Here is a 57,671-nt window from a genome sequence, read left to right as displayed (position 1 = left end):
AGAGAAATGTAACCACGGCGCTTTTGGATTTGAGTTATCGTATTGATGACAATAACAAAATAAAATCCAACACCTTTTTCGTAAACACGCTTTCTGATATTGTATTTGAAGGAGGTAGAAATGGGGAAGCTTCTATTTTTGAAGAGACGGAGCGTCCAGAAGGCTTGTTTCAATTTATCCGCGATCAGAATTTAAGACAGACCAGCTTATTTGTCACGCAATTGTTGGGTACACACCGTTTAAATGAAAACAATTTGTTCAAATGGGCGGTTGGCTACAACCTGGTCAATGCGGATGAACCTAATAGAATCCGAAACGAGGTGAATTTTGATCCTAATGGGACTTTTGTACAGTTAGGAAGAACTGGAGATTTCCAACAACGTAAATCCAATCAGGAAATCGATGATACCGAATACAACGGCTATCTAAAGAATGTGAGTACGCTTCTTTCCGAATCCAATGATGAGGGAGATATTACCAAACTCTTTAAATTGGAGTATGGCCTAAACTACAGAAACAAACAACGGGATTTTAGATCTCAGTTCGTTGGGGTGCGGGAAACTACTCGAAATGCAATCAACCCTGTCTCCATAGATGATCTTGGCGGAATTTTTCAGCAAGAGAATTTTGATAGCGGTGCCTTACGCCTAAACATCCTACAACCTGATTTTTACAATGGGGAATTACAGTCTTACGCTGGTTTTGTGGATGCCAACTATACCGTAAATCAATGGAACTTTAATTTAGGATTGCGTTACCAACGCGATGAGATCGATGTGAATTTTGACGTAGGAAACCTTCAGGGACGTGTTGGGGAGACCAGCCAGGAATATGACAATTTATATCCTAGTTTAAATGTTAAGTATTCCTTGAACGAGAAAAACATCTTCCGTTTTGGATTCAGTAGAACCATCACCTTACCCGAGTTTAAGGAAATCGCTCCTTTTGAATATGTTTCTCCCACCGCTCAGGTAGTTCGTGGTAACCCGGATATTGAAGCTTCCAGGGATTTGAACTACGATCTAAAATGGGAATTCTACCCTTCAGCAGGTCAGGTACTTTCTTTGGCCGCTTTCTATAAAGACATTTCCGATCCTATCAATACGGTACAGGATAGGGGATCTGCCGGAGTATTCTCCTTCTTTAACTCAGGGGACAAGGCCGAAGTCTTTGGTTTGGAATTGGAAACAAGGGTCGACTTGATCAAACCTATTATCAATGAAGATGATGGTAGCAGATCTGGTTATGGATTAAACTTGAACCTAAATGCTACACGTATGTGGCACAGCCAGGACTTAAGGGAAATCAGGAATGCCGATGGAAGCTTGGTCAGAACCTTCCGTTATAGAGGGTTGACCAAAATTGATTTGCAGGGCGCTTCGGATTGGATTTTAAATGCCAACTTGAATTTTACTACGGCAAACAAAAATCCATGGACACTAACGGTAGCAGGGAACTATGCTTCCGATAAAATCTTTGCTCTGGGAGCAGCCTTTAACCAGAACAATACCGATATCGAATTTAACGATGCCATTGTTGAAAAAGGTTTCGTGGTACTGGATGCCGTAGTCAGCAAGGAAGTTGGCGATCATTGGACGTTCCGATTGACTGGAAGAAACTTGTTGAATCCTGAGATCGAGAGAACCCAATTGATCCGTCCAAGCACTACCGGAATCCAAACCGAGGAAGTGGTACGATCCTATACCAACGGGGCCCAAATCAGCCTTGGTGTCAATTATAATTTTTAATAACATATTCTAAACTATAAACTAAATCTTAAAAAGAATCATCATGAAAACGACAGTTATTAAATTTCTTTCTTTGTTTGCAATTGCGGCTTTCGTTTCCTTGAACACTAGCTGTTCAGGAGACGACAACACAACCGATCCTCCTACTTCAGGCGGAGGTAATGGCGGCAACGGTGGCAACGGTGGCAATCCTCCGGCAACAGGTACTACTTTGACCGGAATGTTAACGGAAGATTTGACTTTAGACCCTACGGTATCCTATGTATTGGATAATACCTATAGTATAGAGTCTGGGGCTACCTTGACCATTCCTGCAGGAACAACCATTACTGCAAACGCAGCTCAGGGGGAAAATACAAGTACTTATATCGTGGTTCAAAGAGGAGCACAAATCGATATTCAAGGTACTGCGGCAAATCCTGTAGTCATGACCTCCAACAATGCAACTCCTGGAGATTGGGGAGGATTGGTTATCTTAGGAAACGCGACCACTACTGCCGGAGTTGATGCTATTGCTGAAGTTGGACAATTGGTTTACGGAGGTACTACCGACAATGACGATTCCGGTTCCATCAACTACCTGATCATCAACTATGCCGGGGCTGCCATCAATCCTGATTCCCAGTTCAACGGATTGACACTTTATGCTGTCGGTTCTGAAACTTCTATCTCTAATGTAGCTGTACTTAATGGTACCGATGATGGGGTAGAGTTCTTTGGAGGAACGGTAAGTGCTTCTAATATGTACTTTGAAAACAACGAAGATGATGCGATTGACTGGACAGAAGGTTGGAACGGAACCTTGACCAATGGATATGTATTGCACACTATTGAAGGTTTCTCTACGGCCGTTGAAGCGGATGGGGAAAATGGAAATCCAACCTTGACCAACTTAACTGCGGTTTCCAATACTGGAGGTACTGCCTTACAGTTCAAAAGAGAATCTGGAGCTACCATTACAGGGCTTTCTTTGGCCGGATATGATACTTCTTTGGATTTTAGGGATATGGGTGCCTTCTCCAACGTACAAATTGAAGGGCAAGATGCCGATCCTACCCAAACCTATATTGCAGCTCCTTCTGTAGACGTAGCCATGTTTGATTGGATCAATTCTGGATCTCAGGCCACTACAAGCGTGTTAAGCGGAAGTATTACTGCCGATATGACTTTAGATGCAAACGTTAATTATTTATTGAGCAATACTTTCAGTGTTGAAAGTGGAGCTACTTTAACCATTCCTGCAGGAACCATCATTACTGCGGATGCTGTAGATGGTGAAAATACAAGTACGTATATCGTTATCCAAAAAGGAGCCCAGATCGATGTGCAAGGTACTGCTGCCAATCCTGTAATCATGACATCCAACGGAGAAACTCCTGGTGATTGGGGTGGTTTGGTCATCTTAGGGGATGCTACGACCACTGCTGGTGTTGATGCCATTGCAGAAGTTGGACAATTGGTTTATGGAGGAACTAATGATATGGATAATTCCGGATCTATCAACTACTTGGTGATCAACTATGCGGGTGCCGCCATCAACCCTGATTCTCAATTCAACGGATTGACGCTTTATGCGGTTGGCTCTGAAACTTCCATCTCTAACGTAGCCATGTTAAACGGTACGGACGATGGTGTTGAGTTCTTTGGTGGAACCGTAAACGCAACTAATATGTATTTCCAGGATAATGAAGATGATTCTATTGACTGGACAGAAGGTTGGAACGGAACCTTGACCAATGCCTATGTGGTGCATAACATTGAAGGTTTCTCTACTGCTGTTGAGGCAGATGGGGAAAATGGAAATCCTTCTATTGTTAATTTAACTGCGGTTTCCGCTACTGGAGGAACTGCTTTACAGTTCAAAAGAGAATCTGGAGCAACGATCACTGGACTTTCGTTGACAGGATATACTACAAGTTTGGATTTTAGGGATATGGGTGCTTTCTCTAACGTACAGATCGAAGGTGCCGATGCCAATCCTGCTGAAGCTTACGACGCTGCCGCTACGGTAGACGTGGCTATGTTTAGCTGGGTTCCCGGAATCTAGTCCATAAATTATATTTATCAGTTTAGTCAAAAAAAGGCATCTCACTTTTCGTGGGGTGCTTTTTTGTTTCTTCATAATTTTAGGTAAAAAAAAGCCAGTTTTTGACCTAAAAAATGACTATAAAGGCATCCGAAATATCGTTTTGGCCAAATTTTTGATAGAATAAAAATACGATGCAACGAACGACATCTAAAATTAGTATATTTGTCGTATATTTATTTATATGAAGCACTTTTACCTCATTGTATGTTTCCTTTTTTTCTCCCTTAGCTATGGACAAGATAGCAAGGGTAAGGGAGATATTGATGGTTTTAAAGTCTATCCTAACCCGGTTACTTCCGGTAAAGTCTACATCAGCACTACGCAAAACGCGCCTAAAAAAGTGTTGATTTATGATGTTTTTGGAACGCAAGTTATGGAAACCACCATTTTAGGGAAAGAATTAAATTTGTCCGACTTAAAAGCGGGTATTTATGTGCTGCGTGTCTTTGAAAAAAACAAAGTGGCCACACGAAAGCTAGTCGTCAAATAACGTTCTCCCTTATCCTTCATTATACCGAAATTCCATTTTTTTCCTGATTCGATGATCGTATCAAAAATATCGACGAACGGTTTTAGAAATTCCGTTCACATACAAAAATTGCCATTTCACAACATTTAGAGAAAATAGGTATTTCCTTTTGCTATATTTATACTGCTCCCAAACGAAAGCCCTATGAAATATTTCTTTCTTATCGCCTTTTTTGCCTTCACTTCCAGTGTTTTTGGCCAGGATACAAGCGGTTATCAGGAATCAAAAAAAGAGAAACCCTATAGCTTTAAATTATATCCGAATCCGGCAGTTGGTGATGTTGTCAATATAAAAAGTGATTTAAATGCCATTAAAGTGGTCAAAGTCTACAATGTCTTTGGCAAAGTGGTGCTTACCGATCGAATTTCCACCAATGTCTTGAATATTTCACGACTGGTTCCCGGTATCTATGTGCTTCAAGTGACCGAAAAAGGGCAGTCCATGACGCAAAAATTAGTGGTAAAATAATTTCTCCATTTCCTTAAAATGCCCGTTGCTCCAATTTATGGGGCTTTTATTTTTTGGTTACTTTTGTGCCTGTACAAGCAACCATGGATCCATACGCTATTTTTGACCCTATCGATGCGGCCACTTTTGATGCCCATGCCCTAGCACAATTTCAATTCCACTATCAAAACAATACCGTATACCGTCAATTCTGCGCACATTTAAAACGAACAGAAAACCACGTAAAAAACGTTTGTGATATTCCTTTTTTGCCCATTGAATTTTTTAAATCCAAAACCATTGTATCCAATAGCCAAAAACCGCAAGTACTGTTCACTAGTAGTGGCACAACAGGGAGTACAACCAGCACCCATTATGTGACGGACATTGGTCTTTACGAAAGGTCCTATCTTGAGGCTTTTCAATATTTTTACGGTCCCGCTTCGGACTATTGCATTCTGGCTTTGTTACCTTCTTATTTAGAAAGGGAAGGGTCCTCCCTCATTTATATGGTGCAAGATCTTATCCAAAAAAGTAGTCATCCTGACAGTGGTTTTTACCTTCATGATGTTGATGCCCTTCAACAAAAAATCTTAAAACTGGAAGCTCTTGGCACCAAAACCCTATTGATCGGGGTTTCCTTTGCACTTTTGGATCTGGTAGAAAAATTCCGATTCAACTTAAAATATACCACCGTTATGGAGACTGGGGGCATGAAAGGAAAGCGCAAGGAAATGATTCGCACCGCCCTGCACGAGAGACTAAGAGAAGGATTTGGTGTTGAGGTGATACATTCGGAATACGGAATGACGGAATTGCTGTCACAAGCCTATTCCAAAGGCCATGGTATCTTTGAAACACCCCCTTGGATGCGTATTTATATCCGTGACACTGAAGACCCCTTAACATACCAAGCGCACGGAAAAACCGGAGGCGTAAACATCATTGATTTGGCAAACCACAATTCTTGTCCTTTTATTGCCACGCAAGACTTGGGCAAATGTTATAAAAATGGCCATTTTGAAATTCTGGGACGTTTTGACCATTCGGATATTCGCGGTTGCAATCTAATGGCGCTTTAAAAAGAAGTCCCAAAGCCTCCACCACGAACATAAACTAAGGTAAGCTCGTCATCTGAGATATTGGGATCATCCACCTTTGTTAATTCCAAGCGATCCCCATCAATACGATATTGATATTGTATCGCTCCATTAAAGGTTAAAACGGCTCTTTCTCCCGAAAGGGTGTAGGTTCCCGGGGCTATTAGAAAAAAGCTATTGGGATTATCTGAAACCGTAACTTGATTTTCCTCTACATTAATAAGCAATTGATGCACGGCAAAGTTAAAGTCATCCGGAAAAAAGCAAAAACAGAAGGCTTCGGTCAGTGTCCATTGCCCGTCTAAATCCGGGTCGATCAAATTCACTTCGCTTTCACCAGAACAGGAATTCAAGAAAACAAAGAGCAGTAATAATGGGGCATACTTTCTCATAATATTCTTATTTCATGTACCTTAAAGATACAAAAACCTAAAAAAGTTGCTTCTCCGCTCTTTATTTAGCCACCAAAACAAAATAATTTCGTTTTCCTTTTTGAAGCAACACATACTTATCATTGATCAAATCGGTCACGGAAATGGTATAATCCTCTTTAACTTTGGCTTTATTGACCGCGATGGAGTTTTGTTTCAATTCCCTTCTAGCCTCTCCATTAGAGCCCAAAAATCCTGTTTTTGCGGCTAATGCCCCAATCATATCCAAACCATTTTCTATCTCAACACGTTCAACTTCAGCTTGTGGAACCCCATCAAAAACTTCCAGAAAAACAGCTTCATTCAATCCTTTTAAATCTTCGGAAGTCGATTTTCCAAATAAAATATTACTGGCTTTAATAGCATTCTCCAAATCTTCTTTAGAATGCACCGCAGTAGTAATTTCTTCTGCCAAACGCTTCTGTAGGATACGCATATGTGGAGCCTCGGTATGTGCTTTCACCAATTCCTCAATCTCGTTTTTGGAAAGAAAAGTAAAAATCTTAATATACTTTTCAGCATCTTCATCAGAGGTGTTTAACCAATACTGATAAAACTTATAGGGCGATGTTCTATGGGCATCCAACCATACATTCCCTCCCTCGGTTTTTCCAAATTTGGTGCCGTCGGCTTTGGTAATTAAAGGGCAGGTCAAGGCATATCCCTTTCCGCCACCTATTCTTCGAATCAACTCCGTTCCTGTAGTAATATTCCCCCACTGATCACTTCCTCCCATCTGAAGGGTACAATTGTGGTGCTTGTAGAGGTGCAGAAAATCATATCCTTGTACCAATTGATAGGTAAATTCCGTAAAAGACATCCCTTCACTGGCTTCAGAGGACAAGCGCTTTTTTACGGAATCTTTGGCCATCATATAATTTACGGTAATATGCTTCCCTACATCCCGGATAAAATCCAAAAAGGAAAAGTCCTTCATCCAATCATAGTTGTTGACCAATATCGCCGCATTTTCAGCCTCACTTTTAAAGTCCAGAAATCGTGACAATTGTTCTTTCAATGCTTCTTGATTATGTCGCAAAGTAGCTTCGTCCAATAAGTTGCGTTCCGCCGATTTCCCTGAAGGATCTCCGATCATTCCTGTTGCTCCTCCAACCAAGGCATAGGGTTTATGTCCCGCCAGTTGAAAATGACGCAATAACATCACTCCCACAAGATGTCCTATATGTAATGAATCTGCCGTTGGGTCGATCCCAAGATACGCCGCTTGCATCCCGTTCAACAGATGCTCTTCCGTTCCCGGCATCACATCGTGTAACATTCCTCTCCATTTTAGTTCCTCCACAAAATTTGAAGCCATTCTTTTCTACTTTTTAAATAATAAGTACAAAAATAAACTTGTTTGGATATTCACTACATAAAATCTCCATTTTTATTCAATATGTCCATATTTCAATGCCAAATACCTAAATTTGAAACATGATTTTAGTCACTGGAGGTACAGGTATGGTCGGGGCACATCTTTTGTTTCAACTCTTGAACAAAAATAATTCCACGCTAAGGGCCACGCACAGAAAAAACAGTAATCTACAGCATGTAAAACACATTTTTTCCTACTATTCCCAGGATGCTGAAGCTTTATTTGAGAGAATCCACTGGGTAGAGGCCGATATTACGGATATTCCTTCTTTGGATATCGCTTTTGAAGGGGTCACTCATGTATATCATTGTGCGGCCCTGATTTCCTTTGACCCCAATGATTTTGATGCCCTCAAAAAAATAAATATTGAAGGAACGGCCAATGTGGCCAACCTCTGCATTGCCCATAACATTGCAAAGCTCTGCTATGTTAGTACCATTGCGGCAGTGGGCAAAAGTCTTGGAGGGGCCAAAGCCACAGAAGAAAATGAATGGACGGATTCCCATGCCAATGTCTATGGTTTGACCAAAAATGATGCGGAAATGGAGGTTTGGCGTGCCGGACAAGAAGGTGTTCCCATAGTTATTGTGAATCCGGGCCTTATTATTGGCCCTGGATATTGGAACAGCGGTAGTGGTGTTTTGTTCCGTCAAGCCTATAAAAACAGAGGATATTACCCGCCAAGCGGCACTGGGGTCATTGTTGTTCAAGATGTAGTGGATATGATGATCCAATTAATGGAAAGTAGTATCGTACACGAACGTTTTATTAGCATTGCCGAGAATCTAAGCTTCCAAGAAATTCTAACCAAGGTGGCAAAGGGCTTTGACAAGGCCCCACCAAAAACCCAATTGCGTTTTTGGCAATTGGAAATCTTATGGCGATTAGATTGGGTAGGTCACCTATTTAGTTCCAAAGGAAGGAAGTTGTCTCGAAAAACGGTGACTTCCTTACGAGATCAGGAAATATACGACAATACAAAAATCATAAACGCATTACAGTATTCCTTTAGTCCTTTGGACGAGGCCATTACATTTGCCTGTGCTGCATTTAAGAAAGAGAATCCTTAACTTTTGTTTTTTTTCGATTCCGTTCAGACTTGATCAAATCTTGGGTAGAGATCACACTATCCCGTTGTTTTTTTCGCTCCTCTTCAAATGTCTTTTTGGTATCGGTCAAGCGTGCTTCCACGGCCTTGTAAATATTCTCATACTCTAAAGGTACCGAAGCATAGTACAAATCGCTTTTTACAAATTGCACGCTATCTATGGTATACTTTTTATATAAGTATTCCATAGTTTCGATCTTATTATCCTTTAAAACCTCCGGATTGGTATTCTTGGCCGCATTGAGCACCGAAAGGTCATAGAGAATATTGATCATTGTCTCCTGAGGAATTAGATTTTCGGGAGGTTCGATCACCTTTTCATTACAGGACAAAATTAAGGCACAAAGCACAAAAAATAATACCTTTTTCATACTTCTATCTGTCAAATGTTAGTCTTTTTGCGTTTCTCTTTTCGGAGAATTTCCCATGCGCATAACCGAGATGACCATTGATAAAGGTATAGGAAATGGTATTGCCAAACTTGCTCCCTTCAAAAGGAGACCATCCGCAATGGTATGCAATATTTTCCTTGCTTACTTCCCAAGAGCTTTTTGGATCTACCACCACAAGATCGGCATAATAGCCTTCCCGAATATATCCCCGCTTATGAATATCAAAGAGTATAGCGGGATTATGGCACATTTTTTCCACAATCTTTTCCAGGCTGATTTTCCCCTCCTTGTGTTTTTCCAGCATTGCCGGAAGCGCATGTTGTACCAATGGGCCCCCGGAAGGTGCACTGGTATAGGGGTTATCTTTTTCCGTAAGAAGGTGAGGCGCGTGGTCCGTAGCAATAATGTCCAAGCGGTCATCCAAGAGGGCTTCCCATAGTTGCTCTCGATCAGCGGCTGTTTTAACGGCAGGATTCCATTTGATCAAAGTTCCTTTTTCTTCATAATCCACATCGGAAAACCACAAATGGTGGATACAGACTTCGGCGGTAATTTTCTTGTCTTTCAGGGGAATATCATTCCGGAACAAGGCAGTTTCTTTTCCGGTGGACAGATGAAATACATGCAATCTAGCCCCTGTTTTCTGGGCCAGGGCAATAGCTCTGGAAGAAGATAAATAACAGGCCTCTTCACTTCTGATCAAAGGATGGCATCCAATAGGGATGGCATCGCCATAGGTGTTCTTATATTTTTCAAGATTCGCCCTTATGGTGCCCTCATCTTCACAATGCGCCGAAATGACCATGTCCGTGCTGCTAAAAATAGATTCGATAACCTTTTCGTCATCGACCAACATATTCCCTGTAGAAGATCCCAAAAACAATTTAATTCCGGAACAGGCATTTTTATCCAATCGTTTCAGCTCTTCCAGATTATCATTGGTTCCTCCAAAAAGGAAAGAGTAATTGGCAAAGGCGTTTTGGGCTCCCACAGCAAATTTCTCCTCTAATTTTTCAATAGTCGTAGTTTGCGGATTGGTATTGGGTTGTTCCATAAATGTAGTGATTCCACCCGCCAAGGCCGCCCTACTCTCTGTAGCAATGGTTCCTTTATGCGTTAATCCCGGCTCCCTAAAATGCACCTGATCATCTATAATTCCAGGAAGAACATAACTCCCATGAACATCAATGACCTCCGCCTCGGCATCACTAATATTTCTGGCTACTTTTTCAATACGTTCCCCCTCAATTAAAATATCCCCTTCAAACTGGGTATTTTCATTGACAATCGTCGCATTTTTTAATATTACTCTACCCATCCCTAAAACTTGCTTTTAAAAAATATACTTCGGAATTTCATCTTTAATACCCCAAAAATGGCCTCACTGATAATGGAGGAACTCATCTTGGATTTTCCCCTCACCCTATCCGTAAAAATAATGGAGACCTCTTTGATCGTAAACTTTTTCAGATGCGCCCGGAACTTCATTTCTATTTGAAAAGCATAACCTACAAAACGCACATTATCTAAATTCAAGGTTTCCAACACCTCCCTTTTATAACATACAAAACCTGCGGTGGGGTCATGCACACGCATCCCGGTAATTAATTTTACATAAAAGGAAGCCCCATAAGACAATAACATCCGAAACAAAGACCAGTTTACCACATTCACCCCCTTTTTATACCGTGATCCAACGGCCACATCGGCACCATTGGCACAGGCCCGATATAAACGGAGCAAATCTCCAGGTTTATGGGAAAAATCAGCATCCATTTCAAAGATATAGCCATAATCCCGTTTAATGGCCCATTTAAACCCATGGATATAGGCCGTCCCCAAGCCTGACTTTTCTTTCCTAACTTCCAAGAACAGCCGATCGGCATACTCTTTCTGCAGTTCCCTAACGCAATCTGCCGTCCCATCTGGAGAATTATCGTCTACCACCAATACATGGAAGTCTTTTTTCAAGGCAAAGACTGCCAGAATAATGGCCTCTACATTTTCAATTTCGTTAAAGGTTGGAATGATTACTAAACTATCGGACATTGAAGCATTTGCTGATTTCGACAAAAATACTACTTTATCTACTGTAAAGAAATGTGCTTTTAGCTTTTATCATTTTTTTACGACTATCCATGATGCATATAATTCGTAATTTTGGGGCGAATCTATTTTTCTTATGTTACAAAAAATACCCAAACCACTACGCTATCTATTGGCAGCGCTTTTTTTGCTTAACATTGTCCAAGCCTACTTTACGGAACTTATTTTTGATGAAGCCTACTATTGGCATTATGCCCAAAATTTGGCTTGGGGCTATTTTGACCACCCTCCCATGGTAGCCCTATTGATTAAAATCAGTAGTTTTTTCTTTGAAGGCGAGCTTGGGGTACGATTCATGAGCTGTCTCCTTGCTGTAGGTACGATAGTAGTATTATGGACCATGATCGATGACGCTAAAAAGCAGCGCTATTCCATTCCTTTTTTTGTTTTGATATTTTCAATGCCCCTGGTGAATGCCTACGGTTTTTTTACCTTACCCGATACGCCTTTGTTATTTTTTACGGCCCTCTTCTTGTGGTGTTATAAAAAATTCCTTAGTTCACCATCTATCATTGTTTGTATCGCTTTAGGGGTGGTTATGGCTGCCCTCATGTATAGCAAGTACCACGCGGCATTGGTAATTTTATTTGTACTCCTCTCCAATATAAAACTGATAGGGAATAAATATGCCTGGCTTTCGGTAATTGTGGCACTCTTATGTTATACCCCACATTTCTTATGGCTGTATCAAAACGATTTTGTATCCATAAAATACCATCTCTTTGAGCGCCCCAACAGGGCTTATGAGTTTGCGGATTTTACCCTGGGTTATTTCCTAAGTCTGGTTGTTCTTTTTGGTCTTACTTTCCCCTTTGCCTATCGGGCATTGTATAAGACCAAAGCGATTGACCTATTTACCAAAGCGCTCTTATACCTTACCTATGGGGTTTTGATTTTCTTTTTTGTATCCAGTTTCAATAGACGTGTGCAGGCGCAATGGGTTATTGTAGCGTCTATTCCTATGATTCTTATCATCTTTAGGGTGATGCTGCAGCATAAACACAGCATGAAATGGATCTATAGGTTGGGCATGGTCAATATTGTACTCCTGTGCTATGCCAGAATTTGGCTGGTATATTCTCCTGCCCTTCCCATACACTTTGAAGCGCACGACAATACGACATGGGTTTCTGGTCTACAAGCCCAAATAGGGGATATGCCTGTGGTCTTTGAAAACTCCTATAGAAACACGCCAATGTACGCCTTCTATTCTGGTGTTCCCGCCTATTCCCTGAATAATATACGCTATAGACGCAATCAATATTCCTTGGACAGTACGGAATACGCCATACAACATCAACGCGTATTGTACGTTTCTAAATATGCAAAGCGCAAGGATATTACCTATACTACGCAAGACGGAAGCATCAGCTATGGCATGTATATAGATAATTTTGAATCCTTTCGCAAATTGCAATGTATTCTTCCTGAAGAAGACATCAGCTTAAAGGATACCAAAGAACAAACTTTAAAAGTCTATAATCCTTATTTTGAGGATATTGATTTAAATAAAATCACTTTTGAATTGGCATACATGAATGCGTACAAACAAGTAAAAGATGTTGTCCCATTACAAACAACCCTGGCAAATCCGGGAACGAGAGTATTAAAGGCAAGGGATACTACATCTTTTCGTTTTACACTTCCGGCACCTAAAATTGAGAATCCGGGGTATTTTAAAATAGGAATATCGGAAAATGGCTTACGTGCCGGACTTAATGGAAAAACCACGAAATTAGAGTAAATGGAACCTATTCTTAGATCTATAACCAACAAGGATTGGATTACCGGCATTCTATTTGCCAGTCTATTGATCATGGTCATCGCCAAAAGTTTTTCCTATAGTAGGTTTTCAAATTTCATGATTTTACCTTTTAACAATAAGTATATTTTTATGTACAACAAAAAAGATCGTTTGTTAAACTGGTTCCATGTATTCTTTACGCTTTTTCTGATCCTAAATTTCTCTTTATTCATTTATTTGGCCATGGGTGTTCTATTTAAGGACACTTCGGAAGCTGCGCCTTATCTCTACCCCATTATTCTGGGCTTGGTTGTTTTATTTATTTTTTTGAAGGTGGTATTGCAATTGGGCAATGGTTTTGTATTTAACACCAGTAAAATGGTGAGTGAGTTTATTTTCAAAAAATTGTCCTACCTGAACTACAGTGGCATACTATTTTTCCTCGCCAATATCATCCTTACGTATATTGCGGAGGACTCAAAACCTACAATATACCTAACCATTTCCCTTATTTTATCCATTAATGGTATTGGTTGGATCACAGTAATAAGAAATCATCAAAAATTCATTACTTCCAATTTTTTCTATTTTATTTTGTACCTTTGCGCACTTGAAATTGCGCCAATTGTGATAATTGGAAGTTATCTAAAAGATTGAGACTTATGAAAGTAAAGACGATTTTGGTTTCTCAACCAGAACCGAAAATGGAAAACTCCCCATATTCACGACTCATAGAAAAAGAGAAAGTAAAGGTCGACTTTAGACCTTTTATCCACGTGGAGGGAGTGGATGCCAAAACGGTGAGGCAACAAAAAATTGATTTGAACAATTATACCGCTATTATTCTTACGAGCAGAAATGCGGTAGATCATTTTTTTAGAATTGCAGAAGAAATGCGATTCAAAGTTCCGGATACTATGAAGTATTTTTGCCAATCCGAAGCTGTGGCCTATTATCTTCAAAAATATGTAGTCTATAGAAAACGTAAGATTTATGTCGGCAAAATGAATTTTGCCGATTTAGTGGTCTTATTTAAAAAGTATAAAGAAGAAAAGTTCTTGCTTCCTTCTTCAGATGTCTTGAAACCCATTGTACCAGAGACCTTGGATAAACTTGGATTGAATTGGGAAAGAGGGATATTTTACAAAACGGTCATTAGCGATCTTTCCGATTTAAGGGATGTGTACTATGATATCTTGGTGTTTTTCAGCCCTTCGGGCATAGAATCTTTATTGAAAAATTTCCCTGATTTCGAACAAAATGATACGCGCATTGCCGTATTTGGAAATTCTACGGTCAAAGCCGCCAATAATGCCAGTCTTCGCATAGACATTCAGGCACCAACACCTGAAACCCCTTCTATGACCATGGCACTGCAGAAATACATTACTACGGTAAACAACAAAAAGTAATTAGCGATAGCGATAAAGAATAAAAAAAAGCCTCTTCAGTTGAAGAGGCTTTTTTTTATTAATGTGCATAACGTTGTGGTCCTCCACGCCGAATCTCTTCACTGGCAAAGGATTCAAACTTCTTGAAGTTCTCCCGGAACGCATTGGATAATTTAAAGGCTGTTTTATAATAGGCTTCGTCATTGTTCCAAGTTGCTCTTGGACTAAGCACCTGGGTAGGCACTCCTGGACATTCCCTAGGTTGTGCTACACCAAATACAGAATGTATATGATAGTCATCGTAATTGTACAATCCTAAATCTCCATTGAGCACTGCATTGATCATAGCCCTGGTATATTTCAATTTCATACGGGTACCTACACCATAAGGTCCTCCGGTCCAGCCCGTATTCACCAACCATACATTAACACCGGCTTCCTTCATCTTCTTACTCAACATTTCTGCATAAGCCGTAGGATGCAAAGGCATAAATGGCGCTCCAAAACAAGCTGAAAACGAAGGTACAGGTTCTACGACACCCGCTTCTGTTCCAGCTACCTTAGCGGTATAACCCGAAATAAAGTGATAGGCCGCCTGACTTGGCGTCAATTTTGATATTGGAGGAAGTACGCCAAAAGCATCGGCTGTTAGGAAAAAGATATTTTTTGGGTTCCTTCCAATGGAAGGTGTCTGAATATTATCAATATGATAAATAGGGTAACTCACTCTTGTATTCTGCGTAATGGACGTATCATTAAAATCTACGACCCCTTGAGCATCCATAATGACATTTTCCAAAAGGGCTCCTTTTTTAATGGCTCCATAAATCTCAGGTTCGTTTTCGGCAGACAAGTCAATGACTTTTGCATAACAACCTCCTTCAAAATTAAATACCGTATTCTCATTGGTCCAACCATGCTCATCATCTCCTATCAATCGTCGATTTGGATCAGCGGACAAGGTGGTTTTTCCCGTACCGGAAAGCCCAAAAAAGATGGCAGTATCCCCAGCTTCCCCAACATTTGCTGAACAGTGCATCGGCAAGGTGTTCTTAAAGACCGGAAGGATAAAATTCAAGGCAGAGAAAATTCCTTTCTTAATTTCCCCAGTATATCCGGTTCCACCGATCAAGGCAATTTTTTTGCTAAAGTTTAAAATGGCAAAATTGTGTTGCCGCGTTCCATCTACCGCAGCATCGGCCATAAAACCAGGAGCGTTGATCACGGTCCACTCTGCTTCAAAAGTATCCAATTCCTCTTCTGTAGGACGCAAGAACATATTATACGCGAACATATTGGACCAAGGATATTCATTAACGACCCTAATGTTCAGTTTATAGTTCTCGTCGGCACAGGCATAGCAATCCCGCACATACAATTCCCGTTCATTGAGATAGGAAATCACCTTATCGTACAGTGCATCAAATTTCCCGCTATCGAAAGGGATATTGATGTCACCCCACCATACTTTTTCCGAGGTAATCTCATCTTTGACAATAAATCGATCCATGGGAGATCTTCCTGTAAACTCGCCTGTATTGATGGCCAAAGTCCCCGAAGATGCCTCTTTTCCCATGTCTTTCTCCAAGGAGATCTCATGAAGTTCTGAAGGTGATAACTGATAGTGTATCGTATCACTTTCAATTCCGTAAGCCTGTAACGAAATCGTTTTCGTTCTAGGTGTGGATTTATCCATAATGGTCTTTTTAAATTTTTGGTAAAATTATGAAAAATATATCCGTTGACTCCCTAATTCTAGAGTTCTTTATCGGCTTTTTTTAATATTTGAACGCCTAAAACCAACCATCCCGACAATAGTAGTAATCCCCCAATGGGCGTTACCCATCCAATGGTCTTGAAATCAAAGGCGGACAGGCTATTTGTAGCTAAAAGATAGATCGAGAATGAAAATAGGATAACCCCGAAAGTAATGAAATACAAGACTATTTTCTTTGTTTTTAAGGAGACCTCTTTTAGGGTTCCTAAAAGGATTAAAAATAAGGCATGATACATTTGATACCTCACTCCAGTTTCAAAAGTAGCTACCGCATCGGCATCCACCAATTTTTCCAGGCCATGAGCCCCAAAGGCTCCAAGACCAATTGCCAAGAAGCCAAAGCCTATTCCTATGGCATAAATTGTTTTGTTCATAACTTATTGCAATGATATTTTTATAAATATAACAATTTGATACCTTAGCATGCGTTATAAATACGCTTAGGTAGGTATACCTTTGCCATACGATTACAAAAATACGCAAAGCAAATGCTACGAAAAATATTAGTTCTAGGCGCTGGCAAGTCCACTTCCTATTTGTTGGATTATCTTTTGGAAAAAGCTCCTACGGAAAATTTGCACTTGACCATCGGTGATCTGCAGCCCGAGGCCTTGCCCAAAACTATAAAAGAGCACAGCTCCTGTACCCTCATTAGACTCGATATATTTAAAGATCAGGAAAGGCAGCAGGCCATTGCCAATGCCGATATTGTAATTTCCATGTTACCCGCACGCTTTCATATCACCGTGGCCAAAGATTGTATTGCCTATGAAAAGCACTTGGTCACCGCCTCTTATGTAAGTCCAGAAATTAAGGCCTTGGATGCAGATGCGAAGGCAAAGAGACTTATATTCATGAACGAAATAGGCCTAGATCCCGGAATAGACCACATGAGTGCCATGCAAATTATTGATCGCATTCGGGAACAAGGTGGACGCCTCTTGTTATTTGAATCTTTTACCGGAGGCTTAGTGGCTCCGGAGAACGACACCAATCTCTGGAATTATAAATTTACTTGGAACCCTCGTAATGTGGTGGTTGCCGGACAGGGAGGAGCTGCAAAATTCATCCAAGAAGGCACTTATAAATACATTCCCTACCACAAATTGTTTCGACGTACGGAATTTTTTGAAATCGAAGGCTATGGGAAATTTGAAGGATATGCCAATCGCGATTCGTTAAAATATCGCGATGTATATGGCCTGGAAGAAGTATTGACACTATATCGCGGAACAATGCGAAGAGTAGGGTTCTCCAGAGCGTGGGATATGTTTGTACAATTGGGCATGACGGATGATACCTATACGATAGAAAACTCTGAGGGCATGTCTTATAGAGAATTTGTAAATTCCTTTTTACCCTATTCCATTACAGATTCTGTAGAGCTTAAACTTCGACATTACCTCAAAATAGACCAGGATAATGTAATGTGGGAGAAACTGGTGGAACTTGATCTTTTCAGTGCTGAAAAGACCATCGCTAAGAAGAATGGTACTCCTGCACAGATTTTACAGGAGATTTTGGAGAAGAGTTGGACGCTTGACAAAGACGACAAGGATATGATCGTCATGTATCATAAATTTGGATATGAGCTTCACGGGCAAAAAAAACAGATCGATTCCAATATGGTGGTCTTGGGAAAGAACAGGACTTATACTTCTATGGCTAAAACCGTTGGACTTCCCGTGGCTATTGCGACCTTATTGATTTTAAATAAGAAGATTACCAAAGCGGGCGTTCAAATCCCAATTCAAAAAGAGGTTTATGACCCCATCTTAGCAGAATTAAAATCCTATGGCATTGTATTTAGGGAATACGAAGTCCCCTATGTGGGTTACCATCCCGATACTTCTATTTAGAATTGAAAGGAATTATGTTATCTTTAGATTTAAATTGATTCCTTTTTTATGAAAATAAGTAACGATACCGTTAAAATAGATGGTATAGACAAGAAAATTCTAAGATATCTTATGGCGGACGCCCGTAAACCTATTTTAGAGATTGCGAGAAACATCGGAATTTCTGGTGCGGCTATACATCAACGCCTTCGCAAGTTAGAAAGTTCCGGACTCATTGCCGGGTCCAAGTTTGTCATTAATCCTAAAGTGCTCGGGTATACCACGATGGCCTATATCGGTATTTTTCTCGATAAGGCCATGAGCAATCCAGTTGCGGTTAAGGAACTGGAAAAAATCCCTGAAGTTTTGGAATGTCATTATACAACGGGCAACTGGTCTATTCTGATCAAAGTACTCTGTAAAGACAATGAGCATTTAATGCATGTACTCAATAAAAACATCCAACAAATTGAAGGGGTTTCGCGTACGGAGACCTTTATTTCCTTAAATCAACAGATCGATCGGCAAATTAAAATCTAATCTTGATGCTTTTATAATACCTCTCTTTCCCATTTTCTTCAAGCGTCAAGAAGGAATATATATTCCTTCCTGATATCTCGTAGCTACCATATTCAAAAGACGCTTTCAGAAAAAGAGCAGGTTTCTTAATCATCCTATAACTCCCCCTGGCAGTCCATAGGGACAATCTAAATAGTATACCCAAGAACCGTCTTCTTTTTGTTTGGCTACCTCTGTTGAGCTACCTTCAGCCATAACATTTCCTTTGGAGTCTTCTATTTTCCAATTCGCTTGAAGCAAAGCTAGATCACCATGTATCAGCTCTCCAATAACTGTACTTTTCAGACGCGCCCTTTCTTCAACAAACGGACTAAAAAGTGTACGGATTGCCTCTATTCCTTTTTTTGGCGGCTCTTCTGGGGGGAAGCAGACCATACATTCCGGATGGAAAAGTGTTAGTATTCCCTCAATATCCCCCTCTTCCAAATAGGCGCTTACCACATCGGCAATTTGCCTGGGATACGCCGCTTTACGAACAGTTCCTTTTTTATTCATGATCACAAAGTTTTTATTGAACGTCCGGAGGACGGTTATCCATATCAAAAACTAATTTCCAGGTTCCAGAAGGTGATTTTCTAAATATCACCACGACGCGTCCTTTTTCCAACATTTCTGTTCCATCCTCAGGATGGGTTCCCTTCATAATGAAATTACCCGTATAATAGCCAACATCCCTACCAGCTATTACCTGTTCTTCAAAAATTGTGGCATGTGGCTTCACCATAAAGTGCTCTATAAAACCTTGTTTAATCGTTTCCAGATCAGACCTTCTTGGACCCCCACTTGTACTATAACTGGCCTCAGGATCATACAACGACATTAATTGATCAATATCGTGACTGTTAAAAGCATCCATCCAATCTTGACAGGCTTTCCTAATTTCATCTTTTGCTATTGCATTCATAACGTAATATTTTAATTTAATACTTGTATGATGCAAATGTAGAAGCTGGGGTACGATTCATTCTTGGTATATACCAAGATTCCTAAACGCGAACATTATTGATCAATTTGCTGAAGTTGGTAGAATCCATTCGCAAGTAAGAGGCCAGGTCTTTTTGAGGGATTCGGCTAATTAAATGCGGGCTTCTTTTAACGAAAATTTTAAATCGGGTTTCTATATCAAATGCCATTAGTTCATACTGTCGTTCCATAACTCCTATTAAGAGATACTCAATGGCTTTGCGAAATAGGGTTTCAAGTTGCCTGTGTTCTTCCATGAGCTGCTCGTGTTTTTCATAGGAAATGCGTAAAAATGTACTTTTGGTAATCGTCTCAAGAAAATATTTGGAAGGGGTTTGAGTGACAAAGGAACCTGGATCCCCACTAAATGAGGGAGCATAGGAAAACAGAATGACATGCTGCTTATCGTCGTTCAAATAATACGATTTTTGAATTCCCTCAAGGACAAAATACAAATAGCGTTGTGTTTTACCTGGAGCCGTCATCACAGTTTTTCTTGGCACTATAACTTCTTCCCAATGCGAAAGATATTCACTTAGAATATCGTCATCCACTTTATATATTTTGGACAAAAAATCTTTCATATTTTGCTTTCTGTGGCTTCGGTAGGAATGATATCGTTTATTTCATTTAATTTCGATAGGACTTGGCATATCTTCTAATTAAAATATACTTTATATGGCAGGTTTTCCGTATCTCTTTGCCCTCAATTTTACTTTTGTTTTAAGTTGTGCTGTAGATGCACGTTTTCAAGCAGCTTCTATACGAGCTATCCTTCTGTTATAAATTCATCCATTGAACCTTTATGATTAGGCATATTAAACCCTAAATTTTGCATTTTGGAGCTTTTGTAAGCTTTGGTTTCATGAATTCTAATCCAGTCCTCATCAAAAGTAATGAATCCTAGGGTAAGCCTGCAATTTCTATTATAATTCAATCGATAAATAAGATAAGGAAAAGTCTGATCGACTTAAAAAAGGAAATAGCCTGTTCGAAGGTCTTCCGATTCAAGATCGGTTCAATACGCAAATTAAGAGTTTGACCATTATCCCCTTCTTTATGAACGAATAGTTTATTCGGCAAAACTTAAGGTATAAATTAGGATAAGAGATCTGTATATTAAGGCTATTCATTTCTTGGAATGTCTTCTATTTTTAATTTCTTGTCCCAGACAATTTCAATCGTTGTACTGTCCTTTGCAATTTTAAAATAGGCTTCCATACTGGGCAAACCTACTGAGCTACGCAAGCTTGACAGGCTATCCATGTTTTGTATGGGCCATACTACATTTTGACTGTTTCGTTGAAAAGTCTGAGTACCATAACGTTGTGGCTTACGGGCATACATCTGCAGACGATCATACATTGTAGCGGCATCATCGGGCATTAAGAGACCCATTTCTGCATATTTTTTAACCCTAGGGTAATGTTTTCGCATTAAGGAATCCGGACTATGTTGTAATATTAGAAATACGCCTTGATGTGCTTTGGGCATCAAATTTTCCGGCCAACCGCAATGTTCAAAAATCGCGTTTAATTCTTTTTGATTTTTTTCATCGATTTGGCCCATTTTTGTTGCCAATGCAAATAGTTCCAATCCACCGCTACCATCCTTTTGATTCTGCGCGATCAAGGGCATTAATGCCTTTCGTACATCTTGCTCTTCCTTCATCATTTTGATGAGCTTCGTATTTAATTCCTGTACCTCGCAATTTGGCTCTTGCGCCTTACATCCAACAATCAATAACAATGTAGGCACTATATTTAATATTAGCTTGACGAACTTCATGGATGCAGGTATTTTAAGGTGTATTATTTCCTCAAAACTAGAAGTTCAATGTGCTATTGATAGTTAATGAAGGTTAATGAGTGTTAATCCTAAACGAATTTTGGGTGATCACTTTTCCAATGCCACTCTATCCCATTGGGAAGTATTGGCTGCGGCTTCATAGGTCGTTTGCAAAAAGTCATATAGGGCTTTTTCTGGGTCGTCTGACCTCTGTACATCTTCGTACTTCAAGAAAAACTCTCCCATTTCTTCGCTATAGAAAGCCGCTTTTGGCAATACTTTTTGTGCACCGAATTTCGGGTCACTGGGATAGGCGTAAGCGTAGAAGGCCGGGAATGGAAATTCTTCCGAACCTAACCAAAATCCAGCACTGCTGACTTCCTTGGAATACGCTTCTTGCATTACGTCCAAAGGCATATTGGGCATTCCTCCTGGATGTAAGGGTGCAGGGTTTCCAGAAAATCGGGTCACGGCCAAATCAAAAGCGCCCCAAAATAGGTGCACAGGACTACATTTACCTATAAATTCACTTCTAAATTGGTGAAATACCGCATTGGTTTTTAACATGGCTTGCCAGATGCTATGTGCTACCTTTGGATCGTACGATCGGTTTACCGTATTCTTTTTAAAAGGAATGGCGGGTTCCATTTCGTTGGGACTACCGTGAATTTTCACCTCGATTCCTAGCGAATGGAGCTTCTTGAACAAGCTCTCATAAAATTCGGCCACGGTCATCGGTCGCAGGTCTATATGCTGCGTTTCTTCCCCGCTACATAGGATAAAGAGCTTGTGCTGCTCAAAATCAAAGTCGATCTGAAAAATACGCCCTTCATAAGAAATACCGTGTGTGGAATATCCGTGGGCACTAATGTACAGTACCGCATGCCAAGAATGATTTTGCCAGGGCATTGTTCTCAGACGTATTTTCCCTACAATCTGAATCCATTGATGAAGGGTTTCCAGAGTCTCCTGAATTTCCTCAAAATTAAGGACTGGCCAAGTAGTGTTGTTCTTTGATGTCATAGTTCTTGTTATTTGATTTCTTCTGTTCCATCGTTGTACAGGGCAAACCTCCCTTTATCCTTGGCGTGAACCACTTCGGTTTCTTTCCAAGGCCAACCGCCAAATTGGGTCTTGCCGTAATCCCGCATCGCTTCACGGATCTCCTCTGCAGTATTCATCACAAAAGGGCCATGCTGAACAACGGGTTCCCCAATAGGTTTTCCTTCCAAAATAAGCAAGAAAGCAGGGACGTTTCCATTTTTAAGCAGGACATCTGCATCCGTCTCCGTTTCTATAAGGTGATCTGCAGCTACGTTTTGTCCATCTACTTCCAGATGTTCTCCTTTATAAAAAAAGATGGATCTATTTGCTTCTCTTGCCGTCTTAGGCAATTTCCATTGGGCATTCGCTTCCATTTTCACGGTGTATACCCCAACAGCATTGTTCGGATCTGAAGCCCAAGAGTCCGGTGTTGGATCTGCAGCTTGTGTATGTTTCATATTTCCCGCAATGACATCAATAGTCGTTGTCTTGCCAGACTCGTCTTTATGAATGACTTTGGGAATATCTTCCCGCCAAAGCATCTTAAAGTGTGGTGCTACCATTTTGGAAACCTTGGGAAGATTGAGCCATACTTGAAAAATCTCTAAAGGGTTCCTGGCATCTTCACGGAGCAAGGGAAACATCTCTGAATGCTGAATGCCCTTTCCTGCAGTCATCCATTGCACATCTCCACCCATAAAACGGCCTGCCGCCCCTAGGGAATCTGAATGATCAACCACCCCCTCTTTATTAATGGTAATGGTTTCAAACCCTCGATGCGGGTGGTACGGAAAACCTGGTATCGTATTTCCGTGATACATTCTCCACCCATCTTTGATCATAAAATCCTGCCCAATAGGCCTGCCTTTTAGTGCTTCGGCAGCTACTCCCATGCTTGCATTTCCCTCAGGGTATTCGTCCCTGTGATAGGCACAGAATAGGAAGGGATCTTGGGTTTTCCAAGGAAAACCAAGCGGTTCTACATGCAATATTTTATTCATTTGTGGTATAGCTTAAAGCGCCCGAAGGACAGTTATTGATTTGTTCTATAAGTTCTTCCGTCGTCGCATTTTGGATATTTATCCAAGGGGTATTCTTAGGCTTATACACTTTGGGTAAAGTCCTTACACAAACGCCGGCATGCTGACATTTTTTGGGTTGCCAGTGGATCGTTATGGTACCGTTGGAATATGTTTTGCTCATAAGTACGAAATTTTGTTCCTAACAAAGTTCCGCACTTTTGAATGCCTATGCATTCATCTAGATGAAGAAATTGATGGTCACTGGCCCCTAGCAATTTTTCCTCTTATGGTGCTAAGTGCTTGTGGGGTAATCCCCAAATATGTAGCCACCATATGTTGTGGGATACGACTGTGGATATCCGGATACGTTTTTAAAAAATAGGCATAACGGTCCATTGCCGGCGTGCTCATGAGCATCAACACCCTACGTTGCAACACCCCCATCCGGCGATATAGCAGCCGCGCATTATCTACAATACGCTCTTTGGGCAAATTGGCCTTGAACAAACAATCCTTATCGAAGATGACCACTTCCGAATCCTCCAAGCAGTCAATATAGAGCTCTACTTTCTTATGAAACTCCAAGGATTCCACATCCGCAATAAACCAGCCTTCGGAGGCAAAATGGAAAATATGTTCTTTAGCCTTGCTGTCAATAATGTAGCTTCGCAAAAGTCCTTTTTTTACAAAAAAAGTACGGGCACTGCTATCTCCCGCACGCTGTAATATTTGCCCTTTTTTAACCGTCTTTGTTTGCGCATCCGGATCAATGCTCAATATATCCTTCAAACTTTCCATATACTTCCAGAGCTAAGATTGGCTTCAATTATTTGTTCATCGAACATCGACTTTTCCCTACTCATCTACTCAAATAAAATCCGCTATGTCAAATGTACAATTTTCAGCATACTTCACTTCCAATCATGTCTATTTCAAACAGACATGCCGCTTGGTTTTGATAATGTGTAGGCAAAGCATAGGTGTTTTTTGGAAATTCAACATTCCCTTTCTAAACCCATCATTCTTTGAACCGCGGCTTATGCATGACATGAAACTGGATTTTTTGCCTACTTCAGCAATTCGGAAAGTTTTTCATTTAATTTTTCCCCTCGTAAATTTCTAGCAATGATGCTTCCGTTCTTGTCAATTAAAAAATTATCCGGTATTCCACTCACTCCATAAATTAAACCGGCGGCATTTCTACTTCCTTTTAAATCGCTGACATGCCTCCATCCCAATTTGTCCTTTTCAATGGCCTGTAACCAACTTTCTTTGGTATTGTCCAGAGAGACGGCAAAAACCTCAAATCCTTTTTCCTTATAGGTTTCATAGGTTTTTACCAGATTGGGGTTTTCTTGTCGACAAGGGCCGCACCAGGACGCCCAAAACTCCAATAACACGATCTTATCCCCGCTATCGGACAGTCTCTGTTGTACGCCATGCGGATCCAGCATTTCAAAATCAATATAATGCTCTCCAATCTTTGGGTTTTTATTCAAGGCAATATATGTGGCAATTTCTTTACCGTATTTTGAGTTTTTATTTTCCTCGGAAAAATTATTGAACAATTCTTGGGTCAATTGTTTCCCCCAAGTAGTGGCGTAGATATTCAACATATTTGCACTGATAATACTATTGGGGTTATCCTTAACAAATTTCTTTTCCAACCTTCTCCCCTCGCTCCTCGAAACCGTATCCATTGCCTTCATAAGGCTACTACTCAGCGCTTCGGTTTCGGAACCTGTTATTTTCGCATTTCTGAAATCGCTTGTACTTGCATCGAACTGCATTGCTGTATTTTCGGCCCAAAATGCGGTATAGTTGGAATAATCCTTATCGTGTAAATAAAATCGCAATGGCTCTTGATCCAGTGTCGTATTAAAAACAAAACTATTGTGGGTGACCACTGTAGAATCCACATCTGCATTAATATCTGGGTCGTTTAAGTAAAGAACAGTCCCATCGGTTATTCCTTTCGTTTTTCCTGTTAAGGAAAATATTGAAGGTTGTTCATTTTTACAGGCGACAAATCCGGTCAATAAAATTCCTAGAAGTAGTTTTCGTATCATTTGCATTCAATTTATGATTATCCTAGTATCGGTATCTTTATGAGGACCAATTATTAGAATGTATTTTTTTTCTTATAGTACGGTTCCCATAATCCTTGGAATGTTACCGGGCTTAAGTGGGGTTTCTTTCAAATTTTCCTGTGTTATTTCCAAATCCCTCTATCTACAAAAGAAGCTGCATAGAGTATCATTTGTACACTCTGATATAATCTATCACCATTGGGCTTTCAACAAAATCAGGAGCAATATCGGCTTCAATGGCAATATTCAACAGAATATAATAGTCTGTATCATAAGGCCAGGTATCGGCATTCTTCACTTCCGGATGGTATTGAAAGTGCTCAACACCATCTACGCTAAATATCATTTTCTCTTCGGACCACTCTAAGGTGTAGATGTGGAATTCATTGGAAACATTATCGACCTTTTGTCCACCCACATTCTTGACATTATACCCATAGCTCGACCCATTATGTACAGCACTGGAAACCTCATCTTGCTGTTTCCCCCAATGTTCCATAATATCAATTTCCCCGCAATTGGGCCATTTGGTAGTCCCAAAACCTTTATTGTCCCAATAGGCCCCATCTTCATCAATATTTTTGTTGAGCATCCATATAGCCGGCCAGGTCCCTATACCGGATGGCAATTTTGCCCGAACCTCTACCTTACCGTAAGTGAACGCAAATTTTGAATTCAATCGTGCAGAAGTATAGGCTTTGACAACTCCCTGGTCTTCAAAAGTTTCTTTTTTGGCCACAAGATTCAAGTAACCATCTTTAACATAGGTATTGGTAATCTTGTCCGTATAGTGTTGAATGATTCCGCCCCACCAACTACCTCCAGGCGGGAGCTGGGTTTGATGAAACCATTTCTCAGAGTCGATGGGTCCATTATGATCAAATTCATCTGCCCACACCAAAGTAGTATAGGCATTTTCCGGGCTTTTGTTAGTGGTATTCGATACTACTTTCTCGGGATTATTTGTAAAAAAGTAGTACAAAACCAATATTCCTGTACTTATAATGGCAACGGCTGCTATTGTTTTCTTCATATTTGGTTCGGCATCTTATGTTTCGTGGAGGGACATCTGCTGTCCTTGGGATTGGTCTAAACCCATGGAAACACCCCTAAAGTTAACCAAATTTTTAGTGCTGTGCTATAAATGCCCTTTAGTTCCGATCTTCAAACAGCTGCATGGCTTTTAGGTATTTTAGGCCGCCTGCCTTCGTCTGATCGTAGATAACGCCATTCAGTTCAGGATGATTTTCATTGATCCATTGTAAAAATTCCGTTCTATTTTTTACAAATATCGAATCCTTAAAAACTTCGTATTTGGTCGTTTCAACTGTGATGATCTTATCCTCCTTAAAATGTATATGTTGACGTGTCACAATAGGCTCTTCATGAAGAAAAAGAATTCTTTTATCCACCTTAGAAACGCTGGCCTTCACAAACCCCTTTTCCTCCCCAATATCAAGGATTTCATAGGCTGGTCCAAATACGGAATCCCATTTCAACCATTCCAAATACTCTTCTTGGGAAAAGGTCTGTTCGTAATCGTACTCTGTTTCCCTGGTTAAAAGACTATCCGTTAGCAATTTTGCCATTTCCATCCTATCCGAGGTATCAAGAGCCTCATAGTATCGCTTGGCGAGCTCAAGCTTGTCTATTTCTTTTTTGGTGTTTTTACAGGACATACATCCCAGTATCAAAAAACATAGTAGTATTCCAATTCTGTTCATAGGTCTGGTTTTTTTGTTTAATCTAGGACAACAACCCAATATAAGAATTGTTGTTATTTCTTGAGATTTATGTTGTTCTTTTCTTGTAATGCATTCCCAATATGCTATCGATATTCGCCACCACTTCCATGGCATTTTCTTTACTAAAGCATAAGGGCGGTTTTGTTTTAATCACATTATCAAAAGGCCCATCGGTACTGATCAAAATATGATTGTTCCTCAATTCATTTTTAAGGTGATTGGCCAAGGCGGTATCTGGCAATTGGGTATGATCTTTTACGATTTCCACTCCAATAAATAAGCCCGCGCCCCTAACATCTCCAATACAAGCATATTTTGCCATCAACTGTTTTAAGTGCACCATATAATACTGACCTACTGCTTTGGCGTTTTCTTGTAATTTTTCTTCTTTTAGTACTTCCAATACGGCAGCGGCAGTGACACAGGATACCGGGTTTCCCCCAAATGAACTAAAAAACTCCACGCCTTTTTCAAAAGAAGCGGCAATTGCTTCCGTACAAACCACTGCCCCCATGGGATGGCCATTGGCAATAGGCTTTCCTAAAACCACCATATCTGGCACCACATCCTGTGCTTCAAACCCCCAAAAGTGCCCTCCCAATCTTCCGAAACCGGTTTGCACTTCATCACTGATGCAAACTCCTCCTTGAGCCCTAATAGCAGGATAGACTTCTTTTAAATAGCCTTTGGCCAATGGTATTTGACCTGCACAACCCACAATAGGTTCACAAATAAATGCTGCAATGGGAAAGGAGCTATTCTCAATCTGAGCTGCGGCATCTATCCCATATTGTTTGCCCGCATTGGCTTGCTCTTTTCCATACTTCCCTTTATAGGTATCTGGTAATGGCGTTTTAATAATGTGATGCTTCTGTCCTTTCCCCTTAGGATTATTGAATTTGTAGTCGCTGATATCCATAGCGGTTTGCGTATTCCCGTGATACCCCAATTCCATCACCATGATATGATCATAAGCTGTATGTTGATGTGCCATTCTAAGGGCCAGGTCACTTGCAGCACTTCCTGAATTCACAAAAAACACCCGGTTAAGTTCCGTTGGAAAATGGTGCAATAATTTTTCTGCATAATCCGCCAATTCATCATATAAATATCTTGTATTGGTATTAAGTCTGGCAATTTGCTTCTGCGCCGCACGCACCACTTTGGGATGTGAATGCCCTACATGGGGAATGTTGTTATAAGCGTCCAAAAACGTATTTCCAGAGGCGTCGTACATATATTGAAAGGCTGCCCCGACCATGTGGATAGGGGTTTTATAACTCAATGATAAAACTGTACTAATATGCTGTTGCCTTCGCTGAACCACATCGGCAATAGACACCTCTTTCAGTCCAGGAAAACCAGCTGCTTCCCTAAACATATTCTCCGCTTTTAAGGGATTGATCGCAAGCCAGCGGTATAACATTTCCCAGGCCGCTTTTTCACTTACCGAGGCATAACTGTTGTTTGGATCTACCTTGCGAGCATGTGCAGAATTGCATACACTGACACATAACCTCGCTGCTATGAGGGAATAGAGAACATGTATTTCATTCTCTTCTAGGGGCAGCGTTTCATGGTAGGCTTTTAGGATGATGACGGCCCATGCCAAAGGATCTTCCTTGTCATAACAAGCATAAGTAATGGCAATGGCAAGTTCGTTGATCAGAAAGCTGTGCGCCAAATCACCAAAGTCAATGATTCCTGAAACCTTGCCATTTTGGACAAGAAGGTTCCATTCATTGGCATCATTGTGAATAATTTGCTTTCGCAATTTAGGCGCAAGGGGACTAACAATTGCTTCAAATTGATTAAAAAAATAATGGACGATGTTCCTATTTTTTGGATTGGGGATATCCTCTATATACTTTTTGTTTAAGTGAAAATATTGCATATCCCACTCCCACTGCCTGGCCTGTAAGGTGTAGTTGTGAAAGTCCTTCAACTTTAAGTCTATCCTTGCCAAAAAAGTACCTATGGATTTAAACAGCAGCTCGGTATGTGCTACATCTCCCAAAAATTCACCAGGCAAGAAAGATAACATTCGGCAGCTTTCTTTTCCATGATCGGTATCCCTTGTTTTTAAATAGGTATGGTCCTGAAAGGGTATGGGTTTCGGGATTTTTGTGTCAAACGCTTCTCCTAGGAACAACAGGGTCTCGTTCTCGGCTTTCAAAATGTCGTTCAAGGCCTCCGAATAGGTGTAGGTTTTAAATACATAGTCGTTTTTTTCTGCGTTAATACGATAGTTTGCATTCTCATATCCCTGAAGCTTCTTAGCGTCCGTTACGGTAATTCCAAATGCTTTTTCTATAAAATCCTTCATCTATAAAAACCTATTGCCCAAAGTGTCCCTATTCCTTTTTGGTTCTAAACGAAAGATAGCAAAATTGCAATGAATTCTACCTAGGAATTTTAGTGCATTTAAAGAGGAATTCTGTTTGTAGATCCATAGTGACCTAGGGTAATTTGGAAGCAATCTCGTCGTATGGGTTGCAGTGTTGATCTGTATATTAGGCAACTGGGTTCTGATGTATCGTTTTTAATGCATTTTCAATCCGTTTCAATATAAAAACAAACTTTTCAAATTGCTCAACATCCTTTATTCCATGTGCAGGGGTTAAAACAATACGATCAATTGGTTCTTTTCCCGTGTCTATATAAATGTTTTCATCTAGTATGCTTTCGGTAAAAGTACTATCAGAGGTAAGTTTTTTTAATAGGTTTTTGTCTCCATCAAAGCGAAACTGTTTTCGTATGGATTCCGGAATAGATATCTTCCGTTTCGGCAATACAAAATCCAAAAACTTATGTCCTAAACCTTTTGGAAATAGGGTCAATTCTGTTTCGTATGTTTTCTTTAAATGTAAGGTCATTCTAATAGGTTCTGCCACTGGAATTGCTCCTCCAACCTCATTAAAATTTATACTAATCGTAGTCCCCTCAATCTCTATACTTCCACTTTTTTGTTGATAGCTATACTTTCCAACCGGACTATTTAGGTTTTTCACCAATCCTCCTTCATATTCCCCATGATACTTTTCTATCCATTCTTGAATACTATTCATAAATCCAATTCTTTTTGAAGTTTAGACCCACTATCCCAACAATTCCTATAGACGCTTTGCTTTTTTCCAATATAAGGATCTTAAATAATAAACTATTCCCAAGAAGCCAACTCCCAAAGAAATCAAAAACCCCATCCGTGTATTGGAGTTGGACTCCTCAAAACCATACAGTATTTCACCATTTCTAGTTGTTATTTTAAAGACAATAGGCTTTTCCCAATTTTTTTGGTTCTTTTTTATCCAAACACTGACCTTTTCAGAATCCCTTATTTTACCTTTTAGCGTTTCAAATCGTTCATGATAACGACTCCTACCAAATTGTATCATGCTAAGCCTATATCGTTTTTCTGTTGAATTTAAGGTGAATTCCATCTTAAATTTAATGTATGGGACATTATAGCGAGCCGATGATTCAACATAATAAGTGTTTAAATCCCCTGTTTCTCCGCTTTGTTCCATTAAGGAATTCTCCCATATAAATGAAGAAGATCCAAAGAAGTAAAAAGCAATTACTATTGCCACAATACCAACAAAAAGTCCCCCATCTATAAAAATTTCTCTATGCATGCTGCTTGAACAATTATTGTTCCGTTTATTCAGGATATGTACTATAATTTGGGCCAGAACATCTTGGGGAATGCCATTGGATATAACAACCTAAGAAGCAATTTCTTAACATGACATCACCGCTTTGAAACTTGGTTTTGATTAAAGATAGTAAATATTCTTTGGGGAAAGAGCTTCCTCATGACGGTGTTTTCCTGATGGGTATTCCAGCATCTCACTTTAGCACTTTGATGTTGAATTCCTCTCTTATTTCAGTAATAGGAAGGTCTAAATACTCCTCAAAATCCTTCCAAGGCCAGGGTCTATGCATCCTTTTGGCACGGAGTATCAGTGAGGGAATCATTATAAAAAGTTTAAAAAAATCCCGTATCGCAACAGTGGGGCTAAACTTTTTTGACAGTTCAAAAGCATTTGCTTTTCTATATTCCGAAAGGTGTTTCCAGAACCCAAGGGTAGTGCCAAAGACCGTCCATAGTTTCACTGTTCCTTCCCCAAAAAGCGAAATGTCGCATCCAAAAATCACATGGGCCACATCATGAGACCTAAAAAAGTCTCTTACCTCCTTTGGCAAACCTTTATCCAGATGATTGAGACTTTCCTGATAATTCTCATAGAACGCTTCCAGTCCTTCTCTTAGTGTATTATTTTTCCGCTTGGACACTCCTTTTATTTTTTTGGCTTCATAGGGTATATCTTCTCAATTCACAGATGCTTATACTTAATTGAACCATACGGCATAGCGTTGCCTTCTCAGTGCCAGCGCAAGCTTTTCCTCCATTTTTAGGGCCTCCGCTCTCGTGGATAATGGGCCTATATGATTGTATAAACTGGGTCTTAGATACAGGCCGTATTTCTGAACAATATTGGACGAAAGCTTATGGCCTTTCTTATTTCTATACCCTGTCTTGTGTTGTTGAAATCTTTCTTTGGGCGTCTTACTTGTCATCCCAACATACAAGCACTGCAAAACACCATTGAATTGGGGGTTTGCTGCTCTAAATCGGGCATTTTCAGAAAACACACGTTTAGACAACTCTATGACATATACGTAATACTGGACTTTTGGCATTACTTATCGGAAATTCTGATTCACTTTTTTCAATTCCTTATTTTCTGTAGGAACTATATCCAATTAAACTCCAAATAAAGAATAATCCCAACAAGCCTATCGTTACATATCCAAAAAACACCCCGATCAAAAGTATAAGACTCAGCGCTAGCCCTATCATTTTCATTCCATTATCATACTTTTTACTGGACTTAGATCTTCTGTAGTTAATGGAGTGGTCTAGAAATATTTTATCCGATTTTTTTAAGTAATACAATATTTCAGAATCCTCAAAACCCTTTTCTTTCATTTTCTTTTTAATATCCTCTGAAGAAAGCCCTTTTTCTCTCAATGATATACTATAATCCAATTTATCCATTCCATAAATATTTACAGCCAACATAGGGGTGATTCCGGTAATTGCCTGTTCCTCTTATGCTTTTCCATTGGGCTACGTCCTTTCCATATCTTAATCCATCACATTTAAAAGCGCGGCCAATTCTCTACCATAATCAATAAAGGCAACGGTTTCATCGGTCCTGGCCAATTTGATTTTATCAAAAATGACCAATGCCTCCCCATTACTTTCCAAATGATAAATCTGATGGTTTTCAAAAAAGCGAATGATTTCAGCCGTAAAAAAAGATCGAATTTCAGTCTCCTTGTTTCCCGTAATCAGGAATTTTTTGGAAAAATCCGGATACATTTCAAAATCAATGTCTTTATAACCCGTATAGGCCATTACACGGTCAAATATTTTTTCGAACATCCCTTCTTTTTCCATGGTGAAAACGGGTATCTTCTTATTCAACTTTAAGACCATTAAAGTGGTATTGAAAGTTTCGGCCGTAAAAGCAGCGCCTTCGCTGAAGGTCACATCTGCTATTTCCCAAGACACATTTACATCTTCAAATGTTCCTCTGAGGCAATTTGATTTGCGTTCGATAGGTCTAATTTCAAAAAAGTGAAAATTCTTCAAGTACTTCGTGTTCCAATCTACGCGATGCCTGTATTGATAATCATTTTCATTAGCTAAATTTTGCAATCGTGTTTGCCTTGACGATAATTTGGGAGGAGTACTGTTCAAAGAAATTTTTAATGCCCTATTATGCGTAGAGGAGGAAACATGGGAATCCAATCCTTTTATGATCACTTCACCTCCTGTATTCTTTTGCATTTTTAAATAATCCACAAGGTAATCCATATAGGTCATGCCTACCAATCTTGTTTCCGATAAATCAATATTCACATCTGCCCCAGAAGGAATTTGCGCCACTAATTTATCGACCTTTAAAATGCCCAGAAAGTTTGCGATTCCTTTAATTTTTAGATCATAACCCCCATCTGGCCTCTTCACCAGATTGGATCCAGAACGATAGACCATTTTAAAAAATTGGGGTATAGGTACTTTCGCCAATAACATATGACTGACCATGGCCAATAATAATCCCCCGAGCAACCCTATCAATAAATTCGTATAAAGGGTTAAAACCATAGTCCCCATAAAGAATATTAGTTGCTCAATACCTTGATTATAGACTTGTTTAAAAACCGCTGGCGAAGCTAATTTAAATCCGGTATACACCAATAAAATCGCAAAAGCACATAGCGGTACTTGTCGCATTATAGGACTCAATACCACAATAAAAAGCAGCAATAAGAGGCCTTGGTACATATTGGACCACTTGGTCTTTGCACCATTATGAATATTGACCGTACTTCTAATAATCACGGCAATAATGGGCAAGCCTCCAATGAAACCGGCCGCCATGGTGCTAAGTCCAATACCAGTTAAATCCTTATTTAAATCCGTCTTTCGTTTGTATGGGTCAATTTTATCCACAGCTTTTGCAATGGCCAGTGATTCAATGCTCGTAATGATTAAAATGGACAATACCGTGGTCCAGAATTCAATGGTATTGATTTTGCCAAAATTAGGATGCATTATAGAATCCATAATATTATCTGGGATGTCCAATAGTAGCTCTGGCCCTACCTCATAGGCCTTTCCAAAAAAGGAAAGTGTATGTTGGTCAAAGAAATTAAAAAGATAAACAAAGGGAATAGAAAGGGCAATCACCCACATTGGTGCTGGTAAAATGTGAAAAACCCGATAACTGATTTTAGAATGAAACAAGAGTAAAAGCAACCCTACTACCGCAATAATCACCACAAAAGGGTTTGCCTGGGGTAAGTATACCACAGCATCAACAAGATTCTGTACAATGCTAGGGCTATCCGAGTGTGTACCTAAGGCCACATGGATTTGTTTTGCAAAAATGATAATACCAATGGCCGCCAAAATACCGTGAATCACGGAAGAATGAAAGATATCGGCCAATCGGCCCAATTTCAATAATCCCAACACCACCTGAATTGCTCCAGAAACAACTACTGCTGCCAAGACATAATTGAAAGCTTGTCCCGAACCATCATCCATTAATGCAATACCCAAAAGGATGACGGCTATAACCCCTTTGGCAGGTCCGTTAACCGATATATGACCTCCACGATAAAAGGTGGTCACCACCCCGCCAACAATGGCCGAAAGGATACCTGACATCGCAGGTGCACCTGCTGCCAATGCAATACCCAATGAAAGCGGTAAAGCAATGAGGGAGACACTCACTGCTGCGATTAAATCACTTTGCCAATTTTCAATTAGACCCTTAAAGCCTTTTTTTGGTGTAACTTCCATGTATTTAAATCTCTGGGCTTATGAAATATTAAGATGCCGAATATAAAACATAGTCATCGATCGTTTTACAATTCTTAAAATTGTGAAGATATCTAAACTGGAGGGAAGATAGAAATTTAACATTACTTTTATAGCAGAAATCATAGGAATGTTTGTATGATCAACTTCTATTCCAAGATATTGATTTTATTTGTCCACACCCTTCAACTGTTGGTCAAGGGTTAAATAAGTAGTCAACTGTGCCTAAATATAGGAAAAGTCATGGTCTTCATTCACCAGAGGAATTAGGCGCAATCAGTATAATAGCGGGTTATTCATTTACAAATTCGGATACTATCGCATTCAGATATGCAATATCTTTTTTCGTATTCAAATATTGATCAATATCATTATCGCCCATATTTTGGATTTTATATTCAAGTAATTTTTCTTGAAACATTAGATATACGAAAGTGTCTATTATTCTTTCTTTTAATCCATGCGGAAGATTGTGTTTACGGACTAGGGAATACTCCATTCCCATATGGGTAATTTCGTGAATGATGGTATTTGCGGGTTGTTTATAATTCATAAATTCCCCTTCTTTATTGGTGAGTAACGTGATCCTTCCTTCATCAGGGTCGTAACTACCTCCCGTCCCATATAAGGTAAAAATTACCTGGTAGGTATCAAACATTTTAAATTTCCAGTCCCATTGACTTTTCTCCGCATCTATTTCATGGATTATGGTATTCATTAAGTCCATCTGGTTTTCAACTTTTTGTATGGCCAATTCATAGTTCTTGGGATTAAAGACCTTGGTTTCCACAAGAGTATAAATCGCAGCAAAGTCTTCATTTCCAAAAGCTCCTTTTTTTGATTTTACGATCAGGGAATCCATTAAGGGGTCCTTGGGCAGATGAATCCGATACCCTTGTTTTTCAAAAAACCGAATATCATTGATGGTTCGCCAAATTGAAGTCGTTTCTTGTTCAATGCTCGGCCGAGCTATTTCAATACGAGATAGCTGTGCTTGAGATGTAGCCTTCCAACCGAGGAGTAAAAAAGCAACAAGCACTACTTTGATTAATTTCATTTTGTCCGGATTTGCAACCATGGCCTTGTACCTTTATGTTTAGTATTCCTCTAAAATTACAGTAACTATGACCAACAAACCAAGTAAAATCATAATTACCACATAAAAGAGGAAGTAGGTCAGTATAAGTCGAAAGGAGGTATAAATCTTGTTTTCTGTATTATAAAATTGGAAAAATGTCCAAAACCTGAATGCAATAGAGATGGTAAAGGCCAGTGTTACCCCAAGATCATCTTGCATGAGCAGAAAACCGACAATACTAAAGAGTGAATAAAAAATAGTTTGATGCCCGGCGATATAGGAATTGATTACAATATGTTCCAGAAAGTTTTGTTTCCTTCCAAAAAAGGAAAGGTAGGACGCAATTGAAAATATCGGTATCAGGAGAAGGTTGGAATAGGCAAAGTTGTTCGTTAACCATTCTGTAGAAAATTTTAAAATTGCAGCATTGTGCGAAAAATCAGATTTGTCTTCCGCTCCTCTTCTAAAACCTGAGATGGCATTATCTAAAAGGGTAGTCTTTCCCAGTATTTCTGTGATGAAAAAGTAGAGTGTGGATAATAGCAAGACATAAGCAATTGGTTTAAAGTAATATTTTCGTTCCCCATTTAAAAATTCTCGAATTGCGTGTCCAGGCCTTCTGGTTAAGCTCTTGACCGTATAAAAAAGCCCTCTATTAACTTGAAAAATGCTATCGGAGATTTCTTCGAGAAAGCTGGACAAGGTCAATCGGTCCACTCGCACGTTTTGCCCACATTGATTACAAAATTTTCCTTTAACAGTATTTCCGCAATTTTTACATTCCATGTAGAGACTATAGCGTATAAGGGTGGTTGGCCTTGATTTAGTGGGCAATTTAATAAATAATAACCGGCTTGGTTGGATGCGAGTGATTTTCCCAAAGGAAAATTCAAAGCAAAGAACTATACCCTTATTAGTCGTTGTTATTCTATACCATCCAGCTTTTTGGAAACTTCATCATAGTACTCTTGAGTTAGTTTCTCCGTCCAAACGGTCGGTTGAGCTCCATATACTGCTAAATAGGAAACCCCTTTAGTTTTTGATGATGTGTGCCAGTGTTCTGTATCTTTTTCACATTTAATAACATCACCTTTCTTCATTAAGATTGGCTCTTGACCTCTTTCCTGATAGTAGCCTTTCCCGTCAATTACTATAATTACTTGAGAAGTATTATGCTTGTGCCAATCCAATGTAGCGTTTGCACTGAATGTAGCTTGCGTAATATTTTGATTAAATTCTTGGTCAGCTTGAACTAAAAAATTCAACCAAGCATCCCCAATATGATGGGTGTTTGGAGCTTTTACTCCTTTGTCAAGATAAGACTTCACTTTATTTTCTGGCTGTTGCGCACTCGAAAATACTGGCAAAAGACTAATAATATATAAACATAGATATTTCATAAGATTAGATTTTATCATTTCGTGTCAATGTCTTCGCATAACCATCGGTTGGTTTTTTTTGAATTTTAGAAGTTCACTTGAGAACTCATGATGTTTTAAGGGATTTTCAACCTCAATGACAAGCATATATTCTTGGCAATATCGTCTTAGTTCGTTTTTAGTACTTTATTGGGGTTTGGTTCAAAAATGCTATCATCCATACTTTTTTCCTCAATGGATATTGCTTCTTGAATAGACTTGAAAAGCGGGTAAAATTCCGTTTCATTTCGTATACTTATTGATTGTGATTCTTTAACAAATAAATTCCAAAATCCGTCTGTATATTCCGAGTATAGTGCTGCATTTAATTTATACTTTGGATTAAAGTAATAGGTGCCCCGCATTTCAGAGAAAAAAGAATTTGGATCCATAGGCTTATATTCAAGCGTCACGGACTCGCATGTTTCCTCTAAAATTTCTTTTTTGTTATTCGCATTGCGATCAAACTTCATAAGATTGTTTTTTTCGCTGCCAAACTTGGTTTTGACAATGGTGTCCAATTTTTCAAATTCCGTATAGGAATAGCCTTGATCTAGTCTTACAATAGTTTTCATCCAACCATTCTGTCCTTCCCCATGATATATCATTGCATACCTATCTTCTTTTACATAGGCGGTAAATGATTTTCCAAATTCCCGCTCCAGAACACTTATGGGTAAATTTCCATTATTGGACTCATATGTTATTTTATACTGCAATTCCCCTTCAAAATATTCTTGTGCATTTAGGGATACTATAAAGAATATATAAAAAACGAGGAGGAGGTATCTTTTCTTCATTGTAGCGCATTTCTTGGTTATGGTTTCAGCTCTTCTGTATTGAATTGATGAGCTATACTCATCATGAACACGATTCCCGGGAAAATCACATTTCCTAAGGAAACAGTTATTTTAGTGCCGGTTTTTATTAAAGGTAGTAAATATTCTTTTGGTTGAAAGGGGTGACTTAAATTATAGTCCATAATCTGGGATAGATTATTTTACGGTTTGCTGTAGTATCCAATCCATGAGTTCCTTTTTATTTATGGCATCCCAAGTTGATTGCGTATTCTTGTTGGGTGAAGGATTATCTCCAGGTTGTAAAACAACTAATTCTGTATTCTTATTACCAGTCAATTCCAATTCAGCCAAAAAACCGACCATGTCCGTCGCATTATTTTCATACAAGGTTCTTAACTGCTTTGTGAGCTTATATTTTATGGCAGGTTCTATATACGCTCTGATAGCATAGTTTTTGTAAAATTTTATATTTCTGTTTTTTTCATCAAAATAGCTGTAGGTTGAGAAATTATGATAGGACTCCGGATTTGTCTTAGGGGTACCATTTAAATGTATTTCCAACAAATAATTGATAAATTTTGGCTCCCCCAAATCAATTTTATGTATTCTAATATCCCGTTTATGTTGGTACCATTTCCTCGTGAAATCCAATGTAAAATTGCACATGACAATACCCTTTGTATGAAGTTGAAACTCAAAATCACCTTCTCCCATAAATTTGAGATATTGCATCGCCCTATGTCCTACTAAACTAGCCCCTAAAAAGAAAATATTTTCATTAGGCAATTGGTATTTGGTGAAGACTTCTCGAATTAGCTCATGCGTAGCAATCATGGACGACTCAGAGAAGTAAAAGTCAAGGGGGATTTCAGTGGAAACAGACAAAACTGCAAAGCCTTCTTCCGATGCGGAAGCATACATCTGCTTCGCACTCCTATTCTTTTTGTCATATTGCGAATCTTCGAGAAAAATGAGTACTCCCCTAATTTCCTTATTTTCAGGAAGCATCAACGTATACCCTTTTTGAACAAAGGGCAAAAAATCATTTGCTCCCTTTCCCACCCTAAGGCTATCATTTTTTACAGGTTCGTAAGATCCTACCACTTTCTGCGAAAAAGATCTTGTGCAGAAGATAGTCAAGAAGAATAGGAATACTAATTTATTAGAGATTTTCATTATTGTTTCTTTTCAATTGGGGACAAGAACCTGTCTATAGCGCTTTCCCTTTTTTCCAGTGCTAATATTCCCGTACTACCGAAATCAATCCGTAAAGAAAGTTTAAAGTTAAACGAAATTTTACCAATACATTCAGTTCCCGCTAAGCTAATCTCGCTTTAATTTGGAAATGATGCTGCTCACTTGTTTGGTTTCGAACTTTTGCATGAGTCGGAGTAAAAACCGAATCACTCGTGTTTTTGGGGCTTTAATAAGTTCACTCAGTTTAAGGACAATCTGATCTATTTTGTGTATGGCACCTTCTCCTTGATCTTCTCCCAAAGACCATACGAGGTTAGCCGAATTCCAAGATTGTTCACGCGCTTTTCGCATGCTAAAATCAATCACTTTTTCATCCTTGTTTCCTCCAAGAAGGTCAAGCAGAAACATAAGGGGCGATACCCGGCTTAGGCGAGCTTGCAACTCGTTCGTAATCTGCTGAAGGATGTCGTTAACCTTATTGAAATCGGCCTCAACGTCGCGAATCTCATGACCCATCATCGTTTTTGCCGTGGCCACACCAAGGTCTAAATTAATATGGGCGTTCATGCCCAGCATAATATGTTGTAGAATAGTCAAAGACTCCGCTGCATGATTAAAGGCAAAAGCCCAAACTGCACTGACCGGTTCACCCTTTTTATGGGCACTGTATGCATCCAAATACATATTGGCAAACTCCACATCCAGGGTTTCCAAACGCTGATTATCCTGAAAATGCCCTAAGGCAATCTCCGAGGCGATCTCAGCAGTTGTGCGCCTGTAGATATAGGCAAATAACCCCAATCTACTATTGCTTGCAATACTTTCTTCAATGATACGATCCAGCTGCTCTAAAACGTTTTGTATGGTGGTTGGGCGTGGCATAATCTAAAATATATTAAAGCGGTCGGACAATGGTCTTGTTACAAAATAAGCTGTCAATGCCATTCCACCGCAACCCTAAATTTAGCAAAAAGACTTGTTTTCACCATCGAAACTGTCCATTATAATCCCGATTTAGCCTTAGGGATTTCTAATACGATGCTGTCATTGGATTGTGTCGCTACCTCCGCTCTAAGTTCCGTTTCATCGGCCGGTTCAACCACTCCAATTACCACTTCATCATCATCCTTTTCACAACCTATAGCAAACATCATGATACCAATAGCGAACAATAAAAAGCTTTTAAAATGATGATTCCCTACCCTTGATTTAATTCCAGCGTGCCATGCTTTCAACCTTCTTTGAACCATTGGGTCAGCTTTCTTTTCCCTTGGGCATAGTGCTCCACAAACCCTCTTACCATTCCTTTCTGCGAGATACCTAATGATTTCCTCATTGGTCATCGTCCTGAAATCAATAATATCAAACGAACATTCGGAGCAGTGCCTATCTTTCGAATTTTCTAAGGGCGTTAAATCATCCCATTTCATATGGCAGGGATTTTCGATTTTTATAGGGGGTCTATTCATTTTGTTCATCTTTGATTAGATAGTGTACTGTTAATAATGCCATGTAATCTATTCTTGCGGTAAAAAACAAGTGAATGGGGCTTAAACCATCCCGTTCAGGAACAAGAGTGGAGCTATTGCAACTCCCTTTCCATATACAAGATACAGTAATTTACCGAAAAAGCAGTTTGAGTAAGCACTCAAACTTTTATTGTTTATACCCTGTCTGGTGCATGGTGTTTTATTCTTCCGGTTTTGTGTAGGTCACAATGTCAATTCCGATTCCGTTGGGGTCTTCAATCGCAAAATGTCTATCGCCCCATGGTTCATCCCTGATCTCAATTGCCACCTCAATTCCTTTTTCCAATAGTTGCTTATATAGCTCGTCTACATGCTCCACTTCAATAGTCAAATACACTCCTTTTCCGTTAAATGCCGATTGAAAAATAGGTTTTTGGCTGGGGTGGTTGGGTTGCAAAAAGCTGATTTCAGCAGAATGGTTTGGTGTGTGAAGTAAAAGGTAAAATTCATTTTCAAAACTTACGCCAAAATCCAATACTTTGGTGTAGAATTCCTTGGTTTCCTGTAATTTCTCGGTAATTATTCCTGCGTTAAGTTTCATTTTGTCTGTTGTTTGCGCATTGGTCCAACTTAGCGTTAGAACCCATGCGATCACCACTAAAGTTTTCATTGTCAATGCTTATGTTGCTACAAATCTAGGGGGACAGGAAAGGGAAGTATTGTAAAAATCGGACAAATCTAAGAGAAAGCTTCTGAAGGAGGAACTCCGTAAAACGTTTTGAAGTTTTTAATGAAATGAGCTTGGTCAAAAAATCCAACATCATAGTAGAGTTTGTTTTCTTTTAGACTCTGTCTTGAAGGTTTTGCATTTAAAATATGCTGAAACCGTACCACATTACTAAATGATTTCGCGCTTGTGCCAATATAAAAGTTAAAAATTCTGCGAAGTTGTCGTGGACTTAAACCCGTTCTCAGGTCTTTTTCAGTATTCAAAAATCCATTTTTCTGAAAAATAAGGTGCAATGCTTCCAGAAATCGGGAATCGCAATGCATATTTTTAATTTTTGAATAGCCGATTATTTTTTCGTTCAGGGCTTTTGTAATGCTTTCCAATGAATCTGAAGATCTAAGCGTGACATGTATCCACTTGGAAAAATCGGGTAAGATTTTATGAAGTTCTTGAGATTGATTACTTAAGATCTTGGCGTTGATCTGAAACAAAATTGGAAAGGCCGAAGGTAAAAATCGAATCCCAATATAATCAAACGTTTTTCCGATCGGGAATTGTGTGTATTTGCGACAAAAACCCATCACAAAACTTTCTGCTGGCCGATTATGATCAAAAAATATGTCGATACATCCATCAGATACCACCCTATAGTTGTACACTTGGTCTAGCGGTTTTTGTGTTTTAAGTTGCCAAAAACAGTATACATAATTCTCAATTTCTTCATTGGGCTGTATCTCTTGATAGCTTATTTCGTTCTCCTTATCCGAAACTGTAGGTTGTATCGGTTTGTAATAGTTTCTTAGGATGCTCAGTTTATTCACAGCGTCTTTTTGCATTGTGCACAGCAGTTACGGATTTAGGGGAATACATCTTCCGTTTAACCAGTTTCAACCATAATTGCGGCTATACCTTATTGTGTTTTTGTTAGTTCCCCTTTAGATTATTCGCTTTCTTTGGTCAAAGGAGTGATCATTATGTGCGCCCTATGGGTTCCAGGATTCATAATCCAAGGATGATTTCCTTGTACAGGGTTTTCAGGAAGTCCAGTGGATTCTGCGGTGGCGAATGGCAAATAGACGACATAACGGTATTTCGCACCTTCCACCTTGGAAGTTTGAGGGTCATATAATTCATCTTGCCCATAGTATATATGTAATGTAGATCCTGGAGTTCCCATATCTAACTGGCCCGATTTTGCTTCCGCTTCCCTGATATCGAAAATTTCAACTGCTGTTTTGCCCATGGCCTTGAGTTCCCGTCCCCTAGCCATAAAGGGTTCCAGATCCTTGTGGTAGCAGGCTGCACTAAATCCGGATCTATTGGGATCATCTGCAAGAACAATGAATTCATTATCCCCTTCTTTGAGTGTCACAAATTCCCCGGCCATATTATAGCCTATTACTTTACACCCTGCCCTGCTTTTTTCAGGAGCAGCCATTAGTGCTGTTGCAATTAAAGCTTCATCCGTATCGATCGCAAGGAGTTGTTTTTTCTGCTCATTTGCGGTACTATCCTCTACAATTTCTGTGGCAGAGGACTTCTCTGTCGTATTTTCGGTCTTATCGGAAAAGTTACAGGAAATCATAGTTCCTGTAAAAATCAATATGGTAATAATTCGATTCATTTTTAGCATATTTTAGTATGTGTTCATCATTGGTCATCATGCAGCACTACGGTCTTATACATGTAAAGTAGTAATTTTCTAAGCACAAACGGGTGTAACTTTGCCCTTTATTTTATGTTTACACCTTCATTTTATGACTGAAACCGCTATTTCCGCTATATCAACAGTATTTGCATTTTTATTCAAGCTCTAATAGGATTTCTTTCCTAAATGTTCGGTCAATAATTTCCAATGGCCATCCTCTTTTGTTAAAACAGCAGTCCCAATGCCATTTCCAGAAACAGTTTTGCCATTTATAATTCCTGTCCAATGAAAATCAAACAAATAAACAGCAAAATTTTCATCGCTATTTAACCATCTTACATTTTCAATGCTATATTTTTCATTTTTGATTTTACTAAAATTGTTTTCAAATGCAGTTCGCACTTTGCTTTTTCCAAAATGCACCCTTCCATTAGAAAATGTGACACTTACGGATTCAGAAACTAGAGGTTCAACATTCTTCCAGTTTTGCGTGGCTAAAGCATTTTCATAGGCCTTTACAAATTCTTCAAGGTTCATGGTCGTTGTATTCAAGTTAAAGATAAGGGTTTTGCTGGGGGATTTGCACTACCAAACCTCTTGATATTGTGTCAATCTTTGTGCTATATGTTAACATTGGCTTTATCACTTCAACCGGTATTAGGCACACCCCTATTCGTAGTTGTGGCGTTGTTTTTTAAAAGTAGTAAATATCCCTTTAGCAAGAGAGTTAGCATTGATAGGTATTGGGATAAAACATTTTTTATTCTACTTACCGTTTGTATTGAATTTGATATAGTTCATTTTTGTCCGAATTAAAATCAACATCAATACTGAACTCATGATTCTGTTTTTCTCTTAACAAAGCTCCAGAAAGATGAAGCATGTCTTTCCCTTTATATGGAACAATCATAAATCCAAAAAAGCGGTATTCCTTAATATCTCCAAATTGCGGTTCAAGTTCAATTAAACGAGGTACAAGTTCTTCTTTATCAAAAGGCACTAATTCGTTGTTCAATATGTTATGAAGTTCCTCAAATTTCTTCTCTTTAAGCAAAGTCACTGTTTTGTCATTTAAAGACATTCTATGCTCAACTTGTTCCAATGTTGAAATCGGATATTTAAACTCTTGCTTAGAATTGTTTTTGGATATTAAAACGACATGAATGGCATCGTAATTATTTTTTTCTTCTTTTAGGCTTTTATAGAATATGTATGCAATATTTGAGGAAGGCAATTCAGGTTTGTCCAACCTTTCTTCAATAGCCTTACTTTGACTCATTTCAAGTTCAAAATACTTTTTCTTCCCCTCTTTCGTTGATGCCGAAGCTCCAATTGCATACTTACATCGTCCACCATAAAAGTCTAGAATTTCTTTAACTCCGGCATCTTCATTGTCAGTTATGCTCATGAAGTGTGAGAGTAGTCCTGTTTTTTGTTCCCCTTCACGTTTATTTCCGCAGGAGGTAATTAAAAATGTACAAATCAATAGCCCTAAAATTCTGTTCATACGTTTGTTTTAAATATTTTACAAAGCTTTCGGTATTATACTGCGCTTTGTTTTGTGTTCATACGCTCTTTTTACTACTTGAACCGCTATACGTATACAATGCCGGCAAATGTTTTATTTTATTTTGCCTTAAAAAGTATGTTGGCGTTTGCCCAATACACTTCTCCTTTTTCAACACTTGCCCATCCTCTTTTCCCTGGCGTATTAAATCTTCTGGAGAAGATAAAATATTTCCCATCAGGAGACATATACGGGCAGTAATAGTACCAATTGCTTTCATAGTTTAGCGGTACTTCTTTGGGTTTTGTCCATTCACCATTCTCATTAAAGCTTATTTGAAATTTCCCTTGTCCATTTGTTATCGCATACTGTTCATCAGGCGAAACATAGGTGATTAGTTCTTTTTTTTCAGTCTTAACATTTACGATAACCGGCGTCTCAAATTTTTCATTTCCCAAATATTGTGCACGATAGGTGTTCATCCCTCCTTGATCACTTGGCCTATTTGAACGAAAATATAAACTCCCATCTGCCGTAACCACAGGATAGGTTTCTACATATTCCGTGGAAATTGAAAAATCTACTTTAGTGGCCAATTCCCATGTACCGTTCACTTTTTTACTCTTATAGATGTCCGGAGGTATCGTGTAAAGTTCTTCCCGGCTAACATCATTTTTATAAAGCTTAGGATCTACACCAAGAAAATACATGGTCTTTCCATCTTTGGTAATTGTGGGATCACAAGCTACTGAAACCAAAACACTATCATTGTACATTTTAATGGGCTTAATGTCGGACCACTTGCCATTGCCCCATTCGGCATGGTGAATGACAAAGCTGTTGTCTACAATTCTTGAAAAGAACATTTCTGTATTATCAGAATTAAAAACTACATTAAGTTCAACCTTGTCCGTATTCACTCTTGATGGAGCAAATAATTCAGGGGTTGTAGAAGGAGGTTCTTGATCAAAATAGGATATGGTATGCTTTTTACAACTAAAAAATGTCCCTACGATCAAGAAAGCCCATAAAAGTTTATTCATTGCTATTAAAATGTTTGTTAAGGGTCTCAGCTACAATTTCGGCACAGGCTTTTCCCGCGGAAAAGTCCTCATGAAATTGAGTCGTCGCAATAGTTATTAGGTCTAAATTTAGCCAAAAAACGGCAATGAATTATCGCTATTGTTGGCCGTTGCTATTTTTAAAATTTCTTAAATTCACTCCCATTCCACAGGTAGAGTTTATTGGTCAATAATTGGTCTTTCTTTAAGTAATAATCCATTCGGGCAATATTTCTAATTTCCCGTATTCCTGCTCTATTTTTTTTACTCACAATTATTATCTGGTTTTCTTTGGGAATACCTACAACAAAGTTTTGCTTCAATCTCTTTTTTTCCTGACTAAGAAAATCCGGGAGCAATAATACGCTGGACAAATATTTACCTCCACCTTCCGCTCCTACAGTGCGATACATACGGTAGTTAGGCTGTTCCAATATATATTCTGAAAAATCGGATAGCATTACTTTAAGGTTTTCCAAGGAAATATCACGAAGCTTTTCTTTATCGTAAGCAATTCGTTTTAATTCTGTATTTGAGAAAAATCTATAGCCAAGATATCCTTCGTTTTGGTCCTCAACATATACTATGATTAGCTCCTTATTAAATTCTTCATAAACTACCTCATCACCATCATTAGTCACAATGGTATTGATGAATTCTTTTGGCTTCAGCAAGGGGACAATTCTTGTGGAGTCAATCTTATACTTTGGATCTGGGGCATAAATGGAGTCAATACGTGAAATTAATTCCTCGACTATTGGTTTTAAATGCTCCGGTTTTGACCTATATTTTGGATAGTCATCCTTTAGATTGTGGAGAAATGAGGCATTATTAAACTTACTTCCCAGCACCAATTCATCAAAAACCAGAATTTTTAATTTTTTGTTGGATTTGGATACTTCTTCTCGTAAGTATTGGGAAAACTTAAATTCACTCATCAATTCTTGTGAGAAGATGTTACAGCTAATACATAGTACACCAAGAAACAATATGTTCTTCATTTCTTCTGTTTTTTACATTATGGCCAACGGTATCGGCTATGATTACGGCACTTGAGTAGCTGAACGGCCTAAACCTCCAGCCTGGAAGTAGCGCTTTGCACTTCGTTTTTCAACTTATTGCCTCAGATAATTTACCATCCATTGTACTCCAAATTTATCGGTAAAGGCCCCAAAGTATGCGCCCCAAAATGTATCTTCCAGTGGCGCTGTTATTCTTCCTCCCGAGGAAAGTCCGTTAAATAGTTGAATAGCTTCCTCTTTACTCTCTGGACTAATAGAAATATAATAATTATTTCCAAATGTTAGGGATTGTCCCAAAGATTCAAGGGCATCCGTCCCCATAAGGAAATTCCCAGGCCCTATGGGCAAACCAACATGCATTACTTTTTGCTTGTCCTCTTCCGACATTAAATCATTATCGGGCATATCCCCAAAGCGCCTTATTCCTCCAAGAAATTCAACGCCAAATACGGATTTGTAAAAATTAAATGCCTCTTCCGTATTCCCTTTAAAGCTTAAATAGGTATTGATTGTTGCCATATTTTATTTTTTAAGAAATTAGTGCCGCCCCATTCTTTTATTAGTAAGCATAACGGTCTCGGCCAAGATTTCGGTGTTGCGCAAATTCACAATGAATTATGACCATTGCTGGCAAACCGTATTATTTCTTTACCGAAAAGTTCAAAAAACTTCTCATTTTCCAGTGTAACGGGTCGTTTCTTTTTAACCGATTCTTTGTTATCTTCAGATATAACTTCTGTTTTTTTTGATTGCTCTTTACACCCTATTAAAAGAATAGCCAGACCTAGTAAAATACTATTTCTCATGGTTCTTTATTTAATGTTTGTCAATGGTCCCGTGCATGGCTTGTTTGCGGGAAAGGTCCTATGGACTTTTCCACCCTAACCGAAATATAGCAAATTGCAATGACTTTTGTAAACGGAATTCCTTCACAATGAGCTTTATAGATTCTTGTGCCCAGGTTTTTTTACTCAACCCTCAAGATTATAATCCTCCATGGTATAAAACGATCAAGGCGATTGTGTCAAAAAAACCGTGAACAGCGATATTAAACCATAAATCATATTTGCGGAAATAAAAAATACTCGATAGTAACACCCATAGAATCCCTGTAATAATTTGGCCTGTTATTCCCTGATAGTTATGTAGCCAACCAAAAATAAAGCTAAGTATAAGGATATTTAACACGATACTTAATTTACTATTTCCAAAAAACTTCGTGAATTGTTGCATGAAATAGCCTCTTGATATGATTTCCTCGCAAAAACCCGCAGATACCCAAATAAGGAGAAACATACTCAAAGCAGCGCTAAAATTACCTTTTAGCGAATCAAAATCGGAAAAATCTATTGGCTGTCCTGTAAAATGACCAACCCCTGGAATAAGAATGAAATAATATAGCAGAAATAATCCCCCTGAAACTAAAGGAGCGATAATCAATAGGTTCCTGATTTTTAGCTTATTTCGCTGAAAACCCAATGATATAAAGAGTTCTTTTCCAAACTCTATGAAACTAGCTATAAGTATTACCAAGGTTGCTAAAATAGTTTCAAAATAATCTAACCCTAGAGGCACTCTAAAAAAAATGAAAGCTATGATTACTGCTAAAATTGGGGTGAATTTGGTTTTTAAAAAGTTGTTGTTCATTGTATGTCGATTTAATATTTAAAACGAAGAAACAACGAATGCGGTCATTAAAGCGGGAGAATTATTGAACTATTACTGAATGGTTATTAAATTATGTCTGAATAGTCGTTTCATACAGCTGTTTACTCTCAAACCATTGCATGAATTCTTTCCTTTTATATCTACTTACAACAATTTTCATTTCTTGCTTATCAAAAACAATGGGTTCTAATGTAATTGATAACTTTCCATTTTCTATGGCTTTTATCTCTTTGATAGAAGTCGCATGAATACATGTTTGTCTATTGGCTCTATGAAACAGTTGACTATTAATTTTATTTTCAATTTCATTTAAGGTAAAATCGGTTGAAACAACTTGCCCGTTTGATTGTATAACATAAACCACTTTATTCTCACTGTAGAAATATGCGATATCAGAATACTTCAACAGTGTTTTTTTCTTGCCTTTTTGGATTATCAGTTTTCCCTTAAGAACCTCTATTTTGTGCAAATCATAAATGGCCTTTGCGTATAGCATAAAAATTAAAATACAGCTTAGCAATAGCGTTACAGAAAGCCCAACAATTAAATAATAAATGTCATAACTACCTTCTTGGAACCAAACTGCCATGTAGAAACAAGGAATATACAATAGGGTGACATAACCTAAAGTGGACAAAAGAAAAAAGAGTAGGGTTCTTGAAGTTATTACTTTTGCAAATATTTTTTGTTTGAAATATCCAAAGTTTAAATCAGCAATAAGTACTATACAACCTCCAATTAAAATAGATGTGATAATAGGAGACCAAGGAAAACTATACGAATCACTCAAAGGGAAGTTATCAGCTTCTATTAAATGGTTGGTAAGAAAAGAAACAATTACTAAAACCACTCCTTTTTGCCTCCATGATATTAGGGTGTTGTCTGTTTTATGGTTAAAGAAACTTATAATTTTATACATTGGGAATTTTCATCTAATACTCTAGGGTTTTTTAGCTTGCGTATAGTGCCTTTTGGAAAATCAGCTAAGATTAACCGAAAGATAGCAAATTGCAAGAAATTCCGTTTAAGGAATTCAGTTGTAATGTGCTATACAGCTTGTTGTAAAAGGTTTTTTATTTGGTTACCGTCCAATTTGGGTCAATTTCTTTTACTGGTTTTATCACAACATTTCCCCAATCATAATTCACAAAGGCACCTTTGTCATTGTTATATTGACAATCATAAGCCAATACAAAGGCGATGACTAGAATTTCGTCAATAATTCCCTTCTCTATTTGTATGGAATACTCATCTGCTCCAAATGAAACTTTTTGATTTTTATCAATCAGTCCAATTTGATTCTCGTTAAGAAAAATTCCAATCAGATTGTTCTTTTGCTCGTAAAAGTGAATGGTCCCTTTGGAATTTTTAATTGAAAATGCAATCAAGGAATCCGTGTGAATGTCAACGGATGAATTTGGACCAAACCTCAACCTAAAGTTAAGTCCAACGATATTTTCAGATTTTTTATCTACAGATAGCAACTCTCTATTTTCAAGATTACAAATTACAATTTTAGGATAAAATGTCAGCAATTTAGATTTTGCTTCATATTTCGGTTCATCATTGACTTTGATCTCGTATTTATCTTGAAAAAAACTAAGCTTTCTTTGTTTGATTTCTATTGTCATCTATAATTGGTCAATGTGTTTTACAACGGTTTTGAATATGACAGGTTGCCATTTATCCTTAAGATAGCAAAGATGGAAATTTATTAGAATTTAGTGAACAGTCTTTAAACGACTTTGGCACTGGATTACATACATTGTTGTGATGCGCCTTTTCAGTCGATTAATAGTTATGTAATTCTGACTAAATGCTCTAAATCATACTTTGCATCAATTCTTTGATCTTAATACCCGTATACAACTTCTGCAACATTGAAATATAAGTTCCAGTAAAACTATCGTTTTTTGCAAGACCTCCAAACAGATTCTCTTGCTCAATGAAGGTTAATGGGGCATTTTTCGTTTCTGATGCAACTTGGTGCAACTCTCCATGCATGACATCTAAAATATTCAAAGGTTGCCCATTCTGATTTGCTTCTTTATCACTGTAGTAGCACCATGCTGCTAAGACCAAGGTGCCGAATTTGATGCTTCCTCCTATTGCTAAATTTTCATGTATGGTTGGGATTAAAAATTTAGGCAGTTTGGCCGAGCTTTCTGAACAAATACGGCTGACACTGTCTTTGATATTAGGATTGGCAAAACGCTCTAAAAGACTATCTTTATACTCCTTCAAATTAATGCCTTCAATGTCTCCTAATACAGGTGTAGCTTCTTCGTCTAAGAATGCACGTAAATAGTTTGCAAAGACTTCATCTTCAACACAAGCATTAATAGTTGGGTGCCCGTGTATTGCTCCTAAAATTCCCAAGACTGAATGTCCCGCATTTAGTAGTCGTAGTTTCATTTTCTCATACGGCCCTACATCATGGACAAATTGTACACCTACTTTTTCAAAGGATGGTCGTCCGTTTGAGAATTTATCTTCTACCACCCACTGTATAAAAGGTTCACAGGTCACCGGCCATGCATCAGCTACACCAAAGCTTTGAGCCAGAGTGTCAATATCTGCTTTGGCTGTTACTGGCGTAATACGGTCAACCATGCTGTTGGGAAAGCAGACTTCTTGTGCAATCCATTTTGCTAAGTCTTTATCTTGCTCTTTGGCAAAAGCTAGAAGCATCCTACGCGCCATATCTCCGTTATGTTCGATATTATCACAAGACAAAATGGTAAAAGCAGGCAACTCTGCATCACGGCGTCTTTTTAGGGCTGCAGTTAGAAAACCATACACTGTTTTGGGATCATCAGGGCTTTGTAGTTCGTGTTGAATGTCTGGGTTGTCAAAATTAAATTCTCCTGTGGTTGGGTTGAAATTATAACCTCCTTCTGTAATGGTCAGCGATACTATTTTTGTATCAGCATTTGCAATGCGGGCAATAACTCGTTCTGGGTTGGTGGTTCCCATTTCAAAGTTAACTATCGATCCAATTACATGGGGTTCAATTTTTCCATCTGGATGCTTAACTATAAGTGTATAAAGATGGTCTTGCTTTTTTAAAATATTACTTAGCTTAGTATCTGCTTCGCGTAAACCGATTCCGCAGATTCCCCAGTCTGAAGCTTCCCCCAGTTGTCGAAGTTGATGCAAATAATTAGCTTGATGTGCACGGTGGAATCCGCCAACTCCGATATGTACAATTCCAATTTTATTGTCCATGCGATTATATATGGGCACAGGCATATGGCTTGCCAATTCTTCTAAATTTTGTTGTTGAAGTTGTTTTGGTGTTTTCATTGATGTGCTACCATTTTTGATTTTCCACGTTTGAGCGCCCAATAGGTTAGTACAAAATAAATGATGGTACTGATAAATGCATACGTATAAAAGAGTTCTCGATTTTCGATATAATTTGATTCTGTGGCGCTACCGAACATCACATTACAGGCCAACACTAAAGTGGCCACCAAGGCGGAAATGGCAATAAATTTTAATATCCTAGAGAATAAAGAAGCATCCTTAGAAAGAACAGGCTCTTCTTTTGCTTGCTGCTTTTGAAAACGTTCAATCGTTTCCATCCGAACTTCTTCTTCTTTTACTTCCTCTATATAGTCCTGCTTCGCTCCATATTTAGATGCAAGTAGCGTATACATCGCTATGGTAAAAAACCATGTCGGGATAAATAGATAATAAAAGGAGATCACATCCAAAGCATTCAAGCCAAAGCCGAATACCAAGCCTAAGGCCCAGGAGGCAACGGCAGGCATACTAAAGGTTAGTTTGCGGTACGAGGACCAATAGCGTGTAAAGCCAATTCTAGGGAAAATCTGATGTTCGGCAAACACAATCGCTCCTACAGGAACGACCAGCAACCCCGCATAGGTCAGTAACGGTAGTATTTGTGAAAATACAAAAGGGAAACAGGCGATGGCCACGGTTACCAGACCAACCACAATCGTCGTTTTCTTACGGGAATGGTTGAAAAAAATAGCTTGTGCAGCTAAACCTGCTCTGTACAAATTCGTAATTGCGGTCGTCCACCCGGCAACAATAACAATCACAAAACCTGACCAACCTAGAGCATAATAGGCTACGTCACCTGGGTCGAGTTCAACGATAGATTTTCCTAGTATGACCGCAGCACCAGCACCCATGATTCCTGCAGCTATCCAGGCCACATAATGACCGAACATCATACCTGTGCTGGTGGCATATCCGTAGTTCTTCTTTTTAGCAAAACGTAGAAGAGCCATATCAATCAACCCGAAATGAGTAATGGTATTGGCTGCCCAACCAAAACCGATGACTTCGACCAATCCTATTCCAGGTTCGCCATCACTATTAATGCCTGTCCAGATACTCTGGTCGCCAAGGGTCATAAAATCAGCCCATCCTACTGGTAACGTTTTATCCAATACATCTAAAGATAAGGCAGGGAGTAACACCATAGCACCACTCGTAAACATTACAAAGAGCCAGGGGGCGCAAATGCCTGAAAATTCAGAAACAGCATTAAAGCCATAGATTGCGATAGACACTACAAAGATGCCCACAGCCAAAACAATCAATATAAACCATACATTGGTTGGGTACCAATTGAGTTGGGCGGGAATATTAAAAGCAAAACGAACCGCGGTTGCTGAGACTGTGATCATCGCGGCCGAAATCACAGAAAAGATAATCACATTGGCCCAATTGTATAGCTTAGTCATCGAGTCGCCAGCAATTTTATTCAGATAGGTATAGAGGCTCAGGCGGGTATCAACGGCAATTGGGGAAGTAATGAACCTCCAGCTTAGTACCGCTAGAATATTCCCAATCAAAAGACCAAGGATGATATCCATCGTCTTGGCGCCAAGCGCTACAAAGGTGGCCCCAATTACGAACTCTGTAGCCGCGACATGTTCGGCAGCGTATAGACCGGCAAAATGAGTCCAATCGTGTAATTTGTGTTTAGCAACGGGTAATTGTTCTTCGTCTAGATTTTCAAATTGTTGGAAGTTCGCGTTTTCCTTCATATTTGCTTGATTAATTGTATAAAGATTGGTGTATAACTACGATTAGTCTGATTAAATGCATCACAGCGGTCTCGGGTGGGATTTCGGCGCGTCTTTGGTTGTGTTAATAGCCTTTTCGCATTGGCAGCTGCGATTGGCCAGCTATCCAAATCACATGACGAAATCATTCCTTTTGGTTTTGTTATTTTTTAAAAATAGCAAATATTCTTTTAAGAAGGAGGTTAGCACTGAATTACAGCTATTGCGGCGTATGTTTTATTTACATTTTTCAATTCTTGCTCGAACAATAGCGTCAAAATTCTGATCTTTTTTAACATCATATTGAACTGTTGAATCACCAATTACTTGAAGTTCAGAATAATGGACCGTCAAAGGGGATTCCGATGAGAATCCACCATTTGGCATTTCCCCTGGAAAATTACCCGAAGCTCTAAATCTAATTCCAGGAATATTTTTAGTACCATCTTCATAGTTCTCATATGGCTCTAGTTTAATTCTCTTTCCATTCTTGTCGATCAAATAGTATTCGTGGTCAATTATTCCGCTTTTGAATTCATAGTCCACAAATAAAATACCGTCATTGGGAATTACTAAAACTCTTCTGCCATTTTCTATTTTTGGTTTAGTTCCACATTCCAATCCATAAATTATTTTAATCTTTCCGTTAAAATCCTTAGGAATAAGATAGGTTTCAGGTGCTACCGTATTAATTTTGATCCAAATCTGCCAAAATGCAATGATCCCCACGATACTTCCCAAAATCCATAAAACTTTAGTTTTCAGTTTTCTCTTGGAGAATAGAATTAAGATTACACCCCCTATGGCAACGGGCAAACCTATGATTGCAAAAAAAGCAGCGAATGTTAATCCGAATGCTCCAATGAGCAAAAGTGTAATTCCAAGGTAGAAAAGTATGTCGCTCGTTTTCTGGTTCATTCAAATGGGGCACAAGGGTTTTGTAAAAACGTCGGTTAGGGGTTAATATACGTAGACTTTTTGGTTTGACATAGGCCTTAGCAATTCCGAGTGGATTTCAGCCCCTGCTGAGTTCGCCGAAGCATAGTCCAATCCACCACAACTGCGGTTATGCATTGTTGCGTGGCATTTTTATTCCTCCAATTGGTCAACTCTATCTCCACGAGTTGTTGGTTCCGAAATAACGATAAATTCCAAATTTTCAGATTGATCATTTCTTATTCGGTGTTTTACTTTGGGGGTATATGAATTCCGTTGCCGCTTTCCACTTCTATTATTTTGTTTTCGTCAGGATATAATTCCATTTACTTTCCAAAAATAATAGATAATTGCTCTTATTTTTATAGGGCTCAATGCATGTTTTATACAAATTAAATTCGCTTTGGGATATTTCATCCGAATACTCCACTGTGTAATTTCGTTTTATCAAATCGGATTCTTTTCGGATTCTTTTGAGGTATTCATCTCCAGTATAAATGAACACAGATGTATCAATATAGGGGGTAAATTTGGAATACATGGAGTGTAAACCATCAAAAATCAGAATATCAACAGCGGGGATTTCAATAAATGCCTTTGCCTTTTTACCACTTTTATGGTCATAAGGTCTATATTTTATCGATTGCTTATTCTTTAGTTTCATCAAGCAATTCGTGGCATCCGTCAAATTATACGCCTCAACATTATAACCGCTTAAGCCTTTTTTCTTTCTATCTTCCCTATCCATTAAATAAGAATCCAAAGTAAAATGCCTTGTCTTTAAGCCTTGTTTAGTAAACCACTCTACCATCTTTTGAGACAGATACGACTTCCCTAAATCTGCTGCTCCACAAATCGAAATTATAGTTGGCCCACTTTTATTTAAACCCTTTTCTAATTCATTGCATAGTTTAGTGGTTACCATCTTTTTATTTTTAATTACCGCCAATGGTGTCGTGTATAAAAAGTACGTTTTTTCTGGAAGACGTATTTTTTAGCCTTGATTAAAGGTAATTAATCTGCAGGGTTTTTAATTCTGTTGAGCAACTGACGTATTTTTTATATACTTTGTCAGGGAATTTTTTTTTCAATTCGCAATGAAAAATTATCTACAAATAACTCAATGTTTTCAGGTGTTGGATTTGCGGTAACTCCAATCTGAATTCTTTCATAAGAAACAGGCTCTTGAAAGTTGAAATCTATTCCTTCTTGTGCAAATAAATCACGAAACTTTTGAGCATTGGGCATATTTGTTCCAGCAGTATTTATTATTTCAGTCCCATTTATTAGAAGTTTGTTAACTCCACTGTCATTATCAGCTAAATTCAGTTCCCATTGCACTGTTACCCATTCATTTCTTGGAAATTGAAATGAAGTTTGCTGAATTGTATTTTCTGCGATTTTACCTCTTTCAATAGATAGAAAATCATTTCCTCCTGACATTTGCAATCTAATTCCTGGACATTGATTAGCGATATCTGCTGTATTATCCCAACAAGAACAACATTCTAAATCAATTAAAAGCAAGTTTTCAATATTGGCATTACTATTTATATAAAAATCCGCTTTAATGATTATCTTGTCATTTTCGGATGCATTGAAGCCTTCTTTTTCAATGTCCATTTTTGATAATATGTTATCAGATTGACTAGCGAATAAATGTAATGAACTTTCTCCTTCCGAAAATATGGTTTGGGATATTGATATTTCATTAGTCGAATTGGCTGGATTGACTTGTTGTATTCCTGTCCAACGACCTCCATTAGATAGAAAAAGCTCATCTATAGTATTGTTTTGAGTTTCAAAACCGTCTTCGAATACAAAATTTCCAATACCAGGTTCTTCCGAATTGTCATTATTTTTTTCACAAGCTGAAATAAAAAAACCTATGATGAATAATACAATTAGTTTGCAGGGTTTCATATCATACAAACGTGCTACTTTAATTGTTGTTGTATACTCCTTTCAAAATGTAGCCTAACAATCTGGTTAAATGGCGTAGCGGCTATACACCGCTATGAACATTTTAGCCTTTGTTGGTAACATTCTTTTATTTTTTCCTATAAAGAAATCGTTTGGCTAGCTTTTTTCTAATTGGCAAATCATACATTATTAAAGATGCATATGCGATTAGGATTACGCCAAAAATTAAGAGCACTCCCACCAAAATACTATGTTCATACGATATTTCGTTGTTTGAAATCCACGCATAATAAATTAGTACAAAAGGGAAATGAGTGATATAGAGAGGATATGAAATATCACCCAGAAATGTACACAATTTTTTATGGTATGTTTTTTTTACTTCTCCTACAGCTCCAAAATAGATAATCAAAGGAAAAACAATTGAAATTATCAACGCCTCATAAAGTCCATTTATCCAAACATTTTCATAAGTACCAATTCTTGGCATACTTAAAACACCAATCAATAAAATACTAGTTAGCAATAGAGTTTTTCTACCTCTTTTAACTTTGATGGCTCTACGCAATAGCATTCCGGCCATATAGGGAAACAAAAGACGTGTCACCCCGATTTTTAATTGTTCGGGCTCCAATGACCACCCACCTATTAAATCGCCTGATTGATTTGTGATTGCTACATAGAAAAGGGCGATTGCTGCCAACAGGACAAGGAACGAAAGGATTAAATTTGACAATTTTCTCAAAATGAATACATGTAAAATGTTAGCCATATATTCATAAAAAAGTGACCATCCGGGTCCATTGAGCGGATGCATCTCGTTCCAACCTCTTATATCCATAGACGGAGGTAAGGGGATCAATGTATATCCAATCAGCATAACCAATAGCAACCCTAATATTGAAGTATCCTCAATTTTTGGATAGATTGAAGATTCTTGAAAAAAGAAAAGCAAAGCTCCAAAGGTCATTCCTAAAACAATAAGCGGTTGTAATCGTATCAATCTTCTCTTACAAAAGTCGACAACAGTCATTTTGTCCCAGCGATCATCGTAGGCATGGGCCATTACATACCCAGAAAGCATGAAAAAGAAATCAACTGCCAAATAGCCATGATTAATAAATAAATTATGATAGTCGCCCTTACAAAACAGTTCGAAGGTATGCATTATGACTACCATTATAGCGGCAACACCACGTAAAGCATCCAAAATGAGAAAATGCTTTTTTGAGTCGACAAATACCGCGTTAGAAATCATCAAATATTTTCTTTAGTTTTAATCAATAATTGGTCAAAATTGTCACGAACGGTCTGTGTATGATTAGTTGAGGAATGGTTCGCGAGAAACACTCAACTATTGGCTAAGGCAATTAATTATACACATCTTAAGTTTGATTCTCATTAAATTGATGTAATAATCAGAAAGAACAAAAGAGAGAATTAAGGTTAGTATACACAGTG

Annotated in this window: 61 protein-coding genes (1 of these 61 running past the window's edge); 11 read left to right on the top strand and 50 right to left on the bottom strand. The window is 38.6% G+C overall.

What is annotated here, in order from left to right:
- The 5 genes from ACEXOE_RS23370 to ACEXOE_RS23350 form a co-directional block, all read left to right on the top strand.
- A protein-coding gene (locus ACEXOE_RS23370) for a TonB-dependent receptor (RefSeq protein ID WP_394751300.1) crosses the window boundary here: on the top strand, nucleotides 1–1,748 show its 3' portion. The gene continues 1,078 nt to the left of window position 1, outside the view; 1,748 of the gene's 2,826 nt are visible here — the last part of the coding sequence; its start codon lies beyond the left edge, outside the window; it ends in the stop codon at nucleotides 1,746–1,748.
- 43 nt (nucleotides 1,749–1,791) lie between these two features.
- Nucleotides 1,792–3,795 (top strand): hypothetical protein, encoded by a 2,004-nt coding sequence (locus ACEXOE_RS23365; RefSeq protein ID WP_394751298.1) that lies wholly within the window; start codon nucleotides 1,792–1,794, stop codon nucleotides 3,793–3,795.
- Nucleotides 3,796–4,018: 223 nt separating this feature from the next.
- Nucleotides 4,019–4,327, top strand: a complete 309-nt coding sequence (locus ACEXOE_RS23360) for a T9SS type A sorting domain-containing protein (RefSeq protein WP_394751297.1) — start codon at nucleotides 4,019–4,021, stop codon at nucleotides 4,325–4,327.
- 183 nt (nucleotides 4,328–4,510) lie between these two features.
- Entirely contained in the window at nucleotides 4,511–4,834 is a 324-nt protein-coding gene (locus tag ACEXOE_RS23355) for a T9SS type A sorting domain-containing protein (RefSeq protein WP_394751296.1), read from the top strand.
- Nucleotides 4,835–4,917: 83 nt separating this feature from the next.
- Nucleotides 4,918–5,895 carry a LuxE/PaaK family acyltransferase gene (locus ACEXOE_RS23350; RefSeq protein WP_394751295.1) on the top strand — a complete coding sequence of 326 codons (978 nt, stop codon included), beginning with the start codon at nucleotides 4,918–4,920 and terminating at the stop codon, nucleotides 5,893–5,895.
- Here the strand turns inward: ACEXOE_RS23350 and ACEXOE_RS23345 are convergent.
- Together ACEXOE_RS23345 and tyrS are read right to left on the bottom strand one after the other, a co-directional pair.
- Nucleotides 5,892–6,305 (bottom strand): hypothetical protein, encoded by a 414-nt coding sequence (locus tag ACEXOE_RS23345; RefSeq protein WP_394751294.1) that lies wholly within the window; start codon nucleotides 6,303–6,305, stop codon nucleotides 5,892–5,894. The genes ACEXOE_RS23350 and ACEXOE_RS23345 overlap by 4 nt on opposite strands.
- Before the next feature lie 61 nt (nucleotides 6,306–6,366).
- On the bottom strand, nucleotides 6,367–7,662 hold the full coding sequence (gene tyrS, locus ACEXOE_RS23340) for a tyrosine--tRNA ligase (protein WP_394751293.1): 1,296 nt from the start codon (nucleotides 7,660–7,662) through the stop codon (nucleotides 6,367–6,369).
- A 119-nt stretch (nucleotides 7,663–7,781) separates the two neighbouring features.
- On the opposite strand from tyrS, the gene ACEXOE_RS23335 reads away from it, so the two are divergent.
- The gene (locus tag ACEXOE_RS23335) at nucleotides 7,782–8,792 is read left to right on the top strand and encodes an SDR family oxidoreductase (RefSeq protein WP_394751292.1); all 1,011 of its coding nucleotides are present in this window, start codon (nucleotides 7,782–7,784) and stop codon (nucleotides 8,790–8,792) included.
- Here ACEXOE_RS23335 and ACEXOE_RS23330 read toward each other — a convergent pair.
- Genes ACEXOE_RS23330 through ACEXOE_RS23320 form a run of 3 tightly spaced genes read right to left on the bottom strand, consistent with a single transcriptional unit; the run spans nucleotide 8,773 to nucleotide 11,271 of the window.
- Nucleotides 8,773–9,201 (bottom strand): DUF4296 domain-containing protein, encoded by a 429-nt coding sequence (locus ACEXOE_RS23330; protein ID WP_394751291.1) that lies wholly within the window; start codon nucleotides 9,199–9,201, stop codon nucleotides 8,773–8,775. The two genes, ACEXOE_RS23335 and ACEXOE_RS23330, sit on opposite strands and share 20 nt — an antisense overlap.
- A gap of 4 nt (nucleotides 9,202–9,205) precedes the next feature.
- Nucleotides 9,206–10,540, bottom strand: coding sequence for a dihydroorotase (locus ACEXOE_RS23325; RefSeq protein ID WP_394751290.1), 1,335 nt, complete (start codon nucleotides 10,538–10,540; stop codon nucleotides 9,206–9,208).
- A gap of 2 nt (nucleotides 10,541–10,542) precedes the next feature.
- The gene (locus ACEXOE_RS23320; protein WP_394751332.1) at nucleotides 10,543–11,271 is read right to left on the bottom strand and encodes a polyprenol monophosphomannose synthase; all 729 of its coding nucleotides are present in this window, start codon (nucleotides 11,269–11,271) and stop codon (nucleotides 10,543–10,545) included.
- A gap of 133 nt (nucleotides 11,272–11,404) precedes the next feature.
- Here ACEXOE_RS23320 and ACEXOE_RS23315 point away from each other — a divergent pair, with 133 nt between their 5' ends.
- From ACEXOE_RS23315 to ACEXOE_RS23305, 3 genes are read left to right on the top strand one after another with little or no spacing between them, the layout of a single operon-like run.
- A complete protein-coding gene (locus tag ACEXOE_RS23315; RefSeq protein WP_394751289.1) occupies nucleotides 11,405–13,072 on the top strand; it encodes an ArnT family glycosyltransferase in 1,668 nt (555 codons plus the stop codon).
- A complete protein-coding gene (locus tag ACEXOE_RS23310) occupies nucleotides 13,073–13,729 on the top strand; it encodes a DUF4271 domain-containing protein (RefSeq protein WP_394751288.1) in 657 nt (218 codons plus the stop codon).
- Nucleotides 13,730–13,734: 5 nt separating this feature from the next.
- Nucleotides 13,735–14,484, top strand: coding sequence for a uroporphyrinogen-III synthase (locus ACEXOE_RS23305; RefSeq protein ID WP_394751287.1), 750 nt, complete (start codon nucleotides 13,735–13,737; stop codon nucleotides 14,482–14,484).
- Nucleotides 14,485–14,542: 58 nt separating this feature from the next.
- On the opposite strand, the gene pckA is transcribed toward ACEXOE_RS23305, so the two are convergent.
- Nucleotides 14,543–16,159 carry a phosphoenolpyruvate carboxykinase (ATP) gene (gene pckA, locus ACEXOE_RS23300; RefSeq protein ID WP_394751286.1) on the bottom strand — a complete coding sequence of 539 codons (1,617 nt, stop codon included), beginning with the start codon at nucleotides 16,157–16,159 and terminating at the stop codon, nucleotides 14,543–14,545.
- 59 nt (nucleotides 16,160–16,218) lie between these two features.
- Nucleotides 16,219–16,614 carry a DUF423 domain-containing protein gene (locus ACEXOE_RS23295; RefSeq protein WP_394751285.1) on the bottom strand — a complete coding sequence of 132 codons (396 nt, stop codon included), beginning with the start codon at nucleotides 16,612–16,614 and terminating at the stop codon, nucleotides 16,219–16,221.
- A 114-nt stretch (nucleotides 16,615–16,728) separates the two neighbouring features.
- Between ACEXOE_RS23295 and ACEXOE_RS23290 the strand changes: the two genes are divergently transcribed.
- Nucleotides 16,729–18,099, top strand: a complete 1,371-nt coding sequence (locus tag ACEXOE_RS23290; RefSeq protein WP_394751284.1) for a saccharopine dehydrogenase family protein — start codon at nucleotides 16,729–16,731, stop codon at nucleotides 18,097–18,099.
- A gap of 48 nt (nucleotides 18,100–18,147) precedes the next feature.
- Entirely contained in the window at nucleotides 18,148–18,618 is a 471-nt protein-coding gene (locus tag ACEXOE_RS23285; RefSeq protein WP_394751283.1) for an Lrp/AsnC ligand binding domain-containing protein, read from the top strand.
- A gap of 129 nt (nucleotides 18,619–18,747) precedes the next feature.
- Here ACEXOE_RS23285 and ACEXOE_RS23280 read toward each other — a convergent pair whose 3' ends face one another.
- The 43 genes from ACEXOE_RS23280 to ACEXOE_RS23070 all read right to left on the bottom strand — a co-directional run bounded on the left by ACEXOE_RS23280 (nucleotide 18,748) and on the right by ACEXOE_RS23070 (nucleotide 57,468).
- On the bottom strand, nucleotides 18,748–19,152 hold the full coding sequence (locus ACEXOE_RS23280) for a YybH family protein (RefSeq protein WP_394751282.1): 405 nt from the start codon (nucleotides 19,150–19,152) through the stop codon (nucleotides 18,748–18,750).
- Nucleotides 19,153–19,165: 13 nt separating this feature from the next.
- Entirely contained in the window at nucleotides 19,166–19,561 is a 396-nt protein-coding gene (locus ACEXOE_RS23275; RefSeq protein WP_394751281.1) for a YybH family protein, read from the bottom strand.
- Nucleotides 19,562–19,643: 82 nt separating this feature from the next.
- Nucleotides 19,644–20,204: a Crp/Fnr family transcriptional regulator gene (locus ACEXOE_RS23270; protein WP_394751280.1), complete on the bottom strand. Its 561-nt coding sequence runs from the start codon at nucleotides 20,202–20,204 to the stop codon at nucleotides 19,644–19,646.
- A 541-nt stretch (nucleotides 20,205–20,745) separates the two neighbouring features.
- The gene (locus tag ACEXOE_RS23265; RefSeq protein ID WP_394751279.1) at nucleotides 20,746–21,408 is read right to left on the bottom strand and encodes a DUF6624 domain-containing protein; all 663 of its coding nucleotides are present in this window, start codon (nucleotides 21,406–21,408) and stop codon (nucleotides 20,746–20,748) included.
- Nucleotides 21,409–21,516: 108 nt separating this feature from the next.
- Nucleotides 21,517–22,431 carry a DUF5996 family protein gene (locus ACEXOE_RS23260; protein ID WP_394751278.1) on the bottom strand — a complete coding sequence of 305 codons (915 nt, stop codon included), beginning with the start codon at nucleotides 22,429–22,431 and terminating at the stop codon, nucleotides 21,517–21,519.
- A gap of 8 nt (nucleotides 22,432–22,439) precedes the next feature.
- Nucleotides 22,440–23,453, bottom strand: a complete 1,014-nt coding sequence (locus tag ACEXOE_RS23255) for a pirin family protein (protein WP_394751277.1) — start codon at nucleotides 23,451–23,453, stop codon at nucleotides 22,440–22,442.
- Nucleotides 23,446–23,655, bottom strand: coding sequence for a (4Fe-4S)-binding protein (locus ACEXOE_RS23250; RefSeq protein WP_394751276.1), 210 nt, complete (start codon nucleotides 23,653–23,655; stop codon nucleotides 23,446–23,448). The genes ACEXOE_RS23255 and ACEXOE_RS23250 overlap by 8 nt, the downstream gene beginning before the upstream one ends.
- Before the next feature lie 77 nt (nucleotides 23,656–23,732).
- The gene (locus ACEXOE_RS23245; protein ID WP_394751275.1) at nucleotides 23,733–24,272 is read right to left on the bottom strand and encodes a Crp/Fnr family transcriptional regulator; all 540 of its coding nucleotides are present in this window, start codon (nucleotides 24,270–24,272) and stop codon (nucleotides 23,733–23,735) included.
- Between the two features lie 269 nt (nucleotides 24,273–24,541).
- Nucleotides 24,542–25,543 carry a redoxin domain-containing protein gene (locus ACEXOE_RS23240; protein ID WP_394751274.1) on the bottom strand — a complete coding sequence of 334 codons (1,002 nt, stop codon included), beginning with the start codon at nucleotides 25,541–25,543 and terminating at the stop codon, nucleotides 24,542–24,544.
- 187 nt (nucleotides 25,544–25,730) lie between these two features.
- Nucleotides 25,731–26,597 (bottom strand): glycoside hydrolase family 16 protein, encoded by an 867-nt coding sequence (locus ACEXOE_RS23235; protein ID WP_394751273.1) that lies wholly within the window; start codon nucleotides 26,595–26,597, stop codon nucleotides 25,731–25,733.
- Nucleotides 26,598–26,715: 118 nt separating this feature from the next.
- A complete protein-coding gene (locus ACEXOE_RS23230) occupies nucleotides 26,716–27,288 on the bottom strand; it encodes a hypothetical protein (protein WP_394751272.1) in 573 nt (190 codons plus the stop codon).
- 67 nt (nucleotides 27,289–27,355) lie between these two features.
- On the bottom strand, nucleotides 27,356–29,635 hold the full coding sequence (locus tag ACEXOE_RS23225) for an aminotransferase class III-fold pyridoxal phosphate-dependent enzyme (RefSeq protein ID WP_394751271.1): 2,280 nt from the start codon (nucleotides 29,633–29,635) through the stop codon (nucleotides 27,356–27,358).
- 187 nt (nucleotides 29,636–29,822) lie between these two features.
- On the bottom strand, nucleotides 29,823–30,377 hold the full coding sequence (locus ACEXOE_RS23220) for a hypothetical protein (RefSeq protein ID WP_394751270.1): 555 nt from the start codon (nucleotides 30,375–30,377) through the stop codon (nucleotides 29,823–29,825).
- A 45-nt stretch (nucleotides 30,378–30,422) separates the two neighbouring features.
- Nucleotides 30,423–30,944 (bottom strand): hypothetical protein, encoded by a 522-nt coding sequence (locus tag ACEXOE_RS23215; RefSeq protein WP_394751269.1) that lies wholly within the window; start codon nucleotides 30,942–30,944, stop codon nucleotides 30,423–30,425.
- Nucleotides 30,945–31,158: 214 nt separating this feature from the next.
- Nucleotides 31,159–31,605 (bottom strand): hypothetical protein, encoded by a 447-nt coding sequence (locus ACEXOE_RS23210; RefSeq protein ID WP_394751268.1) that lies wholly within the window; start codon nucleotides 31,603–31,605, stop codon nucleotides 31,159–31,161.
- A 57-nt stretch (nucleotides 31,606–31,662) separates the two neighbouring features.
- On the bottom strand, nucleotides 31,663–32,013 hold the full coding sequence (locus ACEXOE_RS23205) for a GIY-YIG nuclease family protein (RefSeq protein ID WP_394751267.1): 351 nt from the start codon (nucleotides 32,011–32,013) through the stop codon (nucleotides 31,663–31,665).
- Nucleotides 32,014–32,050: 37 nt separating this feature from the next.
- A complete protein-coding gene (locus tag ACEXOE_RS23200; protein ID WP_394751266.1) occupies nucleotides 32,051–32,371 on the bottom strand; it encodes a hypothetical protein in 321 nt (106 codons plus the stop codon).
- Between the two features lie 90 nt (nucleotides 32,372–32,461).
- The gene (locus ACEXOE_RS23195; protein WP_394751265.1) at nucleotides 32,462–34,690 is read right to left on the bottom strand and encodes a SulP family inorganic anion transporter; all 2,229 of its coding nucleotides are present in this window, start codon (nucleotides 34,688–34,690) and stop codon (nucleotides 32,462–32,464) included.
- 310 nt (nucleotides 34,691–35,000) lie between these two features.
- Nucleotides 35,001–35,765: a hypothetical protein gene (locus tag ACEXOE_RS23190; RefSeq protein WP_394751264.1), complete on the bottom strand. Its 765-nt coding sequence runs from the start codon at nucleotides 35,763–35,765 to the stop codon at nucleotides 35,001–35,003.
- 39 nt (nucleotides 35,766–35,804) lie between these two features.
- Nucleotides 35,805–36,503 (bottom strand): DUF3667 domain-containing protein, encoded by a 699-nt coding sequence (locus ACEXOE_RS23185; protein ID WP_394751263.1) that lies wholly within the window; start codon nucleotides 36,501–36,503, stop codon nucleotides 35,805–35,807.
- A 206-nt stretch (nucleotides 36,504–36,709) separates the two neighbouring features.
- Nucleotides 36,710–37,186: a cupin domain-containing protein gene (locus tag ACEXOE_RS23180; RefSeq protein WP_394751262.1), complete on the bottom strand. Its 477-nt coding sequence runs from the start codon at nucleotides 37,184–37,186 to the stop codon at nucleotides 36,710–36,712.
- A 146-nt stretch (nucleotides 37,187–37,332) separates the two neighbouring features.
- Entirely contained in the window at nucleotides 37,333–38,004 is a 672-nt protein-coding gene (locus tag ACEXOE_RS23175; protein WP_394751261.1) for a hypothetical protein, read from the bottom strand.
- 195 nt (nucleotides 38,005–38,199) lie between these two features.
- Nucleotides 38,200–39,180 carry a hypothetical protein gene (locus tag ACEXOE_RS23170; protein WP_394751260.1) on the bottom strand — a complete coding sequence of 327 codons (981 nt, stop codon included), beginning with the start codon at nucleotides 39,178–39,180 and terminating at the stop codon, nucleotides 38,200–38,202.
- Nucleotides 39,181–39,327: 147 nt separating this feature from the next.
- Nucleotides 39,328–40,083: a DUF5995 family protein gene (locus tag ACEXOE_RS23165; RefSeq protein ID WP_394751259.1), complete on the bottom strand. Its 756-nt coding sequence runs from the start codon at nucleotides 40,081–40,083 to the stop codon at nucleotides 39,328–39,330.
- 119 nt (nucleotides 40,084–40,202) lie between these two features.
- Entirely contained in the window at nucleotides 40,203–40,670 is a 468-nt protein-coding gene (locus tag ACEXOE_RS23160) for a hypothetical protein (protein WP_394751258.1), read from the bottom strand.
- A gap of 220 nt (nucleotides 40,671–40,890) precedes the next feature.
- Nucleotides 40,891–41,271, bottom strand: a complete 381-nt coding sequence (locus ACEXOE_RS23155) for a VOC family protein (RefSeq protein WP_394751331.1) — start codon at nucleotides 41,269–41,271, stop codon at nucleotides 40,891–40,893.
- 137 nt (nucleotides 41,272–41,408) lie between these two features.
- Nucleotides 41,409–42,236, bottom strand: a complete 828-nt coding sequence (locus ACEXOE_RS23150) for an AraC family transcriptional regulator (protein WP_394751257.1) — start codon at nucleotides 42,234–42,236, stop codon at nucleotides 41,409–41,411.
- Nucleotides 42,237–42,340: 104 nt separating this feature from the next.
- Complete coding sequence (locus ACEXOE_RS23145; protein ID WP_394751256.1) at nucleotides 42,341–43,024, bottom strand: hypothetical protein; 684 nt, start codon at nucleotides 43,022–43,024, stop codon at nucleotides 42,341–42,343.
- 189 nt (nucleotides 43,025–43,213) lie between these two features.
- A complete protein-coding gene (locus ACEXOE_RS23140) occupies nucleotides 43,214–43,585 on the bottom strand; it encodes a nuclear transport factor 2 family protein (protein WP_394751255.1) in 372 nt (123 codons plus the stop codon).
- A gap of 232 nt (nucleotides 43,586–43,817) precedes the next feature.
- Nucleotides 43,818–44,555, bottom strand: coding sequence for a hypothetical protein (locus tag ACEXOE_RS23135; protein WP_394751254.1), 738 nt, complete (start codon nucleotides 44,553–44,555; stop codon nucleotides 43,818–43,820).
- 119 nt (nucleotides 44,556–44,674) lie between these two features.
- Nucleotides 44,675–45,598 (bottom strand): TolB-like translocation protein, encoded by a 924-nt coding sequence (locus ACEXOE_RS23130; RefSeq protein ID WP_394751253.1) that lies wholly within the window; start codon nucleotides 45,596–45,598, stop codon nucleotides 44,675–44,677.
- 158 nt (nucleotides 45,599–45,756) lie between these two features.
- Nucleotides 45,757–46,617: a DUF1444 family protein gene (locus ACEXOE_RS23125; RefSeq protein ID WP_394751252.1), complete on the bottom strand. Its 861-nt coding sequence runs from the start codon at nucleotides 46,615–46,617 to the stop codon at nucleotides 45,757–45,759.
- A 114-nt stretch (nucleotides 46,618–46,731) separates the two neighbouring features.
- A complete protein-coding gene (locus tag ACEXOE_RS23120; RefSeq protein WP_394751251.1) occupies nucleotides 46,732–47,157 on the bottom strand; it encodes a VOC family protein in 426 nt (141 codons plus the stop codon).
- 86 nt (nucleotides 47,158–47,243) lie between these two features.
- On the bottom strand, nucleotides 47,244–47,444 hold the full coding sequence (locus ACEXOE_RS23115) for a hypothetical protein (protein ID WP_394751250.1): 201 nt from the start codon (nucleotides 47,442–47,444) through the stop codon (nucleotides 47,244–47,246).
- Between the two features lie 178 nt (nucleotides 47,445–47,622).
- On the bottom strand, nucleotides 47,623–48,285 hold the full coding sequence (locus ACEXOE_RS23110; protein ID WP_394751248.1) for a CPBP family glutamic-type intramembrane protease: 663 nt from the start codon (nucleotides 48,283–48,285) through the stop codon (nucleotides 47,623–47,625).
- A 91-nt stretch (nucleotides 48,286–48,376) separates the two neighbouring features.
- On the bottom strand, nucleotides 48,377–49,225 hold the full coding sequence (locus ACEXOE_RS23105; protein WP_394751247.1) for a LytR/AlgR family response regulator transcription factor: 849 nt from the start codon (nucleotides 49,223–49,225) through the stop codon (nucleotides 48,377–48,379).
- A 154-nt stretch (nucleotides 49,226–49,379) separates the two neighbouring features.
- A complete protein-coding gene (locus tag ACEXOE_RS23100) occupies nucleotides 49,380–49,937 on the bottom strand; it encodes a hypothetical protein (RefSeq protein WP_394751246.1) in 558 nt (185 codons plus the stop codon).
- A 190-nt stretch (nucleotides 49,938–50,127) separates the two neighbouring features.
- The gene (locus ACEXOE_RS23095) at nucleotides 50,128–51,612 is read right to left on the bottom strand and encodes a mannitol dehydrogenase family protein (protein WP_394751245.1); all 1,485 of its coding nucleotides are present in this window, start codon (nucleotides 51,610–51,612) and stop codon (nucleotides 50,128–50,130) included.
- On the bottom strand, nucleotides 51,609–53,333 hold the full coding sequence (locus ACEXOE_RS23090) for a purine-cytosine permease family protein (RefSeq protein ID WP_394751244.1): 1,725 nt from the start codon (nucleotides 53,331–53,333) through the stop codon (nucleotides 51,609–51,611). The genes ACEXOE_RS23095 and ACEXOE_RS23090 overlap by 4 nt, the downstream gene beginning before the upstream one ends.
- Nucleotides 53,334–53,588: 255 nt before the next feature.
- Nucleotides 53,589–54,269 carry a DUF6843 domain-containing protein gene (locus tag ACEXOE_RS23085; protein ID WP_394751243.1) on the bottom strand — a complete coding sequence of 227 codons (681 nt, stop codon included), beginning with the start codon at nucleotides 54,267–54,269 and terminating at the stop codon, nucleotides 53,589–53,591.
- Between the two features lie 313 nt (nucleotides 54,270–54,582).
- The gene (locus tag ACEXOE_RS23080; protein WP_394751242.1) at nucleotides 54,583–55,212 is read right to left on the bottom strand and encodes a uridine kinase family protein; all 630 of its coding nucleotides are present in this window, start codon (nucleotides 55,210–55,212) and stop codon (nucleotides 54,583–54,585) included.
- Between the two features lie 146 nt (nucleotides 55,213–55,358).
- On the bottom strand, nucleotides 55,359–56,210 hold the full coding sequence (locus ACEXOE_RS23075; RefSeq protein ID WP_394751330.1) for a heparin lyase I family protein: 852 nt from the start codon (nucleotides 56,208–56,210) through the stop codon (nucleotides 55,359–55,361).
- A gap of 127 nt (nucleotides 56,211–56,337) precedes the next feature.
- Nucleotides 56,338–57,468, bottom strand: coding sequence for an acyltransferase family protein (locus tag ACEXOE_RS23070; RefSeq protein WP_394751241.1), 1,131 nt, complete (start codon nucleotides 57,466–57,468; stop codon nucleotides 56,338–56,340).
- Between the last annotated feature and the right edge of the window lie 203 nt (nucleotides 57,469–57,671).

The organism is Spongiimicrobium salis, assembly GCF_043678055.1.
Lineage (GTDB): Bacteria > Bacteroidota > Bacteroidia > Flavobacteriales > Flavobacteriaceae > Spongiimicrobium > Spongiimicrobium salis.
This window is presented reverse-complemented; position numbering and strand designations above follow the sequence as displayed.

Coding starts and splice junctions, on each gene's coding strand:
- ACEXOE_RS23365 (WP_394751298.1), top strand. CDS start 1,792: ATGAAAACGACAGTTATTAAATTTCTTTCTTTGTTTGCAATTGCGGCT.
- ACEXOE_RS23360 (WP_394751297.1), top strand. CDS start 4,019: ATGAAGCACTTTTACCTCATTGTATGTTTCCTTTTTTTCTCCCTTAGC.
- ACEXOE_RS23355 (WP_394751296.1), top strand. CDS start 4,511: ATGAAATATTTCTTTCTTATCGCCTTTTTTGCCTTCACTTCCAGTGTT.
- ACEXOE_RS23350 (WP_394751295.1), top strand. CDS start 4,918: ATGGATCCATACGCTATTTTTGACCCTATCGATGCGGCCACTTTTGAT.
- ACEXOE_RS23345 (WP_394751294.1), bottom strand. CDS start 6,305: ATGAGAAAGTATGCCCCATTATTACTGCTCTTTGTTTTCTTGAATTCC.
- tyrS (WP_394751293.1), bottom strand. CDS start 7,662: ATGGCTTCAAATTTTGTGGAGGAACTAAAATGGAGAGGAATGTTACAC.
- ACEXOE_RS23335 (WP_394751292.1), top strand. CDS start 7,782: ATGATTTTAGTCACTGGAGGTACAGGTATGGTCGGGGCACATCTTTTG.
- ACEXOE_RS23330 (WP_394751291.1), bottom strand. CDS start 9,201: ATGAAAAAGGTATTATTTTTTGTGCTTTGTGCCTTAATTTTGTCCTGT.
- ACEXOE_RS23325 (WP_394751290.1), bottom strand. CDS start 10,540: ATGGGTAGAGTAATATTAAAAAATGCGACGATTGTCAATGAAAATACC.
- ACEXOE_RS23320 (WP_394751332.1), bottom strand. CDS start 11,271: ATGTCCGATAGTTTAGTAATCATTCCAACCTTTAACGAAATTGAAAAT.
- ACEXOE_RS23315 (WP_394751289.1), top strand. CDS start 11,405: ATGTTACAAAAAATACCCAAACCACTACGCTATCTATTGGCAGCGCTT.
- ACEXOE_RS23310 (WP_394751288.1), top strand. CDS start 13,073: ATGGAACCTATTCTTAGATCTATAACCAACAAGGATTGGATTACCGGC.
- ACEXOE_RS23305 (WP_394751287.1), top strand. CDS start 13,735: ATGAAAGTAAAGACGATTTTGGTTTCTCAACCAGAACCGAAAATGGAA.
- pckA (WP_394751286.1), bottom strand. CDS start 16,159: ATGGATAAATCCACACCTAGAACGAAAACGATTTCGTTACAGGCTTAC.
- ACEXOE_RS23295 (WP_394751285.1), bottom strand. CDS start 16,614: ATGAACAAAACAATTTATGCCATAGGAATAGGCTTTGGCTTCTTGGCA.
- ACEXOE_RS23290 (WP_394751284.1), top strand. CDS start 16,729: ATGCTACGAAAAATATTAGTTCTAGGCGCTGGCAAGTCCACTTCCTAT.
- ACEXOE_RS23285 (WP_394751283.1), top strand. CDS start 18,148: ATGAAAATAAGTAACGATACCGTTAAAATAGATGGTATAGACAAGAAA.
- ACEXOE_RS23280 (WP_394751282.1), bottom strand. CDS start 19,152: ATGAATAAAAAAGGAACTGTTCGTAAAGCGGCGTATCCCAGGCAAATT.
- ACEXOE_RS23275 (WP_394751281.1), bottom strand. CDS start 19,561: ATGAATGCAATAGCAAAAGATGAAATTAGGAAAGCCTGTCAAGATTGG.
- ACEXOE_RS23270 (WP_394751280.1), bottom strand. CDS start 20,204: ATGAAAGATTTTTTGTCCAAAATATATAAAGTGGATGACGATATTCTA.
- ACEXOE_RS23265 (WP_394751279.1), bottom strand. CDS start 21,408: ATGAAGTTCGTCAAGCTAATATTAAATATAGTGCCTACATTGTTATTG.
- ACEXOE_RS23260 (WP_394751278.1), bottom strand. CDS start 22,431: ATGACATCAAAGAACAACACTACTTGGCCAGTCCTTAATTTTGAGGAA.
- ACEXOE_RS23255 (WP_394751277.1), bottom strand. CDS start 23,453: ATGAATAAAATATTGCATGTAGAACCGCTTGGTTTTCCTTGGAAAACC.
- ACEXOE_RS23250 (WP_394751276.1), bottom strand. CDS start 23,655: ATGAGCAAAACATATTCCAACGGTACCATAACGATCCACTGGCAACCC.
- ACEXOE_RS23245 (WP_394751275.1), bottom strand. CDS start 24,272: ATGGAAAGTTTGAAGGATATATTGAGCATTGATCCGGATGCGCAAACA.
- ACEXOE_RS23240 (WP_394751274.1), bottom strand. CDS start 25,543: ATGATACGAAAACTACTTCTAGGAATTTTATTGACCGGATTTGTCGCC.
- ACEXOE_RS23235 (WP_394751273.1), bottom strand. CDS start 26,597: ATGAAGAAAACAATAGCAGCCGTTGCCATTATAAGTACAGGAATATTG.
- ACEXOE_RS23230 (WP_394751272.1), bottom strand. CDS start 27,288: ATGAACAGAATTGGAATACTACTATGTTTTTTGATACTGGGATGTATG.
- ACEXOE_RS23225 (WP_394751271.1), bottom strand. CDS start 29,635: ATGAAGGATTTTATAGAAAAAGCATTTGGAATTACCGTAACGGACGCT.
- ACEXOE_RS23220 (WP_394751270.1), bottom strand. CDS start 30,377: ATGAATAGTATTCAAGAATGGATAGAAAAGTATCATGGGGAATATGAA.
- ACEXOE_RS23215 (WP_394751269.1), bottom strand. CDS start 30,944: ATGCATAGAGAAATTTTTATAGATGGGGGACTTTTTGTTGGTATTGTG.
- ACEXOE_RS23205 (WP_394751267.1), bottom strand. CDS start 32,013: ATGCCAAAAGTCCAGTATTACGTATATGTCATAGAGTTGTCTAAACGT.
- ACEXOE_RS23200 (WP_394751266.1), bottom strand. CDS start 32,371: ATGGATAAATTGGATTATAGTATATCATTGAGAGAAAAAGGGCTTTCT.
- ACEXOE_RS23195 (WP_394751265.1), bottom strand. CDS start 34,690: ATGGAAGTTACACCAAAAAAAGGCTTTAAGGGTCTAATTGAAAATTGG.
- ACEXOE_RS23190 (WP_394751264.1), bottom strand. CDS start 35,765: ATGAAATTAATCAAAGTAGTGCTTGTTGCTTTTTTACTCCTCGGTTGG.
- ACEXOE_RS23180 (WP_394751262.1), bottom strand. CDS start 37,186: ATGAAATATCTATGTTTATATATTATTAGTCTTTTGCCAGTATTTTCG.
- ACEXOE_RS23175 (WP_394751261.1), bottom strand. CDS start 38,004: ATGAAGAAAAGATACCTCCTCCTCGTTTTTTATATATTCTTTATAGTA.
- ACEXOE_RS23170 (WP_394751260.1), bottom strand. CDS start 39,180: ATGAAAATCTCTAATAAATTAGTATTCCTATTCTTCTTGACTATCTTC.
- ACEXOE_RS23165 (WP_394751259.1), bottom strand. CDS start 40,083: ATGCCACGCCCAACCACCATACAAAACGTTTTAGAGCAGCTGGATCGT.
- ACEXOE_RS23160 (WP_394751258.1), bottom strand. CDS start 40,670: ATGAATAGACCCCCTATAAAAATCGAAAATCCCTGCCATATGAAATGG.
- ACEXOE_RS23155 (WP_394751331.1), bottom strand. CDS start 41,271: ATGAAACTTAACGCAGGAATAATTACCGAGAAATTACAGGAAACCAAG.
- ACEXOE_RS23150 (WP_394751257.1), bottom strand. CDS start 42,236: ATGCAAAAAGACGCTGTGAATAAACTGAGCATCCTAAGAAACTATTAC.
- ACEXOE_RS23145 (WP_394751256.1), bottom strand. CDS start 43,024: ATGAATCGAATTATTACCATATTGATTTTTACAGGAACTATGATTTCC.
- ACEXOE_RS23140 (WP_394751255.1), bottom strand. CDS start 43,585: ATGAACCTTGAAGAATTTGTAAAGGCCTATGAAAATGCTTTAGCCACG.
- ACEXOE_RS23135 (WP_394751254.1), bottom strand. CDS start 44,555: ATGAACAGAATTTTAGGGCTATTGATTTGTACATTTTTAATTACCTCC.
- ACEXOE_RS23130 (WP_394751253.1), bottom strand. CDS start 45,598: ATGAATAAACTTTTATGGGCTTTCTTGATCGTAGGGACATTTTTTAGT.
- ACEXOE_RS23125 (WP_394751252.1), bottom strand. CDS start 46,617: ATGAAGAACATATTGTTTCTTGGTGTACTATGTATTAGCTGTAACATC.
- ACEXOE_RS23120 (WP_394751251.1), bottom strand. CDS start 47,157: ATGGCAACAATCAATACCTATTTAAGCTTTAAAGGGAATACGGAAGAG.
- ACEXOE_RS23115 (WP_394751250.1), bottom strand. CDS start 47,444: ATGAGAAATAGTATTTTACTAGGTCTGGCTATTCTTTTAATAGGGTGT.
- ACEXOE_RS23110 (WP_394751248.1), bottom strand. CDS start 48,285: ATGAACAACAACTTTTTAAAAACCAAATTCACCCCAATTTTAGCAGTA.
- ACEXOE_RS23105 (WP_394751247.1), bottom strand. CDS start 49,225: ATGTATAAAATTATAAGTTTCTTTAACCATAAAACAGACAACACCCTA.
- ACEXOE_RS23100 (WP_394751246.1), bottom strand. CDS start 49,937: ATGACAATAGAAATCAAACAAAGAAAGCTTAGTTTTTTTCAAGATAAA.
- ACEXOE_RS23095 (WP_394751245.1), bottom strand. CDS start 51,612: ATGAAAACACCAAAACAACTTCAACAACAAAATTTAGAAGAATTGGCA.
- ACEXOE_RS23090 (WP_394751244.1), bottom strand. CDS start 53,333: ATGAAGGAAAACGCGAACTTCCAACAATTTGAAAATCTAGACGAAGAA.
- ACEXOE_RS23085 (WP_394751243.1), bottom strand. CDS start 54,269: ATGAACCAGAAAACGAGCGACATACTTTTCTACCTTGGAATTACACTT.
- ACEXOE_RS23080 (WP_394751242.1), bottom strand. CDS start 55,212: ATGGTAACCACTAAACTATGCAATGAATTAGAAAAGGGTTTAAATAAA.
- ACEXOE_RS23075 (WP_394751330.1), bottom strand. CDS start 56,210: ATGAAACCCTGCAAACTAATTGTATTATTCATCATAGGTTTTTTTATT.
- ACEXOE_RS23070 (WP_394751241.1), bottom strand. CDS start 57,468: ATGATTTCTAACGCGGTATTTGTCGACTCAAAAAAGCATTTTCTCATT.